Origin of the sequence: Paraburkholderia sp. RCC_158 (assembly GCF_041355255.1) — a bacterium.
GTDB classification, from domain to species: Bacteria; Pseudomonadota; Gammaproteobacteria; order Burkholderiales; family Burkholderiaceae; genus Paraburkholderia; species Paraburkholderia graminis.
On the sequence record NZ_JBFUPM010000002.1, the window covers coordinates 111,566 to 167,286 of the forward strand.

Genomic DNA, 55,721 nt, shown 5'->3' on the forward strand with positions numbered 1-55,721 from the left:
GCGGGATTGCCGTCGAGCGTCGCGCGGTAGCCGCGTTCGGCGTCGTCGAGGCGGCCGTCACGATGCGCCGCGAAAGCGCGGTCAAATACAGGTTGCATGACGGGGGATGGTAGTCGGGTGAGGCAGAGGCCGCATTTTCCCACACTCGCGGAGGCTCGCTCCGGTTTGACCCGTTGCGCGGCTTTCGCTTAACCTGTGAATACCTGTTCATATGTACGCTGCCATGATTCCTGCTACGGTCTCTGCGCCATCGCCTGCGGGCTTCGAGCCGCACGCGGCAAAAAGCGTCGCGCCGCTCGCCGATCTGTTTCGCCTGCTCGGCGATCCGACGCGGCTGCGCATCGTGCTCGCTTGCGTCGACGGCCGGCGCGCGGTCGGTGCGATTGCCGACGAGCTCGGTTTGTCGCCGTCGCTTGTGAGTCATCATTTGCGGCTGTTGCGCGCGGCGCGGATCGTGCGGGCGCAGCGGCAGGGCAAACAGGTTTTCTATTTCGCCGCCGATCGCCACATCAGCGCGATGCTGGCCGGCATGCTTGAACACGTCGCCGAGCCTACCAGTGACGACGCATTGGATCTGCCATGAAGACAATCGAAGAAAGAGAAGATGGGCAACAGGACACGCACAGTCACAGTCACGGTCACGGCGAACACCACCACCACGACGACCACGGCCACAACCACGGCCACAACCACGGCACACACCACTCGCACTCACACAGCCACGACCACAGCCACGGCCATCATCATCACCACGCGCCCGTAGCCGGCCACGGCTTCGCGTTCGCGCTGGCCGTCGCGCTGAACGTCGCGATCGTCGTGATCCAGGCCGTGTACGGCGTGCTCGCGCATTCGACCGCGCTGCTCGCCGACGCCGGCCACAATCTCTCCGACGTGCTCGGCCTGCTGCTCGCATGGGGCGCCGCCTGGCTCGCGACACGCCGTCCTTCCGCGCGCTACACGTTCGGCTACGGCAGTTCGTCGATTCTCGCGTCGCTGGCGAATGCGGCGCTGCTGCTGTTCGCGTGCGGCGTGATCGTCGCGGAGGCCATCGACCGGCTGATGAACCCCGCGCCCGTCGCGGGCCTCGCGGTGTTCGTCGTCGCAGCGGTGGGCATGGTCGTCAACGGACTGTCCGCGTGTCTCTTCATGCGCGGGCAGAAGGAAGACCTCAACATCCGCGGCGCCTTTCTGCACATGGCCGCCGACGCCGGCGTGTCCGCGGCGGTCGCGATCAGCGGCCTCGTGATTCTCTACACCAACTGGACGTGGCTCGACCCGCTGATGAGCCTGCTCGTGGTCGCGGTTGTCGTCTACGGTACGTGGGGTCTGTTGCGCGACTCGGTGCGCCTCGCGCTCAATGCGGTGCCCTCGGGCGTCGATGTCGAGCGCATCCGCGACTATCTCGCGGATCAGCCCGGTGTCGAGGACGTGCACGATCTGCACATCTGGGCGCTGTCCACCACCGGCAACGCGCTCAGCGCGCATCTCGTGATGCCGGCGGGCCATCCCGGCGACGAGCGGCTCGACGGCATCGTGCTCGCGTTGCGCGAACGGTTTTCGATGCAGCACGCGACGCTGCAAGTGGACCTCGGCACGACCGATCATCGTTGCGCGATGGAGCATCCGCACACTGCGCGCTGAAGCACGCGACGAAAGCGCGCATTCATGCGTCACGCGTCGCCAACGTACATCGCGGAACACGCAAGCGCGGACGGCCGCCGCGAGCCCGACCGCTATGCGCGATACGCCTCGCATCCGATGCAGCCCGCCGTCCGGCGCGCGGGCGCGGGTTGTACACTAGAGCGCACTGTGGTCTGCGGAGTTTCGCATGAACGCTGCTGCTAATAATGCGTCGCCGGTGCTGATCGTCGGGGCGGGGCCGACCGGGCTCGCCGCCGCCATGAGTCTCGCGCGCGCTCACATTCCCGTGCGTCTCATCGACCGCGCGATGCAGCCGAACCCGTATTCGCGGGCCATCGGCATTCAGGCGCGCACGCTTGAACTGCTGGAGCAGCATCGGCTGGCCGAACGGTTTCTCGAACTCGGCCATCGCGCGCGCGTCGCCAATCTGTTTTCGAACGGCATGCGCCTTGCGCAGCTCAACTTCGATCCGCTGCACACGCGCTATCCGTATCTGCTGTTTCTCGATCAGTCGGTGACCGAGCGTTTGCTCACCGAGCATCTCGCGACGCTCGGCGTGACGATCGAGCGCGGCGTCGAACTCACGATGTTCTCGCAAGGCTCGGTCGGCGTTCAGGCGACGCTGCGGCGCGCCGACGGCCACACGGAAACGCTGCGTCCGTCCTACATGATCGCCGCCGATGGCGCGCACAGCGCGATCCGCCACGGGCTCGGCCTGAACTTCGTGGGCAAGACGTCGGAGCAGACCTTTCTGCTCGCCGATGTTCATGCCGAAACCGATTGGCCCGACGACGAATTTCACATCTTCGCTTCAGGCGAAGGTCTCGTTGCACTGTTTCCGATGGGACACGGCCGGCATCGTCTGATCGCGGATCACGCCGTCGAGCCGACGCCGGCCGCTGCCGCGCCGCTCTCGCCGGTGGTGCTCGGCGAGCCGCCGCTCGCACGCGTGCGCGCGCCGTCGCTCGACGAATGCAAGGCGCTCGTTGCGAGGCGCGTGCATGAACGCGTCGACGTATCCGAGCTTGCGTGGTCCTCGTACTTCCATGTGAACAGCCGGATGGTGGAGCGCCTGCGCGTCGGGCGCGTGTTCCTTGCCGGCGACGCCGCGCATGTGCACAGCCCGGCCGGCGCGCAAGGCATGAACACGGGCATCCAGGAAGCGTTCAATCTCGGCTGGAAGCTCGCGCGCGTATTTAAGGGTGCCGCGCCCGATCGCCTGCTCGACACCTACCATATCGAGCGGCATCCGATCGAGCGCGACGTGCTGCGGCAAACCGGCTTTATCACGCAGATGGCCGAGGCAGATCACGGTCCGCTCAAGCTGCTGCGCGAGCGGGTGATGCCGGTTCTTGCCGCGCTCGGTCCGCTGCGCGACGCCGCGCGGCTCACGATCAGCGAGTTGTCGATCCAGTACCGGCGCAGTCCGCTGACGCTCGAGCGCGTGCTCGACGGTGGGCCGCGCGCGGGCGAACGCGCGCCGGATGCGGTCGTGCATGTGGTCGACGGTCCGCTTGGGCGAGCGCCCGGCATTGGCTGTATTTACGATCTGCACGACCCGGCGTTTTTCTCGCTGTTTCTGCTCGTGCCGCCGTTGCCCGCCGACGACAAACCGCTCGATCCCGACGCCAAACACGCGCCGCCGGCCGACGCCGAACTCGAGCGGCTGACGGCCGACATGGAGAAGCTATTGGAAGGGGCGGTGCGCATCTGGCGCGTGACGGACACAAGCGGCGACGGCGGGCCGTCGCTGGCCGAATCGTATGGACGCACGCGGCCGTCGTTTTATCTGCTGCGGCCCGACGGCTACATCAGCGCGCGCGGACGCACAGGCTCCGATCTGAACGGCCTGCTGCGGCACTGTGAAGCGTGGTTCACCGTCGATGGACAGATACCGGAGCAGACGGCCGTGTGAGACGGCCGTCATGCACCCGTCACGCACTCATCACGCGATGGAAGGCTCAGCGGGCGTCAGACGCTCGCGGTTCTTCACGAGCGCTTCCTTCACGATTGCCGACATCTCGATGCCGCCCGCCTGCGGCGCATCGAGCGCTGCGAGCAGCGCGCGCCGCATGCGCGGCTCCCAGAAGCGGCGGATATGGTCGGCGACACCGGTGATGGCTTCTTCGCGATCCGGCATCGAATCGAAAAAATCGCCGATGCGGTTCGCCATGTCGATCAGATTCTGAGTGTCCATCGTCGCCTCACTTACCCGACGTCGCGTTGGCCAGCTCGCGCTGCTTGAGCAACTCGAGTTGCTCCGCGTTGAAGCGCGAATACTCCTTCTGCCACTCGGACGGCTGTTCGACCGGCATCACCTGCACGGCGGTCACCTTGTATTCCGGACAGTTGGTGGCCCAGTCCGAACTCTCGGTGGTGATCACGTTCGCGCCCGATTCGGGGAAGTGGAACGTCGTATAAACGACGCCCGGCTGCATCCGCTCGGTGACTTTCGCGCGCAGCACGGTTTGTCCCGCGCGTGATTCGATGCCGACCCAGTCGCCCGTCTTGATGCCGCGCTCTTCCGCGTCGTGCGGATGCAGTTCGAGCCGGTCCTCGTCGTGCCAGCGCGAGTTCTCGGTGCGCCGCGTTTGCGCGCCCACGTTGTACTGCGACAGGATGCGCCCCGTCGTCAGCAGCAGCGGGAACTTGCGCGTGACTTTTTCCGGCGACGCGATGAACTTCGTAATCACGAACTTGCCCTTGCCGCGCACGAACGTGCCGACGTGCATGGTCGGCGTGCCGTCCGGCGCCTCTTCGTTGCACGGCCACTGGATGCTGCCCAGCTCGTCGATCTTCTTGTACGACACGCCGTGGAAGGTCGGCGTGAGACGCGCGATCTCGTCCATGATTTCGGACGGATGCGTGTAGTCCATTTCGTAGCCGAGCGCGCGCGAGAGCAGCAGCGTGACTTCCCAGTCGGCGTAACCCGGCACCGGCGGCATGACCTTGCGCACGCGCGAGATGCGGCGCTCCGCGTTCGTGAAGGTGCCGTCCTTTTCGAGGAAGGTCGAGCCGGGCAGCAGCACATGCGCGTACTTCGCGGTCTCGTTCAGGAAAATGTCCTGCACGACGATGCATTCCATCGCCGACAACGCCGCGGCCACATGATGCGTGTTCGGGTCCGACTGCACGATGTCCTCGCCCTGGCAGTACAGGCCCATGAAGCTGCCGTCGAGCGCGGCTTCGAACATGTTCGGAATGCGCAGACCCGGCTCGGTTTGCAGCGTGACATTCCACGCGTCTTCGAACTGCGAGCGCACGATCGTATCGCTGATGTGGCGATAGCCCGGCAACTCATGCGGGAACGAGCCCATGTCGCACGAACCCTGCACGTTGTTCTGGCCGCGCAGCGGATTCACACCGACGCCTTCGCGGCCGATGTTGCCCGTCGCCATCGCAAGGTTCGCGATGCCCATCACCATCGTCGAGCCTTGCGCGTGTTCGGTGACGCCCAAGCCGTAGTAGATCGCCGCGTTGCCGCCCGTCGCGTAGATGCGCGCGGCTTCACGCACGTCTTTGGCCGGCACGCCGGTCACGGCTTCCGTTGCTTCGGGCGCATTCTCCGGCAGCGCGACGAAATCACGCCATTGCTCGAACGCGCGGCCTTCGCAGCGTTCGGCGATGAACGCTTCGTTCAGCAGCCCTTCGGTGACGATCACATGAGCGAGCGCGTTGACCACCGCGACGTTGGTGCCGGGGCGCAATTGCAGATGATGCGATGCCTTCACGTGCGGCGTATCGACGATGTCGATGCGGCGCGGATCGACCACGATCAGCTTCGCGCCTTCGCGCACGCGGCGCTTCAGACGCGAGGCGAACACCGGATGGCCGTCGGTCGGATTCGCGCCGATCACCATGATGACGTCGGCTTTATCGACCGAGGCGAACGTCTGCGTGCCCGCCGATTCGCCGAGCGTCGTCTTCAGGCCGTAGCCGGTCGGCGAGTGGCAAACGCGTGCGCAGGTGTCGACGTTGTTGTTGCCGAACGCGGCGCGCACGAGCTTCTGCACGAGATAGGTTTCTTCGTTCGTGCAACGCGACGACGTAATGCCGCCGATCGAATCGCGCCCGTGTTTCGCCTGAATGCGGCGGAATTCCGAGGCCGCGTAATTGATCGCTTCTTCCCAGCTCACTTCGCGCCACGGATCGGTGATCTTCGCGCGGATCATCGGCTTCGTGATGCGGTCCTTGTGCGTTGCGTAGCCCCATGCGAAGCGGCCCTTCACGCACGCGTGTCCTTCGTTGGCCTGGCCGTTCTTGAACGGCACCATGCGCACGACCTGGTTGCCCTTCATCTCCGCCTTGAACGAGCAGCCGACGCCGCAATACGCGCACGTGGTGACGGCCGAATGCTCGGCCTGGCCCAGCATGATCACGGTTTTTTCCTGCAACGTCGCGGTCGGGCAAGCGGCCACGCACGCGCCGCACGACACGCACTCCGAATCCATGAACGGCTGGTTTTCGCTCGCGGCCACGCGCGATTCGAAACCGCGCCCGGCGATGGTCAGCGCGAACGTGCCTTGCGTTTCCTCGCACGCGCGCACGCAGCGATTGCAGACGATGCACTTCGCCGGATCGTAGGTGAAGTACGGATTCGATTCGTCCTTCTTGTCGTTCAGGTGATTCGCGCCGTCGAAACCGTAGCGCACTTCGCGCAGGCCCGTCACGCCCGCCATGTCCTGCAGTTCGCAGTCGCCGTTCGCGGGACAGGTCAGGCAATCGAGCGGGTGATCGGAGATGTACAGCTCCATCACATTGCGGCGCAGCGATTGCAGACGGTCGGTTTGCGTGCGCACTTTCATGCCGGCTTCGACCGGCGTCGTGCACGAGGCCGGATAACCGCGCTTGCCTTCGATCTCGACGAGACACAAACGGCACGAGCCGAACGGTTCCAGCGAATCGGTTGCGCAAAGCTTCGGCACGTTCACGCCTGCTTCGACGGCGGCGCGCATCACCGATGTGCCGGCCGGCACCGTGACCGCCTGGCCGTCGATTTCAAGCGTCACGTCGACGTCCGCATGACGCGCGGGCGTGCCGAAATCGGTTTCGTCGAAGTACGAGCGCGGGGCTTGCGTTTGAGCCTGCGCTTGCGATTTGCACGCGCAGTTGCCGGATCCGCAGCCGCCCGCCGAGGGGACTTGCTTCGGGGCGCCGGCAGTAGAGTTGAGCATGTCTGACATAGTTGGGCTCCTCGTTCAGGCCGCAGCTTTCGGTGCATCGGCGCCAGCGCCGGCGAGGCCGAAGTCTTCAGGAAAATGGTCGAGCGCAGACATCACCGGATACGGCGTCATGCCGCCCATCGCGCAAAGCGATCCGGACACCATCGTGTCGCACAGATCGCGCAGCAACTGCACTTGCCGCGTCGACGTATCGCCGTTCCGCATGCGCGCGATCACCTCGACGCCGCGTGTCGAACCGATGCGGCACGGCGTGCACTTGCCGCACGATTCGATCGCGCAGAAGTGCATCGCGTATTGCGCGAGTTCGGCGAGATTCGACGTGTCGTCATGCACGACAAGGCCGCCGTGACCGACCACGGCGCCGACCGCCGCATACGCTTCGTAATCCATCGGAATGTCCCACTGGCTTTCCGGCAGATAGGTGCCGAGCGGGCCGCCCACTTGAACGGCGCGCGCCGGCCGGCCGCTTGCCGTGCCGCCGCCATAGTCGTAAATCAGTTCGCGCAGCGTCACGCCGAATGCAAGCTCCACGAGCCCGCCTTGCTTGACGTTGCCCGCGAGCTGAAACGGCAGAGTGCCGCGCGAGCGACCCATGCCGAAGTCTTTGTAGAACGCCGCGCCGCGCGCGAAGATGATCGGCACCGTTGCCAGCGTGATGACGTTGTTGATCACCGTCGGCTGACCGTAGAGGCCGACGAGCGCGGGCACCGGCGGCTTCGCGCGAACAATGCCGCGCTTGCCTTCGAGCGATTCGAGCAGCGCCGTTTCCTCGCCGCACACATACGAGCCCGCGCCTTTTGCGACGAACAGTTCGAAGCGATGCGCGGAGCCGAGCACGCTGTCGCCGAGCCAGCCGGCGGCGCGCGCCTTCGCGATTGCCGCTTCGAGCGTGGCGATCGAATGCGGATATTCGCTGCGCACGTAGATGTAGCCCGCCGTCGCGCCGGTCACGACGCCCGCGATGATCATGCCTTCGATCAGCACATACGGATCGCTTTCCATCACGAGGCGGTCGGAGAAGGTGCCCGAGTCGCCTTCGTCGGCATTGCAGACGATGTACTTCTGCGCGGCCTTCGCGGCGCGCACGGTGCGCCACTTGATGCCGGCCGGGAACGCGGCGCCGCCGCGTCCGCGCAGGCCGGATTCGATCAGCGCTTCGCAGGCGGCGTCGCCGTCGGTCTGCAGCGCATTGCGCAGACCTTCGAGGCCGCCGTGCGCGACGTAGTCGTCGGTGGAAAGCGGGTCGGTAATGCCGATGCGCGCGAACGTCAGGCGCTGCTGCTTCTTCAGATACGGAATCTCGTCGACCACGCCGACGCGGCGCGCATGCTCGCCACCGTCGATAAAGCCTGCGTCGAACAGCGCGGCCACGTCGCTTTCGTCGACGTTCGCGTAACCGATGCGTCCTGCGGCGGTTTGCACTTCGACGAGCGGTTCGAGCCACAACAAGCCGCGCGAGCCGTTGCGAACGAGTTCGATCGTGATGCCGCGGCGTGCCGCCTCGGCTTTGATCGCGTCGGCGAGCGCGTCCGCGCCCAGTGCGAGTGCCGACGAATCGCGGGGAACATAGATACGCGTCATGCCGTCACCTCCACGCATTTGCTGGCAGCCGCGAAAATCGCGTCGAATTTTTGCGGCGTGATTTTCGCGTGCAGCGTGCCGTTCACCATCATCGCGGGCGAAAGCGCGCATTGGCCGAGGCAGTACACCGACTCCAGTTCCACCGCGGCGCCGGCCTTGTGTTCGGCGTCGAAGCGGCAGCCCGTATGCGACTCGATGTGCTGCGCGAGCGCCTCCGTGCCCATGCTGCGGCAGGCTTCCGCGCGGCACAGTTGCACCGTGACGGGCGCGGCGGGCTGCGTGCGGAAATGGTGGTAGTACGTGATGACGCCGTGCACTTCCGCTCGCGACAGGTTCATCGTGCGTGCGAGAGGTGGAACGGCGGCGGGCGGCACGTAGCCGAGTTCGTCCTGAATCGCGTGCAGCACGGCCAGCAGCGACCTGCCAGGTTGTGCGTGGCGCGCTACGAGCTCTTCCGGCGCGATGGCGATGAGATCGTCCAAGTGGGGGCTCCTCCAAAGTCATATATGCACTTGTTATTCATAATGCGTGCACTTATGCTTCGTCTATTCGATATGGGATAGCCGAACGATAGGCGGGCGAAACGGCCGATGCAATAGGAAATACCTGCACATATATGATCAGAATCGAGTGCCACGCTCAACTAGTATTGAAGGGCCCGGATGGCCGGGAGGCAAGCCTGTCGGACGTCGTGCCGCTGCTCGCTCTCGTGGACGAATCCGGCAGCATCGCGCAGGCGGCGACGCTTAAGGGTTTGTCCTACCGTCATGCGTGGGGTTTGTTGCGCGCAATCGAGGAGCGTCTGGGCGGTCCGCTGATCGCGAAGGAGCGCGGCCGCGGCTCCGTGCTGTCCGAACTCGGTCAAGCCGTGCTGCGCGCGCAGCGTCTGTGCGGCGAACGGCTCGACGGCAACATGCAGGCGCTCGCGAGCGAAGTGGCGAGCGATCTGAACCGCTGGCTTGCGCCGCCCGTCGATCACGTGCGCATTCATGCGTCGCATGGTTACGCGGTGGCCGCGCTCGTCACCGCCTTGGTCGCGCAGGAGCTTCCGGTCGACATCAAGTACCGCGATGGCGCCGATGCCGTGAGCGCGCTCGCTCGCGGCGAGTGCGAGCTGGCCGGTTTCCACTTGCCGCTAGGCGAGTTTCGCGCGGCATGTGCGGACACGTACCGGCGCTGGCTCGATCCACAGCGTCATGTGCTCGTGCATCTGACGCGGCGCAAGCAAGGGCTCTTTCTCGGCAAGGGCAATCCGAAACGGATTCTTGGCCTCTCAGATCTTTCTCGCGACGACATTCGCTTCGTCAATCGGCAGCATGGTTCCGGCACGCGCATGCTGCTCGATCTGGCGCTGCGCAAGCTGGGTATCGACCCGGATGGCGTGAACGGCTATGCGTCGGCGGAACTCACGCATTCGGCGATCGCGGCGTTCGTCGCGAGCGGCATGGCGGACGTGGGTTTCGGCGTGGAACCTGCCGCGCATCATTTCGGACTCGACTTCATTCCCGCTGTCGACGAAGACTATTATTTCGCGTGTGACCGCGCTCGGCTCGAGCGCGCGCCGCTGTCGGCGGTCATCGAACTGCTGCGAAGCAGCGCGTTTCATGCGAGCGTCGATCGGCTGCAAGGCTACGATCCGCGTGACTGCGGCAAGCTCGTGGATCTCGAGGCGGGATTGAGCGGGGCGGGCGCGTAAGCGGTGGTAAACAACCCGCCGCGCATCTCACGTGCTCGCCGCTGCGGATGGCTTTCGTTTGCGATACTCTCTAAGCTTCCGTTTTTGCCAACCCCGCGCGTCGCCGCGCTTCGAATCGATATGAAAGTTCTTCTACATGCATGTGCCGCGGCCGCGTCGGCCGGCTTGCTGCTCGCGACCGCGTCGGTCGCTGTCGCGCAGAACTCGCCGGGCGTGCCGGGCGGCATTCTGCAGGAGCAGTTCCGGCTTGCCGAACATCCGCAAATGCCGTTCGCCGCGTCGGCGCCGTCGGACAAGTATCAGTCCGGCAAGAAATCGGCGATGCGCAAGCGCGGCGACCTGGGCGATCCGAACGGCTGCAATCTGCAATGTCCGAAGGAATAGCAGGCTTAGCGGCCTGCTCGAAGTGCACGAATCTCGATGACGACGCCGGCAATTTGCCGGCGTTTTTTTATGGGCTCGCGGGTGTCGACGGTCAGGGCTTCGCGGTGTGCCACACGTCCTTGAACCCGTCTCCCTTGGTGTCGCCCGCCTGCTTGTCGGCCGCGTAGCGATAGAGCGGGTGACCTTTGTATGCCCATTGCTGCTTGCCGTCCGCGGACGGGATCAGCGTCCAGTCTCCCGACGGCTTGTCCGACGGACTCGCGACCGCGGCCGGCCAATAGCTCGTGCAGCCGCCGGTGCACGCGCTCACGCCGGGCGTGGTGTCCTTGTCGAAGGTATAGAGCGTCATGCCGTCGGCGCTGACGAAGCGGCCGTCGACTACTTTCGGAGGCTCGGCGAAAGCGCTCTGTTGCAAGGCGAGCAGGGCGAGGCAGAAGAGGGTCTTGCGCATGATGTCGGCTCCTGTTTGTTGTGTGGATTAGCGCGCGACGCGGCGTGCGTCGGCGCGTGAGTATTAACGGATGGGGAGGTGGGTTTATTCCGGGGGTGTCTGTGGGTGTTTCGTGCGCGCGCGGTGCTGGCCTGAAGGGCAGTTCTGGGCAGCGGGAGGCGGTTGGAGCAGGCAGGCAGCGGGAGGTGGGAGGCGCGGCTTATCCGCCGATGCATCGGCGATGCAAAACAAAAAACCCCGAAAGGCTCACGCCGTCGGGGTTCTAGTTTAAGCGGTGCGCAAAGCAGTGCGCTTTGCTGCAAGGTGTGTGGTGGAGGCGGCGGGAATCGAACCCGCGTCCAGAAGCACTCTACGACCAGTTCTACATGTTTAGTTCTGTCTTTTGATTTAACCGTAGTGACGCGGACGAACACGCTGCACTACGGCGATTCACTAGATTTTCGACCCGGACGTCGTGACTCCGTCAAGGCTTAACTGACGTATATGACCTCTGTCGGTATTGCTACCGGTCTTGCGACACTAGCCCGTCAGTGAACTAGGCAGAGGACGGCGGCCCTTAGGCTGCCAGTGCGAACGTATCGTCGTTTGCAGTTACGTTTTTCCCATTGATTAACGAGGTGACGGGTCCTCGACATGCCCTAGCCGCTTCGCAACCCCTGTCGAAACCAGGTCGCCCCCGCGGTTCGTTGCTCGGAACGTTGAGCCAAAATAGATTTTACAATAATTTGACGGCCGTGTCTCGGCTTGCTTTCGACACGTTTCTGGGACGTTTCCGTGCGGTTCGAGCCGCGCGTAACGGCCACCCGCGCCGCACATCGATTGGGTTGTTAGCCGATATCGCGCAACAGCCGCTGCAACTCGGCCGGCGACTGCACAACGTGCTGCGCATGCCATTGCGTGGGCGGGATGTCGTCGCCGCAATAGCCGTATGCCGCGGCCACGGTCTTCATGCCGGCGGCAAAGCCCGCCTGCACGTCGCGCAAGTCGTCGCCGACGTAGACGATGCGCTCCGGCGCAATGTCGAGCGCCCTTGCCGCGTACAGCAGCGGCGCGGGGTGGGGCTTCGAGTGAGGCGTCGTGTCGCCGCTCACCACGCAGCCTGCGCGCTCCTCCAGACCGAGTTGTGCGACCAGCGGTTCCGTCAGCCGCGCGACCTTGTTCGTGACGATGCCCCAGCGCACGCCGCGCGCGTCGAGTTCGTCGAGCAATTCGGGAATGCCGGGAAACAGCGTGGTCTCGATGCACAGGTCGGCTTCGTAGTTGGCGAGAAACTCCTCGCGCATCGACGCAAACTCGTGGTCGTCCGGCCCAATGCCGAACCCGCCGCAGATCAGCCCGCGCGCGCCGGCCGACGCCAGCGGACGCAGCTTTTCGAGCGGCACCATTTCCAGTCCGCGATCGTGACGCATCTTGTTGACGGCGGCGGCCAGGTCGGGCGCCGTGTCGGCCAGCGTGCCATCGAGGTCGAACAGCACGGCTTGGCAAAGACCGAGCGAATCTTCGTTGTCTTCGCGCTGGGGCAGGGGCGTGGGATCGCTCATTGATTTTCTTGTCGGCAGTGGGGGATCACGCGTCGCGGCGGCAGGCGAGCATGTAGTTCACGCTCGTGTCGGCGGACAGTGCGAAGTGCTTGCTGAGCGGGTGGTACACGATACCCTTGATGTCCGCCGTACGCAGCCCCGCCGCGCGCACGAAACCGGCGAGCTCCGACGGGCGGATGAACCGCGCGTAGTCGTGCGTGCCCTTGGGCAGCATCCGCGCAATGTATTCGGCGCCGATCACGGCGAACAGGTACGACTTCACGTTGCGATTGAGCGTGGAGAAGAACACCCAGCCGCCCGGTTTGACGAGCGTCTTGCACGCTTCGACGATCGCCGACGGCTGCGGTACGTGCTCGAGCATTTCCATGCAGGTGACGACGTCGTAGGTGCCCGGCTCGCGGGCGGCCAACGCTTCGGCCGCGATTTCCTCGTAACTTACGGTTACACCACTTTCAAGGCTGTGAAGATCCGCGACACCGAGTGCCTCGCTCGACAGGTCAATGCCTTTGACGTGCGCGCCGAGGCCTGCCATGGATTCCGACAGGATGCCCCCGCCGCAGCCGATGTCCAGCACGTGCTTGCCGGCCAGATGCGCGTGGGCGTCGATCCAGTTCAGACGGACGGGGTTGAGTTCGTGCAACGGTTTGAATTCGGCGTTCGGGTCCCACCAACGATGTGCGAGGTCGCTGAATTTCTGCAGTTCGTGGGGATCGGCGTTGGTCATGGCAAAGCTGCCTCGATGAGAGCGGTGAGCGGGCGCTCGAGGATAAACCCGGAGTATATAGGCGACGGACCGGAGCGGCAAAATGCGGCCGGCAATAAAAAAGCCCCGCCGAAGCGGGGCTTTTGGTACTGCGTGTTTTGCAGCTTACTGCTTCGAAGTACCGACAACTTCGACTTCCACGCGACGATCCGGTGCGAGGCAGGCGATCAGTTGCTTGCGGTTCTTCTGGTTGCAGCCGGTCGTGACCGGGTTGCGCTTGCCCTTGCCTTCCGTGTAGATACGGTTGGATTCGATGCCCTTGCTGACCAGGTACGCCTTCACAGCTTGAGCGCGACGCAGCGACAGACGGTCGTTGTACTTGTCCGAACCGATGCGGTCCGTGTAACCCGTTGCCACGACGACTTCGAGGTTCAGGCCTTGAATCTTCGATGCCAGATCGTCCAGCTTTTCCTTGCCAGCCGGCTTCAGGACAGCCTTGTCGAAGTCGAACAGTGCGTCAGCTTGATAGGTGATCTTCTGGCTGGTGATGGCCGGTGCCGGTGCGACCGGAGCCGGCGGCGTCGGAGCCTGGGCAACCAGTGCGCCGTCGCACTTTGCGTTAGCCGTTGCCGGCGTCCAGAATGCATCGCGCCAGCAAAGCTCGTTCGTGCCGTTCATCCACACGTATTCGCCAGTACCATTCACCCAGTTGTCATTGGTAGCTTGTCGCGACGCCGGCACCGACTGTGCCATGGCGGATGCAGCCATAACCGCGGTAGCTGCAATGAACGCGAGCTTTGAAAGTTTATTCATATTTCTCCTCTCGAAATTGAGATTACCGCAGGTTTACTGCGAGCCTGTTGACGAAGACAAGTCATACATTGCTCGAAGTATAACATTGGTGCGGAACAAAAAACGTTGTGTGTAGACTTCGAGCAGCGTCTGACTCTTTGTGCGTTGGCATTTTGCCATATCGTTCCCTTCCGACGATAAAAAAATCCGCCCCCGATCAAATCGCCTTCCAATTGTGGTGCATGCGCAACAGAAGCAATCGCCCGCAGCGTCCCGCCAGTCATGGCTCGGCGGCGAATTGCCCCACGCATGAATCGAGCCTGATCCGCCCAAAAGAAGTGCCGCGCGGAACTTTTTCGAGGCGGCTTGCTAATAGGTATACGTCGGTCGCGTGACGTGGTCGGGCGCGGATTCCCGGCATGTTAGAATCGCGTGATGCATTGCGCCTGCAATGCTTACGCGAGGGCGCCGGATTCTCGCCGCCTTCGCACGTAAAAGATACGGATAATGGATCAATTCGCCAAAGAGACTCTGCCAATCTCCCTCGAGGAGGAAATGCGCCGTTCGTATCTCGATTACGCGATGAGCGTGATCGTAGGGCGTGCGCTTCCCGATGTTCGCGATGGCCTGAAGCCGGTGCACCGGCGCGTGCTGTACGCGATGCACGAACTGAACAACGACTGGAACCGCGCGTACAAGAAGTCGGCGCGTATTGTCGGTGACGTCATCGGTAAGTACCACCCGCACGGCGACACGGCTGTTTACGACACCATCGTCCGCATGGCGCAGGACTTTTCGCTGCGCTACATGCTGGTGGACGGCCAGGGCAATTTCGGTTCCGTCGACGGCGACAACGCCGCGGCCATGCGTTACACCGAAATCCGCATGGCCAAGATCGGCCACGAGCTGCTCGCCGACATCGACAAGGAAACGGTCGACTTCACGCCGAACTACGACGGCAGCGAAAACGAGCCGGCCATTCTGCCGGCGCGCATTCCCAATCTGCTGATCAACGGTTCGTCCGGCATCGCGGTCGGCATGGCGACGAATATCCCGCCGCACAACCTCAATGAGGTTGTCGACGCCTGCCAGCATCTGCTCAAGAACCCCGAAGCCACGATCGACGAGTTGATCGAGATCGTTCCGGCGCCCGACTTCCCGACCGCCGGCATCATCTACGGCGTGGCGGGCGTGCGCGACGGTTATCGCACCGGCCGCGGCCGCGTGGTGATGCGCGCGCTCACGCACTTCGAGGAAATCGATCGCGGCCAGCGCATGGCGATCATCGTCGACGAATTGCCGTATCAGGTGAACAAGCGCTCGCTGCTCGAGCGTATCGCCGAACTGGTCAACGAGAAGAAGCTCGAAGGTATTTCCGACATCCGCGACGAGTCCGACAAGAGCGGCATGCGCGTCGTGATCGAGCTGAAGCGCGGCGAAGTGCCTGAAGTCGTTCTCAACAATCTGTACAAGGCGACCCAGCTCCAGGACACCTTCGGCATGAACATGGTCGCGCTGGTCGACGGCCAGCCGAAGCTGCTGAACCTGAAGGAGATGTTGTCGTGCTTCCTGTCGCATCGCCGGGAAGTGCTGACGCGGCGCACGGTATACGAACTGCGCAAGGCGCGTGAGCGCGGTCACGTGCTCGAAGGTCTGGCCGTTGCGCTCGCTAATATCGACGAGTTCATCGCGATTATCAAAGCCGCGCCGACTCCGCCCATCGCCAAGCAGGAATTGATGGCGCGTCCGTGGGATTCGTCGCTGGTTCGTGAGATGTTGTCGCGCGCGGAGCAGGAAAACGCGTCGGCGGGTGGCCGCGAAGCCTATCGCCCTGACGGATTGAATCCGTCTTTCGGTATGCAGGCCGACGGCCTTTACCGTTTGTCCGACACCCAGGCTCAGGAAATTCTGCAGATGCGTCTGCAACGCCTGACGGGTCTCGAGCAGGACAAGATCATTGGCGAGTACCGCGACGTGATGGCGCAGATCGCCGACCTGCTGGACATTCTGGCTCGCCCGGAACGCATTACGGCGATCATCGTCGACGAACTGACGTCGATCAAGTCGGAATTCGGCGACGCCCGTCGCTCGAAGATCGAACTGAACGCCACCGAGCTGAACACCGAAGACCTGATTACGCCGCAAGAGATGGTCGTGACCATGTCGCACGCCGGCTACGTGAAATCGCAGCCGTTGTCGGAATATCGCGCGCAGAAGCGCGGCGGTCGCGGCAAACAGGCGACTTCCATGAAGGAAGACGACTGGATCGACACGCTCTTCATCGCGAACACGCACGATCACATCCTGTGCTTCTCGAACCGCGGCCGCGTGTACTGGGTCAAGGTCTACGAAGTGCCGCAGGGCTCGCGCAATTCGCGCGGCCGCCCGATCGTCAACATGTTCCCGCTGCAAGACGGCGAGAAGATCAATGTTGTGCTGCCGGTTAAGGAATTTTCCGCAGACAAGTTCGTCTTTATGGCGACCGCGTTAGGAACAGTAAAGAAGACGCCGCTGGAAGCCTTCAGCCGGCCGTTGCGCAAGGGTATTATTGCGGTCGGTCTGGATGACGGCGACTACCTGATCGGCGCCGCCATCACAGACGGTCAGCACGACGTGATGCTGTTCTCGGATTCGGGCAAGGCAGTTCGCTTCGACGAAAACGACGTGCGGCCGATGGGCCGCGAGGCGCGCGGCGTGCGCGGCATGCAACTCGACGAAGGCCAGAACGTGATTGCGTTGCTGGTGGCGGGCGACGAGCAGCAGTCGGTGCTCACCGCAACGGAAAACGGCTTCGGCAAGCGCACGCCGATCACCGAGTACACCCGTCACGGCCGCGGCACGAAGGGCATGATCGCAATCCAGACGTCCGAGCGTAACGGCAAGGTCGTTGCGGCCACGCTGGTCGACCAGGAAGCGCAGATCATGCTGATCACGACCACGGGCGTTCTGATCCGTACGCGCGTGTCGGAAATTCGAGAAATGGGCCGTGCAACTCAAGGTGTTACACTCATCAGCCTTGACGAAGGCACCAAGCTTTCAGGTCTGCAACAGGTTGCCGAGGCGGAAGCGGAAGGCGATGTCGAAGGTGACGCCGAAGGTCCCGCTGAAGGTGGTAACGGCGGGGAAGACGGCGGCGCGGCTTGATCCTATTTGGATCCGCTGACCGTGCTCTCGCTTCACGCCCGGTGACTGATTGAAAGCTCCGCAGGACATATAGCGTGTCGGGCCGACACGCTTCTTGCGCGGCTGGCAGTTCAAGTTAATTTCTATTAGGGAGTAATGATGCAAAAACGATTCAAACAACTGATGTTGCTGGCTGCCCTCGTGCCGACCTTTGCCATGGCTCAAGCACTGCAGAGCCCGGGTTCGTCGGCTCCGGCTGCTGCGGCAGCACCGGTTGATCCGGCCAAGCAGGCTGCCATCAAGGACCTGCTGGACGCAATCGACGCGCAAAAGCTCGTCGGCGCAATTGGCAACAGCGCGCAAATGCAGGCAAAGCAGCTGGTTCCGGCAATCCTGTCGGACGCGCTGAGCGAAAACAAGACGCTGACGGACAAGCAGAAGCAGGCTTCCGTCCCGACGCTGCAAAAGAATGCAGTGCCGAAGCTGGTTGACGGCGCGGGCCAGGTGTTCGCGACGGACAGCTTCCGCCAGGACGCAATGCAAGCTCAGTACGACGCGTACGCGAAGTACTACAGCACGTCGGAAATCAAGGATCTGACTTCGTTCTACAAGAGCCCGACCGGCCGCAAGTTCATCCAGGTTCAAGACCAGGTTGGCCGCGACGTCGTCAATGGCTTGATGCAGAAGTACATGCCGCAATCGATCAAGGCAACGCGCGACCAGGCTGACAAGGAAGTCGCTTCGGTCAAGCCGGCTAAGTAAGCCCGACGCGAAAGCTGCACTGATACTGCGCTAGCGCGTCGCCCGGCGGTCTGATTCCAGGCCGCCGCGTTTGGCGGGTTAGCGGGGACAATGCGATAATGGCCGTTTGCGCGAGTGCGCAAACGGCCATTACTTTTTTCGGCGGGAAATGTTCGCGCTGCAGCGGTCTGCCAGGCTGCAGCGGTCCAGTACCGCGATTCCCGTCGGCCAATAGATGTAGCCACTTTCCGGTAGTTTGTTTTCGCGGCGACCGACTCGCCGGCTCGCCGACCAGCGCCCCGGCTTTTCGTGTTCGCACCGCTTTCAGGATCTCACGATGCGCGTCTTTAATTTCTCCGCCGGCCCTGCGGCCATGCCCGAAGAAGTGCTGCGTCAGGCAGCCGACGAGATGCTCGACTGGCAAGGCAGCGGCATGAGCGTGATGGAAATGAGCCATCGCGGGAAAGAGTTCATGTCGATCCACGAGGAAGCCCTCGTCGATCTGCGCGAATTGCTGGCCGTGCCGGCGAGCCATCGGATTCTGTTTCTGCAAGGCGGCGGTCTCGGCGAAAACGCGATCGTGCCGATGAACCTGCTTGGCTCCAAGCCCCGCGCCGATTTCATCGTCACCGGGTCGTGGTCGCAAAAGTCCTTCAAGGAAGCGCAGAAATACGGCACCGTGCACGTCGCCGCGAGCGGCCAGACGGCGGACGGCTTCACGCGCGCGCCGGCATTTTCCGAGTGGCAATTGTCGGACGACCCGGCTTATGTGCATCTGTGCACGAACGAGACGATCCACGGCGTCGAGACATTCGAGATTCCCGACCTCGGCAACATCCCGCTAGTGGCGGACGCGTCGTCGCATATCCTGTCGCGTCCCATGGACATCGCCAAATACGGCGTGCTGTTCGGCGGCGCGCAGAAGAACATCGGCATGGCGGGCGTGACGGTGGTGATCGTACGCGAGGACATGCTGGAGCGCGCCATGCCCATTTGCCCGTCGGCGTTCGAATGGAAGACGGTCGCCGAAAACAATTCGATGTACAACACGCCGCCCACCTACGCGATCTACATCGCGGGGCTGGTGTTCAAGTGGTTGAAAAAGCAGGGCGGCCTCGCTGCGATGGAAGCGCGCAATGTCGAAAAGTCGAAGCTGTTGTACGACGCAATCGACTCGAGCAGCTTCTATCTGAACAAGGTCGAGCGTGGCTCGCGCTCGCGGATGAACGTACCGTTTTTCCTCGCCGACGAGTCGCGCAACGAAGATTTCCTTGCCGGCGCGAAAGCGCGGGGAATGGTGCAGCTCAAGGGCCACAAGTCCGTCGGCGGCATGCGGGCGTCGATTTATAACGCGGTCCCGCTCGAAGGCGTCAAAGCGCTTGTCGAATACATGAAGGAATTCGAACGCCACAGCGCCTGAGTGCTTCGGCATTCGGCGCGCGTATCCTTTCAGCATGCATTTTTGCAGCAGCTACCGGCAGGACCGTTTTCACGCATGGACGACGAACTCAATAATCGACTCAAGCCGCTTCGCGAACGCATCGACGCGCTCGACGCGCAGTTGATCGCGCTTCTCAATCAGCGCGCCGCGGTGGCGCTGGAAGTGGGCGAGGTCAAGAAGCATTTCAACGCGCCGGTGTTTCGGCCCGAGCGCGAACAGCAGGTGATCGCGCGTCTGCAGGACATGAGCGAAGGGCCGCTCGCGAGCGAGCACATCAGCGCAATCTGGCGCGAGATCATGGCCGCCAGCCGCGCGCTCGAAAAGACCATCAAGGCGGCGTATCTCGGGCCGGTCGGCACGTACAGCGAGCAGGCCATGCACGAGTACTTCGGCCAGTCGATCGAGGGTCTGCCATGCCCGTCCATCGACGAAGTATTCCGCTCCGTCGAGGCGGGCGCTGCCGAATTCGGCGTCGTGCCCGTCGAGAATTCGACCGAAGGCGCGGTGTCGCGCACGCTCGATCTGCTGTTGCAAACGCAACTGACCATCGGCGGCGAACTTGCGTTGCCGATTCATCACAATCTGCTGACGCTGAACGGCGGCCTGACCGGCGTCACGCGCGTTTGCGCGCACGCGCAGGCGCTCGCCCAATGTCAGCGCTGGCTCGCGACGAATGCGCCGCATCTGGAACGCCAGGCGGTGTCGAGCAACGCGGAAGCCGCGCGCATGGCAGCGGAAGATCCGAGCGTCGCGGCCATCGCCGGCGATCGCGCGGCGACTCACTACGGTTTGCAGGTCGCCTACGCGCTGATTCAGGACGATCCGCACAACCGCACGCGCTTCGTCATGATCGGCAAGGAGCGCACCGGCGCGAGCGGCAATGACCAGACGTCGCTGATCGTGTCGGTGCCGAACGAGCCGGGCGCGGTATTCAAGCTGCTGGAGCCGCTCGCGCGCCATAGCGTGTCGATGACGCGCTTCGAATCGCGGCCCGCGCGCGTGGGCACGTGGGAGTACTACTTCTACATCGACGTCGAAGGCCATCGCGACGATCCCGCAGTGGCCGCCGCGCTGACCGAACTCGGTGAGAAGGCAGCATTCCTGAAGATTCTGGGCTCGTATCCGCGCGCCCGCTAACAACACTGCCACGCGGCGGGCAAGCGCGAGTCAGGCAGTATGCCGACGCGCTCGCCGCGACTTTTCCAATAATCGTTCGGAGATTTCATGACAACGTCCTTCGGTCCTTCTTACGTGCGCGCCATAGCGCCTTACATCGCCGGCAAGCCGATTTCGGAAGTCGCGCGCGAGTTCGGGCTGGACGAAGCGAAGATCGTGAAACTGGCGTCGAACGAGAATCCGCTCGGCATGCCCGAGTCGGCTCAACGCGCGATGGCGCAGGCGGCGAGCGAGTTGGGCCGCTATCCCGATGCGAACGCGTTCGAACTGAAGACCGCGTTGAGCGAGCGCTACGGCGTGCCGTCGGACTGGATCACGCTCGGCAACGGCAGCAACGACATTCTCGAAATTGCCGCGCACGCGTTCGTCGAAAAAGGCCAGGCGATTATTTACGCGCAGTACTCGTTCGCGGTCTATGCGCTTGCCACGCAGGGTCTTGGCGCGCGCGCGATCGTCGTGCCGGCCGTCAAGTACGGCCACGATCTGGACGCGATGCTCGCCGCGATCACCGACGACACCCGTTTGATTTTCGTCGCCAATCCGAATAACCCGACCGGCACATTTATCGAAGGTCCGAAGCTCGAAGCGTTTCTCGACAAGGTGCCGCGCCACGTGGCCGTGGTGCTGGACGAGGCGTACACGGAATATCTGCCGGCAGAAAAGCGCTACGACTCGATCGGGTGGGTGCGCCGATATCCGAACCTGCTGGTGTCGCGTACGTTCTCGAAGGCGTTCGGCCTTGCAGGCTTGCGCGTCGGCTTCGCGATCGCGCAGCCCGAGTTGACCGATCTGTTGAACCGTCTGCGCCAGCCGTTCAATGTGAACACGCTCGCGCAAGCTGCGGCGATTGCCGCGCTCAACGACCAGGCGTTCCTCGAAAAGACCGCGGCGCTGAACGCGCAGGGCTATCGTCGTCTGACAGAAGCGTTCGACAAACTCGGCCTCGAATACGTGCCGTCTGACGGCAACTTCGTGCTGGTGCGCGTCGGCAACGACGACGCGGCGGGCAATCGCGTGAATCTCGAATTGCTGAAGCAGGGCGTGATCGTGCGTCCAGTCGGGAACTACGGTTTGCCGCAGTGGCTGCGCGTGACCATCGGGCTGCCGCAAGAAAACGAAGCGTTCATCGCCGCGCTCGAAAAAACCCTCGCCACCGTCTAGGCGGCGAATTCTGACCCGCGCGCCCGTCTATATGAGAGGCGCGCTTTTTGTGTGACCGACGTGGCCGCGTTTTCTTTTGACAAGCTGGTGATTTTCGGTGTCGGCCTGATCGGCGGATCGCTTGCGCGCGCGCTGCGCGAGCGCGGCGAAGCCGACGGGGCGCGCACGGTAATCGGTGTGGGCCGTTCGGCTGCGTCGAGCGCGCGTGCGCTGGAACTGGGCGTGATCGACGGCGCCGCCGCATTGAACGACGACGCGGCGTTGCGCAACGCGCTCGCGGGCGCCGACTTGGTGCTGCTCGCGGCGCCCGTCGCGCAGACCCAGCCGCTGCTCGAGCGCATCGCGCCGTTCCTCGACGCGAACACCATCGTGACCGATGCCGGTAGCACCAAGTCCGACGTCGTGGCCGCGGCTCGTGCCGCGCTCGGCGCGCGCATCGGGCAGTTCGTGCCGGGGCATCCGATTGCCGGCCGCGAGTCGAGCGGCGTCGAGGCCGCGTTGCCCGACCTGTACGTCGGCCGCAATGTCGTGCTGTGTCCGTTGCCGGAAAATGCACCGCATACCGTCGAGCGTGTGGCGGCGATGTGGCGCGCGACCGGCGCACTCGTGCGCGACATGGCGCCGGAGCAGCACGACCGCGTGTTTGCGTCGGTCAGTCATTTGCCGCATGTGTTGTCGTTCGCGCTCGTCGAACAGATTCTGAATTCGCCCGATGCCGCGTTGAGGTTTTCTTTTGCCGCGGGCGGTTTTCGCGACTTCACGCGCATTGCGGCGTCGAGTCCCGAAATGTGGCGCGACGTCTGTGTCGCGAATCGCGCCGCGCTACTCGACGAACTCGACGCGTACACGGCGGTGCTCGCGCGGCTGCGCACGGCGATTGAAGCGGGCGACGGCGCGGCGCTCGAAGCCGTATTCGCGCGCTCGCGCGTGGCGCGCACAGAGTGGCAGGAACAGCGCGCGGGCGGCGCCGCGCAAGGCGACGCATCGAAATAGCCGCGTCGAAATAACCGGAAACTGGACTCAATCATGGAATTCCTCGATCTCGGACCATTTTCTCGTGCGTCCGGCACGGTTCGTCTGCCTGGCTCGAAAAGCATTTCGAACCGGGTGCTGCTGCTCGCCGCGCTCGCCGAAGGCGAAACGACGATCACGAACCTGCTCGATTCCGACGACACGCGCGTCATGCTCGACGCGCTCGAGAAGCTCGGCGTGCGTCTGAAGCGCGAAGGCGATACGTGCGTCGTGACCGGCACGCGCGGTGCGTTCACCGCGCGCACGGCCGATCTCTTTCTCGGCAATGCCGGCACGGCGGTTCGCCCGCTGACGGCGGCGCTCGCCGTGAATGGCGGCAATTACCGCATCCACGGCGTGCCGCGCATGCACGAGCGGCCGATCGGCGATCTCGTCGACGGGCTGCGGCAGATCGGCGCGAGAATCGACTACGAGGAAAACGAGGGCTATCCGCCGCTGCGCATCCGCCCCGGGCAGATTTCCGCCGAGGCGCCGATCCGCGTGCGCGGCGACGTCTCGAGCCAATTCCTCACGTCGCTTCTGATGACGCTGCCGCTCGTGCGCACCGCAAGCGGCGTGACCACGGTTCAGGTGGACGGCGAACTGATCTCGAAGCCCTATATCGAGATCACGATCAAGCTGATGGCGCGTTTTGGCATCGACGTTGAGCGCAATGGCTGGCATCAGTTCGTCGTGCCGGCAGGACAGCGCTATCAGTCGCCGGGCACGATCATGGTGGAAGGCGATGCGTCGTCGGCGTCGTATCTGCTCGCGGCCGGGGCGCTCGGCGGCGGGCCGGTGAAAGTCGAAGGCGTCGGCCGTTCGAGCATTCAGGGCGACGTCGGCTTCGCGGACGCGCTCATCAGAATGGGCGCGAACCTGCAAATGGGCGACGACTGGATCGAAGTGCGCGGCGTCGGCACCGACCACGGCAAGCTCGACCCGATCGACATGGATTTCAACCTGATTCCGGACGCCGCGATGACTATTGCGGTCGCCGCGCTGTTCGCCGACGGCACGACCACGCTGCGCAACATCGCGAGCTGGCGCGTGAAAGAGACCGACCGGATCGCGGCCATGGCGACCGAACTTCGCAAGGTCGGCGCAAAAGTCGAGGAGGGCGAAGACTTCCTGATGGTCACGCCGCCTGAAAAGCTGATCCCGAACGCGTCGATCGACACGTACGACGATCACCGCATGGCGATGTGTTTTTCGCTCGTGAGCCTGGGCGGCGTGCCGGTGCGGATCAACGACCCGAAGTGCGTCGCCAAGACATTCCCCGATTATTTCGAGCGCTTCACCGCGCTCACTCACCCTTGATTCGCTACGAATCGCCTGACGTGCGACCTTTTCGATGAAACCGATCCGTCCCTTTCACCAGACGCCCGTCATTACAATCGACGGCCCCAGTGCCTCCGGCAAAGGCACCGTGGCCGCGCTGGTCGCCGCGAGCCTCGGCTTTCACCTGCTCGACAGCGGCGCGCTGTACCGGCTCGCGGCGCTCGCGAGCATCCGCTACAACGTCGCGGCAGACGACGTCGACGCGCTTGTAAAGCTGATCGACGACCTGCATATCACCTTTCGCGAGGGTTTGGCGCAACTCGACGGCGTCGATGTCTCGGCGGAAATTCGCGCGGAGGAAGTCGGCAGCCGCGCGTCGGCCATCGCCGTGCACGCGCCGGTGCGCGCCGCGCTGGTGGCGCGCCAACGGGCTTTTCGTAAGGAACCGGGGCTGGTCGCGGACGGTCGCGACATGGGCACAGTGATCTTCCAGGACGCGGTTCTGAAGGTGTTCATGACCGCCAGCGTGGAGGCCCGCGCGGCGCGGCGGCATAAGCAATTGATACAAAAAGGCTTTTCTGCTAATATTGATGACTTGCTCCGGGATTTGCGCGAGCGTGACGAGCGCGACAGTCAGCGCTCAGCCGCGCCGCTTAAGCCCGCAGCGGATGCAAAACTGCTCGACACGTCCGCCTTGTCGGTCGATCAGGCGGTCGAGCAGGTGGTGCAATGGTACGAAGCCCTGGTCCATGCGTGATTGATTGCCTGACGCATGGCTGCCATGAAGCATGGCTCTCGCCGAACAGGCGGCCGCGGTCGTAGTTTCATTGATTGCTGGTGCTTCGCGATGGTCGCGAAGCGTTGTATTAACCCTTTAACCCCGCGTGGCATTCGCATTCTTGCCGTAGTTGCTGACCGTCCGGCCAGCCGGGCAGCGCGAGAACCATGCAAATTTCGATTTTTATGTCCGACCTGCAAACCTCTACCCCGAATACCGAATCTTTTGCGGCTCTGTTCGAAGAGTCGCTGACCAAGCAAGACATGCGCGCCGGCGAAGTGATCTCCGCCGAAGTCGTGCGTGTCGACCACAACTTCGTGGTCGTCAACGCTGGTCTCAAGTCCGAAGCCTACATCCCGCTCGAAGAGTTCCTGAACGACGCGGGCGAGGTAGAAGTGCAGGCGGGCGACTTCGTTTCCGTCGCGATCGACGCGCTGGAAAACGGCTATGGCGATACGATCCTGTCGCGCGACAAGGCGAAGCGTCTGGCTTCGTGGCTGTCGCTGGAAAAGGCTCTCGACAACAACGAACTCGTGACCGGCACGATCACGGGCAAGGTCAAGGGCGGCATGACCGTGATGGTCAACGGCATCCGCGCGTTCCTGCCGGGTTCGCTGGTCGACACGCGTCCGGTCAAGGACACGACCCCGTACGAAGGCAAGACGCTGGAATTCCGCGTCATCAAGCTCGACCGCAAGCGTAACAACGTCGTGCTGTCGCGCCGCGCCGTGATCGAAGCAACCCAGGGTGAAGAGCGCGCGAAGCTGCTCGAAACGCTGAAGGAAGGCGCGATCGTGGAAGGCGTGGTGAAGAACATCACCGACTACGGCGCGTTCGTGGACCTCGGCGGTATCGACGGCCTGCTGCACATCACCGACATCGCATGGCGTCGCGTGCGTCACCCGAGCGAAGTGCTGTCGGTTGGCCAGGAAGTCACCGCGAAGATCCTCAAGTTCGACCAGGAAAAGAACCGCGTTTCGCTCGGTATCAAGCAACTGGGCGACGATCCGTGGGAAGGCATCTCGCGCCGTTACCCGTCGGGCACGCGTCTGTTCGGTAAGGTCACCAACATCACCGACTACGGCGCATTCGTCGAAGTGGAATCGGGCATCGAAGGCCTCGTCCACGTGTCGGAAATGGACTGGACGAACAAGAACGTTGCACCGTCGAAGGTTGTGCAGCTGGGCGACGAAGTCGAAGTCATGGTTCTCGAAATCGACGAAGACCGCCGCCGTATCAGCCTCGGCATGAAGCAGTGCAAGCCGAACCCGTGGGACGACTTCAGCCGCAACTTCAAGAAGGGCGACAAGCTGCAAGGCGCAATCAAGTCGATCACCGACTTCGGCGTCTTCATCGGTCTGCCGGGCGGCATCGACGGTCTGGTTCACCTGTCGGACCTGTCGTGGTCGGAAACGGGCGAAGAAGCCGTTCGCAAGTACAAGAAGGGCGACGAAGTGGAAGCGATTGTTCTCGGCATCGACGTCGAGAAGGAACGCATTTCGCTGGGTATCAAGCAGCTCGAAGGCGACCCGTTCAGCAACTTCGTTGCAATGAACGACAAGGGTTCGATCGTCGACGGCGTGGTCAAGACGGTGGACGCGAAGGGTGCAGTGGTTCAGTTGTCGACGGAAGTCGAAGGCTACCTGCGCGCTTCGGAAATCGCACAAGACCGCGTGGAAGATGCTCGCAACGTGCTGAAGGAAGGCGACAAGGTCAACGCGATGATCATCAACATCGATCGCAAGTCGCGTGGCATCAACCTGTCGATCAAGGCGAAGGACTCGGCTGAGCAACAGGAAGCGATCCGCGGCCTGGCTTCGTCGGATTCCAGCGCGGCTGCTACCGGCACGACGAACCTCGGCGCGCTGCTGAAGGCCAAGCTCGACGGCCAGAACCAGTAATTGAGGAACGCCCCCAGCCTGCCGTTCGCGGCAGGTTCCCCAACGGGGAAGTCTTGGGGGTGGCTCGGCGTTTTCTTGAGAGGTCTGCTGCAGTATGACCAAATCGGAATTGGTCGCCCAACTGGCTACGCGTTTTCCGCAACTTGTATTGAAAGATGCGGATTTCGCGGTCAAGACGATGCTCGATGCGATGTCTGAGGCGCTTGCCAAAGGTCACCGCATCGAAATTCGAGGTTTCGGCAGCTTTGGCCTGAACCGCCGTCCTTCCCGCGTCGGGCGCAATCCGAAGTCGGGCGAAAAAGTGCTGGTGCCTGAGAAGTACGTACCGCATTTCAAGCCGGGCAAGGAGTTGCGTGAGCGGGTCGATCGTCGCGCGGGCGAGCCGTTGAAGGCCGAAGAGCCGGATGACGATCTGTAAAAGACCGCTCTGTGTGCGTTATGCACTCTGCAGCGGTCGGCAAAAGACCAGAAAAAGCGCCTTTAGGCGCTTTTTTTTCGCCCGTGCGCTTTGTCGACACGCAGGCATGTACTCCACTAACGGCGCCCCGAGCCGTGCTATCAGTCGCGCTCGAAACCGCGCTCTCGGCGAGCCGCGCTTTTACTCCAGCTTCCTGTCCCGCTCCCAGCCGCATTTCGCATCGCGTTTCGCCGGCACATTCTGTAAGCCCGCGATCCGCCAGTTCCTGCCCAGCCGCGAGGGCTTCAATTACAATACGGGTCACTTCGGCGCGGGCAAATACCGTGGCGCGACGCGTCATCAGGCCGGCGTCACCCCGCAACTGCCGTCAAGAGATCTATTCATGAAATTTATCGTCTGGCTGATCCGTGTACTGGTGTTCGTGCTGCTGCTCGTGTTGGCACTCTCCAATACACAACCCGCTACGCTGAATTTCCTCGCGGGTTACGCCTGGTCGGCACCGCTCATCCTGATCGGCCTCGCGTTTTTCGCGGTCGGGCTTGTCGCCGGCCTCGTTTCGTCGATGCCGGCCGTGGTCCGCCTTCGCATGGAAAACGGCCGCTTGAAGCGCGAGTTGCGGGTGGCTCGCGAGGCGCCGGTGGTGGTCGAACAGCCGCCCATGCCGCCGTTGATCTGATTGTGCCGTTCGCCGCGCGCCCCTTGCGCGGCATCCCGTTCCCGCCTTCCGGCTCATTTGCATTCATCGCATGGATCTAGACTTCTGGTGGCTGCTCGTCATTCCCGTCGCTTTCGCGTTCGGCTGGATGGCTGCGCGCTACGACCTCAAGACGCTGCTGTCAGAAAGCGCCAATCTGCCGCGTTCCTATTTCCGCGGCCTCAACTTCCTGCTCAACGAGCAGCCGGACCAGGCAATTGACGCGTTTATCGAAGTCGTCAAGCTCGATCCCGAAACCGTCGAATTGCATTTCGCGCTCGGCAACCTGTTCCGCCGCCGCGGCGAGACGGATCGCGCGATACGCGTGCATCAGAATCTTCTCAGCCGCGCCGATCTGCCGGTCAGTGAGCGCGATCACGCGCTGTTCGAACTCGGGCAGGACTTCCTGAAGGCCGGTCTGCTGGACCGCGCGGAAGAAACCTTCCGTTCGCTCGAAACCGGCGATTACGCGTTGGGCGCGCAGCGTGCGCTCCTCACCATCTACGAAATCGAGAAGGACTGGATCAAGTCGATCGACACCGCCCGGCATCTCGAAACGATGGGCGCGGAGTCGCTGGACAAGGAAATCGCGCAGTTCCATTGCGAGCTCGCGCAGGAAGCGCTGCAACAGCAGAAGCCCGACGAAGCGCGCCGCCAGCTAGGCTTCGCGCTGAAGGCGAACCCCGGCAACGTGCGCGCCACGATTCTGTTCGGCGATGTCGACGCAGCCGGCGGCGCGCAGGAAGCCGCGATCGCGCAATGGCGGCGCGTCGAGGAGCAGAATCCGGCGTATCTGCCGCTCGTCGCCGAAAAGCTGATGAAGGCCTATGAAGCGCTCGGCCGCGCGCAGGAAGGCGCCGATCTGCTGACCACGTGGGTCGACCGCTATCCGAGCAACGATCTGCTCGACGTCGCCTATCAGCACGTCGCGTCGTTGCGCGGGCCGGACGCCGCGCACGCGCTGGCCCGTTCGCAGATGCAGAAGTCGCCGAATCTCGCCGGCATGACGCGCCTGCTCGAGGCGCAGCAGGCTGTCGCGGAAGAGCCGCGGCGCAGCGAGCTCGAACTGATGCGCACGCTGATCCGCCAGCGCACCAAGAATCTGCCGCGCTATACGTGCCAGAATTGCGGTTTCAGGGCGCGGCTTTTCTACTGGCAGTGTCCCGGCTGCAGCGGTTGGGAAACCTACGCGCCGCGCCGGGTCGAGCCGATTACTGCGTCGAACTGAGGTCGCCCGCGGCTTCGGCAGCGTGTTCATGACCGGGATCATCACCGGAACTTTCAACCGGAAAGCGTATGAAAATCACCATTATCGGCACTGGCTATGTGGGCCTCGTCACGGGCGCATGTCTCGCTGAAATCGGCAACGACGTCTTCTGTCTCGACGTCGACCCGCGCAAGATCGAAATCCTCAACAACGGCGGCGTGCCGATCCACGAGCCGGGCCTGCAGGAAATCATCGCGCGCACTCGCGCGGCCGGGCGCATCACGTTTTCGACGGACATCGAGGCGAGCGTGGCACACGGCGACGTGCAGTTCATCGCGGTAGGCACGCCGCCCGACGAAGACGGCTCGGCGGATCTGCAATACGTGCTCGAAGCGGCGCGCAATATCGGCCGCACGATGAACGGCTTCAAGGTGATCGTCGATAAGTCGACGGTGCCGGTCGGCACCGCGCAGCGCGTGCGCGCGGTCGTCGAAGAAGAGCTCGCGAAGCGCGGGCTCGCGGGCAGCGAAAAGCATCGCTTCTCGGTCGTGTCGAATCCCGAGTTTCTGAAGGAGGGCGCGGCGGTGGACGACTTCATGCGGCCCGACCGCATCGTGCTCGGCAGCGACGAAGACCAGGCCGGCCAGCGCGCGCGCGAACTGATGAAGCGCCTCTACGCGCCGTTTAACCGCAACCACGAACGCACGCTCTACATGGACGTGCGCTCGGCCGAATTCACGAAATACGCGGCCAACGCGATGCTGGCCACGCGCATCTCGTTCATGAACGAAATGTCGAATCTCGCGGACCGCGTCGGCGCCGACATCGAGGCGGTGCGCCGCGGCATCGGCTCCGATCCGCGTATCGGCTATCACTTTCTGTACGCCGGCTGCGGCTACGGCGGCTCGTGCTTCCCGAAAGACGTGCAGGCGTTGATCCGCACCGCGAGCGAAGAGGGCCACAATCTGCGCATTCTCGAAGCCGTCGAGGAAGTGAACGACAAGCAGAAAGACGTGCTCGTGCAGAAGATCACGCACAAGTGGGGCAACGATCTGGCCGGCCGCACGTTCGCCGTCTGGGGCCTCGCGTTCAAGCCGAATACCGACGACATGCGCGAAGCGCCGAGCCGTCGCGTGATCGCCGAGCTTCTCGCGCGCGGCGCGCAGGTGCGCGCGTACGATCCGGTGGCCGTGACCGAAGCCCGCCGCGTCTTCGCGATGGATCTGCACGACGCGCCCGACCAGCTCGCGCGTCTCACGTTCACGAGCACGCAGGACGAAACGCTCACGAACGCCGATGCGCTTGTGGTCGTCACCGAATGGAAGGAGTTCAAGAGCCCGGACTTCGTGCATCTGAAATCGGTGCTGAAGTCGCCGGTCATTTTCGACGGCCGCAATCTGTACGAGCCGGATGCGATGAACGAACTCGGCATCGACTATCACTCGATTGGACGCCCCTATGCCCAACCCACTGAACTTGCGACCGATGTCTGAGGCGCGGCCCGGCTCCATCACACCATCGCCGTCTCCGTCACCGGCACTGACGGTGGTGCCGCGCGCGCAACTCGCGGCCGCGCGCGTGCTTGTCGTCGGCGACGTGATGCTCGATCGCTACTGGTTCGGCGACGTCAACCGCATTTCGCCGGAAGCACCGGTGCCGGTCGTGCACGTGCAGCGCCAGGAAGACCGCCTCGGCGGCGCGGCCAACGTCGCGCGCAATGCGGCGGCGCTCGGCGCGCAAGCGGGCCTGCTGTGCGTCGTCGGACATGACGAGCCCGGCGAGCGCATCGTGCAGTTGCTCGGCGAGAGCGGCGTGAATCCGCATCTGGAACGCGACCCCGCGCTGCTCACGACTATCAAGCTGCGCGTGCTGTCGCGTCAGCAACAGTTGCTGCGCGTCGATTTCGAGAACTCGCCAGCGCACGAGGTGCTGCTTGCAAGCCTTGCGCGCTTCGACGAATTGCTGCCCGCGCACGACGTGATCCTGATGTCCGATTACGCGAAGGGCGGGCTGACGCACGTCACGCAGATGATCGCGAGAGCGCATGCCGCGGGCAAGCCTGTGCTGGTCGATCCGAAGGGCGACGACTGGGAGCGTTATCGCGGCGCCACGCTCATCACGCCGAATCGCGCGGAGTTGCGCGAGGTGGTCGGCCAGTGGAAGTCCGAAGAAGACCTGATCGAGCGCGTGAACAAACTGCGCGCGGATCTGCAGTTCAAGGCGCTGTTGCTCACGCGTTCGGAAGAAGGCATGACGCTCTTCTCCGACGACGGCATCCTGCACGCATCGGCCGTCGCGCGCGAAGTGTATGATGTTTCGGGCGCGGGCGACACCGTGATCGCGACGCTCGCGGCCATGCTGGGCGCGGGTCTCACGCTGGTCGAAGCAGTCGGTCTCGCCAATCGCGCAGCCGGCATCGTGGTCGGTAAGCTAGGCACGGCCACCGTCGACTACGACGAACTCTTTCACTGACGCGGCCCGCCCGATCCTGCACCGCAAGCCGACGGCAGCGCGCAAGAAGGATCGGCGGAACGCCAACCAGACCTGCCGATCGAAGCCGGCGTCTCGTCGCCCGCTTCGATCCTACACAAGGCTCATTACCGCGGGACCATCATGACTCTCATCGTCACCGGCGCGGCCGGCTTTATCGGCAGCAACCTCGTGAAAGCGCTCAACGAGCGCGGCGAACAACGCATCATCGCCGTCGACAATCTGACGCACGCCGACAAGTTCAAGAATCTGGTCGACTGCGAAATCGACGACTATCTGGATAAGACCGAATTCGTCGAGCGCTTCAAGCGCGGCGACTTCGGCAAAGTGCGCGCGATCTTCCACGAAGGCGCCTGTTCGGACACGATGGAAACCGACGGCCGCTACATGATGGACAACAACTTCCGCTACAGCCGCGACGTGCTCGACGTGTGCCTCGCGCAGAACATCCAGTTCCTGTACGCGTCGTCGGCGGCAACGTATGGCGGCTCGAGCCGTTTCGTCGAAGAACGCGAAGTCGAGCAGCCGCTGAACGTGTACGGCTATTCGAAGTTCCTGTTCGACCAGGTGATCCGCCGCGTGCTGCCCACCGCGAAAAGCCAGATCGCGGGCTTTCGCTATTTCAACGTCTACGGTCCGCGCGAAACGCATAAGGCGCGCATGGCGTCGGTGGCGTTTCACAACTTCAACCAGTTCCGCGCCGAGGGCAAGGTCAAGCTGTTCGGCGAATACAACGGCTATGCCGCGGGCGAGCAGACGCGCGATTTCGTCTCGGTGGAAGACGTGGTCAAGGTGAACCTGTTCTTCTTCGACCACCCGGACAAATCGGGCATCTTCAATCTGGGCAGCGGACGCGCGCAGCCGTTCAACGACATCGCGAGCACGGTCGTTAATACCTTGCGCGCGCTGAACAACGAGCCGCCGCTGTCGCTCGCCGACCAGGTGCAGCGCGGCCTGATCGAATACATTCCGTTCCCCGACGCATTGCGCGGCAAGTATCAGTGCTTCACGCAGGCGGATCAGTCGAAGCTGCGCGCGGCTGGCTACGATGCGCCGTTTCTGAGCGTGCAGGAAGGTGTCGACCGATACGTACGTTGGCTATTCGGCCAGGTGTAAATAGTTCGGATACCTGTTTAAACTGGAATCTCCCGGTTGGTGATGTCGCCAACCGGTTGTACAAGGGAGATTCCATATGTTTCGAAAAATTCTGGTTACCGCGGCCATGCTCGCCGCTTTCGGCCACGCGTATGCGTCGGTTGACGTCAACACGGCTAACGAGGACGCGCTGCGCGGCGTCAAGGGCATCGGTCCTGCCAAAGCGAAAGCCATTCTCGAAGAGCGCGCCGCACATGGTCCGTTCAAGGACCCGACCGATCTCGGCAAGCGCGTCAAGGGCATGGGCGGGCATACCGTCGAGCGCCTGCAGGCGGAGGGTCTCGCTGTCGGTCCGGCTGGCGCGGCTGCTGGCCCGCAGGTTGCGGCGTCTTCACAGAACAAGGGCGCGGCCGTTGCGGCCAATACGCCGAAAGGCGGCGCTACCGTGGCGGTGAAGAAATAGTCTGACAGCCTGACGCGGGCTCGCGCGCGGCGTGTGTAGCCGCGCGCGATTCGCCATCGTTGTCCTTCATGGTCGGAGCCGGCAACGCCGCTCCTTAAGCTGTCATTCGCATGACTGGCTCCCGCGGTACTCGGCCGCGGGTTTTTTGCGTGGGCGCTGCGTGCATCCATGCGCGCAGAAGGGCCGCGCGGCAGCGGCGGGCACCGTGGTTTAGAATCAATGGATTGAGACTCCGCGCATCGACAGCACCTGAACCGATATGGCTTACAAAACGATTGAAGACACGATCGGCAATACGCCGCTCGTGCAACTCGTCCGGCTCACCGACGACGAGATCCGCAGCCGCAATAACGTGGTGCTCGCCAAGCTCGAGGGCAACAATCCCGCCGGCTCGGTGAAGGACCGCCCGGCGTTGTCGATGATCAAGAAAGCGGAAGCGCGCGGCCGTATCAAACCGGGCGACACGCTGATCGAATCGACGAGCGGCAACACCGGCATCGCACTCGCGATGGCCGCGGCGATCCGCGGCTACAAGATGGTGCTGATCATGCCGGAAGACCTGTCGGTGGAGCGCCGTCAGAGCATGGCCGCGTATGGCGCGCAAATCATCCTCACGCCGGTCACGGGCGGCATGGAGTACGCGCGCGATCTTGCCGAACAGATGCAGCGCGACGGCAAGGGCATCATCCTCGATCAGTTCGCGAACCCGGACAATCCGGCGTCGCACGTCGAAGGTACGGGCCCCGAAATCTGGCGCGATACCGAAGGGCGCATCACCCACTTCGTTTCGTCGATGGGGACGACCGGCACGATCATGGGCGTGTCCACGTATCTGAAGCAGCAGAACCAGGCAATCGAGATTATCGGCGCGCAGCCGGAGGAAGGTTCGCGCATTCCAGGCATCCGCAAATGGCCGGAAGCGTATCTGCCGAAAATTTTCGACCGCAGCCGCGTGGATCGCGTCGAGAACGTGAGCCAGGCGGCAGCCGAGGCAATGGCCCGGCGGCTTGCATCGGTGGAAGGGATCTTCGCGGGCATTTCGTCGGGCGGCGCGTGCGAAGTCGCGTTGCGCGTCGCGCGGCAAATCGAGAACGCGACCATCGTGTTTATCGTCTGCGATCGCGGCGACCGTTATTTGTCGACGGGCGTGTTTCCGGCGTAAGGCGGCAATACGGGTGCGGCTGGCGGCGTTCGGCGCCTTGCTGCTTGCGGACAAAGAAAAAAGCGCCTGCCGGCGCTTTTTTCTTTTCCATCACATCACATGCGAAGCGATCCGACAGCGCGCCTCGCGCTGCCTAACTTCATTGCGAAGCGTCGCTCGCCGGCGCCGCGTTATCGACGGAATTGCCGTTGGAATTTCCGTTGGCATTGCCGCCGTCGCTCGCTTCCATCTGCGACTTGATGCGCTGCCCCAACTGATAAACCGCGAGCGCATAAAAGAAGCTGCGGTTATAGCGCGTCAGCACATAGAAGTTCTTCAGGCCCAGCATGTATTCCGTGCCGCGTCCGGGCGAGGGCAGATCCACCACCGTGACCGGCGTTGCCACTTCGGAAGAGATATTTACGTTCGGCTCATTGAGCACGAGCCCGGCGCGCAACAACTGGTCGAGCGGCCAATGCGGCTCCGGCGCACCGTCGGCGGCTGCTTGCGCGACGCCGAGGCTGCCCGCATCGCTACCGATCTTCCACACGACCGGCCGGCCGTTCTCCCAACCGTTCTTGCGCAGATAGTTGGCGACGCTGCCGATTGCATCCGCCTGGCTCGTGCGCAGGTCGATGTCCTTGTGGCCATCGTAGCTGACCGCATACTGCACGATGCTGCTCGGCAGAAATTGCGGAATGCCGATCGCGCCGGTGTACGAGCCGAGCACCGTGCTCGGATCGATCTGCGAATCGCGCGTCCACACCAGGTAGTCTTCGAGATTCTTGCGGAAGGTCGCCTGGCGGTCCGCGCGATTCGGTGTATTCGGGTAATCGAAACTGAGCGTGGTCAGTGCGTCGAGCACACGGAAGTTGCCCATGAAACGCCCGTAAATCGTCTCCACGCCGAGAATGCCGACGATCACTTCCGGCGGCACGCCGAACTCTTCATACGCGCGCTGCAGCGTGGCCCGATTCGCGCGCCAGAAACGGATGCCGGCGTTGATGCGGATCTGATCGAGAAAGCGCGACTGGTACACGCGCCAGTTTTTCACCGCGGCCGACGGCGACGGCGTGACCAGCTTCACCGCGGTCGCCGAATAGCTGACGCCGGCAAACAGCGAATGCAGCGCGGCTTCGTCGAAATCGTAGCGCGCCGCCATGTCGTTGATGAACGCATCGACATTCGCGTTGTTCGCGTAACGCTGCGGAATAATTTCTTCCTCAAACGTTTGCCCTTGCGGAACGGCGGTTTGCGGCTGCGCCTGAGCGACAAGTACGGGCGGTTTTTTGCCGGTGCTCTGCGCGAGAGCCGGAGTGGTTGCCATGAACATGCACGATGCGGTGGAGAGTGCGGCGGCGATGGTTCGGATGCTGAGCCGGTTTCGTGCAGACAGAGCAAGCTTGACGGTCATAGTGAGCTGGGGGCGCAGAGCGAAAGGACAAAGACGGGAGGAAAACGGAACGGGCAGTATACCCGAGGCCTCTTGCGAAACTGTGCCGGACACGTCACAGCGGCGTGATGCGGAACGACGCGTCATCGCTGCGTCGTGTGGTAACTTCATGAATGTTGGCGCGCCGTGGGCGCGCGCCCCTGGACGGAGACACGCCGCGCACGCTGCCAGCGCTGCGCCGCAGAAAAGAATCATGGCAACAGGTTTCTATTCCCACGCCGACTGTCTGCTGCACGATATGGGGCAATGGCATCCCGAATGCCCCGCACGGTTGCAGGCCATCGAAGATCAATTGATCGCGAGCCGCATCGACGCGTTGATCGAACGCGAATCGCCGCCGCTCGCCGACGAAGCGGCGCTGCTGCGCGTGCATACGCAGGCGCACATCGACTACATCCGTAGCTGTTCGCCTGCCGAGGGCCGCGCCGAGATCGACCCCGACACGTCGATGAACCCGCACACCTTGCAGGCGGCGTTACGCGCAGCCGGCGCGGCGGTGGCCGCTACCGACGCGGTCATCGAAGGCCGCTTCGACAACGCTTTTTGCAGCGTGCGCCCGCCCGGCCATCACGCCGAGCCGGCGCGTGCAATGGGCTTCTGCTTCTTCAACAACGTCGCCATCGCCGCGCGTCATGCGCTCGAGGTGCACGGCTTGCAGCGCGTTGCGATCATCGACTTCGACGTGCATCACGGCAACGGCACCGAAGCGGCGTTTTCGGGCGACCCGCGCGTGCTGATGTGCAGCATCTTCCAGCATCCGTTCTATCCGTTCACGGGCGCCGACAATCAGGCGCCCAACATGTGCAACGTGCCGATGCCCGCGCGCTCGAAAGGCATGGCCGTGCGCGAGGCGGTGGACATGCTGTGGCTGCCGCGTCTGAACGACTTCAAGCCGGAGATGCTGTTCATTTCCGCGGGCTTCGACGCGCATCGCGAAGACGACCTCGGCAACATGGGCCTCGTCGAAGACGACTACGTGTGGATCACCGAGCAGATGCGCGACGTCGCGAAACGCTATGCGAGCGGGCGGATCGTGAGTTGTCTCGAAGGCGGCTACAACCTGTCCGCGCTCGGGCGCAGCGTGGTTGCCCACGTGCGCGCGCTGGCCGAAATCTGAGGAAGAGCAAGCCATGAACGAGGATGCACGCAGCGCTTCGCTAGTGGAGACGGAAACCGGCGCGTACGGCGTACCCGGCGTCGTGCGTCTGACGATGAACCGGCCCGACGCTTTCAACGCGCTCTCCGAAGGCATGCTCGACGCGTTGCAGGACGCGCTGAACGAAGTCGCGCGATCGGAGGCGCGCGTGGTCGTGATCGCCGGCGCGGGGCGCGCGTTCTGCGCGGGACATGATCTGAAGGAAATGCGCGCGGCGCCGTCGCTTGCGTATTACCAGGCGCTGTTCGCCCGCTGCACGAAACTCATGCTGACGATCCAGCGCTTGCCGCAGCCGGTGATCGCGCGAGTGCATGGCATCGCGACGGCGGCGGGCTGCCAGCTCGTCGCGATGTGCGATCTCGCCGTGGCTTCCGATACCGCGCGTTTCGCTGTGTCGGGCGTGAATCTCGGGCTCTTTTGCGCGACGCCGTCGGTGCCGCTGTCGCGCAATCTGTCGCGCAAGGCGGCGCTCGAAATGCTGTTGACCGGCGATTTCATCGACGCCGCCGAGGCGAAGCAGCAGGGCCTCGTCAATCGCGTCGTGCCGCTGGACTCGCTCGACGCGGAAGTGGCGCGGCTTGCCACCAGCATCTGCGCGAAACCGGTGGAAGCGGTGAGCGCGGGCAAGGGTCTCTTCTACCGGCAACTGGAAATGGGCATAGAGGCCGCGTATCAACTCGCGGGCCAGACGATGGCCTGCAACATGATGGACGACTCCGCGCTCGAGGGCGTGCAGGCGTTCATCGACAAACGCCCGCCTGACTGGAAGCGCTAGGCGTTAAAGCGCCCGCTGCGCGCGCTGAAGAACCCACTCGATCAGTTCGCCGATCACGCGATCGCGGTCGAGATCGTTCATCGTCTCGTGATAGCTCGATTCGTAGAGCCTGAGTGTCTTGTCCGGCGAGCCGGCGTGCTCGCCGAAGACGCGGCTGCCTTCGGGCTCCGTGAGTTTATCGGCGGTGCCGTGATACACGAGAAGCGGCAGACGCAGTCCCGCGCGTCCGCGTTCGATCCGCGCCATCGCGAGCAGCAACTCCGCGCCGGTGCGCGCCGGAATCGCCGCATGATGCACGAGCGGGTCGCTGCGATTGGCGTCCACGACGGATTGCACCCGAGACAGCAGGGCGGCGTCGATTTTCATCGCCGGAAAGCCTGGCCAGACACGGCTGATAACCTGACTCAGCGCGAGCATCCAGCCCGGCACGTCGCGGCCAGGCGCGAGCGCGGGGCTCGACAGGATCAGACCGCTCAGATTGGCGCGGCTGCCTGTTGCTTGCGAGGCGGCGCTGGCGCGCTCGATTGCGTAGAGCGCGGCGATAGCGCCGCCCATGCTATGGCCCATCAGGAACAGCCGCGTCGGGTTCCGCACCGTCTGCACGGCGGCGTCGAGCAACGCCTGCGCATCCAGCAGGTAATCGTCGAATCGTTCGACATAGGCGCGCTTGCCCGGCGCGCGGCCGTGACCGCGCAAGTCGATCGCCAGCAGTTCGATCCCGGCTGCATTGAGCCGCGCGGCCAGCGCCGAATAGCGGCCCGCATGCTCGGCGAGTCCGTGAATCAGCGCAATGCTCGCGCGCGGCGCTTCGCGGGTTGGCCAACGGTAGAGCGGCAGTTCGAGGCCATCCGACGTGGGGGCGGTCGAGCGCACCGGCTCCGAGCTGTCTGCTCCGGTTTCGTCGTCAGAGGCAAAGCGTTGTTCCGAGGTCTCCATGGCGCGCGTCCGTGAATTGGGGTTCGCGCGATCATAGACCGTCGCCCCTCGCGTCAGCGGAAATGGGCGGCGGGTCCGTCCTCTAATATCTAACAGTTATGAAAAGATCGTAATTGATTATTAAAGGGAATGCCCGGGGCGCGGTAGAATCGCGGGCTCAAATTCCCAATAAAAGTAACGGCGGCCGCTTGGCCGGGGAGCGCACGACGCTCGTCGGCAAACCCGCCGTTTCGTTTTTCCATGATCGAAATACGCAATATCTCTCAGCGGTTCGCGGGGCCCCGGGGCTGGGTCGAGGCGCTGCACAACGTCAATCTGTCGATTCCGGCGGGCGAGGTGTTCGGCATCATCGGCCGCAGCGGCGCGGGCAAGAGCACGCTGGTCCGCACGATCAACCTGCTGACGCGTCCGACCGAAGGCAACATCGTCGTCGACGGCCGCGATCTGACCACGCTGCCCGCCGCGCAACTGCGCGAAGCGCGCCGCGAGATCGGCATGATCTTTCAGCACTTCAATTTGCTGTCGTCGCGCACGGTGTTCGAGAACGTCGCGTTGCCGCTCGAGCTTGCCGGCATGAAGCGCGACGAGATCGAGGCGAACGTGTTGCCGCTGCTGGAACTCGTGGGCCTGTCCGCGCAGAAGGACCGCTACCCGGCGCAGATCAGCGGCGGGCAGAAGCAGCGCGTCGGCATCGCGCGCGCGTTGGCAAGCAAGCCGAAGGTGCTGCTTTCCGACGAAGCGACGTCCGCGCTCGATCCCGAAACCACCCGCTCGATTCTCGATCTGCTCAAGCGCATCAACCGCGAACTGAACCTGACCGTCGTGCTGATCACGCATCAGATGGATGTGATCAAGCAGGTGTGCGATCGCGTCGCCGTGCTCGACGCGGGCCGCGTCGTCGAACAGGGCAAGGTGATCGACGTGTTTCTGCAGCCGCATCACGAAGTCACGCGCGCGCTGATCGGCGACGTGATCGCGCAGGAACTGCCGCCCGCAATGAAGGCTCGCGTCGCCGAACGTCTGAAGACGGGCAGCGGCCATTTGCTGCGCCTCGCGTTCACGGGTTCGGGCGTCGATCAGCCGATTCTCTCGGAGACGATTCGCCGCTACGAACTCGACTTCAACATCCTGCACGGCCAGATCGACGAGATTCAGGGGCAGGCGTTCGGCTCGCTCGCGGTGCTCGCGGGCGGCGAACCGGCGAAGGTGGCGCAGGCGCTCGCGTATCTGCGCGAACAGGGTGTGGTGGTGGAGGAGCTCTCGTATGTTGAGTGAAATGTTCGATATGTTCGTCCAGTCGTTCTGGGAAACGCTCGTGATGGTGGGCATTTCCGGACTGGTCGGCGCGTTGGTGGGCTTGCCGCTCGGCGTGCTGCTGTATCTGACCGACCGTCAGGGCGTGTTGCAGAACGTCGCGGTGAATCGCGTCGTCGGCATGGTCGTGAATGCGGTGCGCTCGACGCCGTTCATCATCCTGCTCGTGGCGGTGATTCCGTTCACGCGCCTTGTGGTCGGATCGTCGATCGGCACGGCCGCGGCGGTGGTGCCGCTGACGATTGCCGCGGCGCCGTTCATCGCGCGTCTCGTGGAAACGGCGCTGCGCGAAGTCGATCGCGGGCTGATCGAAGCGGCTCAGGCGATGGGCGCGACCACCAGCCAGATCGTCTTCAAGGTGCTGTTGCCGGAATCGCTGCCGGGCGTCGTGGCCGGCTTGACCATCACGTTCGTCTCGCTGGTCGGCTATTCGGCGATGGCCGGTGCGATCGGCGGCGGCGGTCTTGGCGACCTCGGCATTCGCTACGGGTATCAGCGTTTTCTGCCGGAAGTCATGTTGACAGTCGTCGTGATTCTTATCGTGTTCGTGCAGTTGGTGCAGTCGTTCGGGGATTGGCTCGTGCGTCGTCTGAGCCATAAATAAATCAAAAGGTCCATCATGCAACGTCGTTTCATAGTCAAGCTGGTCGCGGCATTCGGCGCCGCGTCGCTGTTCGCCGCAAATGCGGCCCACGCTGAAGACACCATCAAGGTCGGCGTGACCGGCGGTCCGCACGCGCAGATCATGGAAGTCGTGAAGAGCGTCGCCGCAAAGAACGGTCTGAACATCAAGGTCGTCGAGTTCTCCGACTACGTGCAGCCGAACGCGGCGCTCGCGGGCGGCGATCTGGACGCCAACAGCTATCAGCACGACCCGTACTTGCAGGCGCAGGTCAAGGACCGCGGCTACAAGCTGATTCGCGTCGCCGATACGGTCACGTACCCGATGGGCATCTACTCGAAGAAGGTGAAGTCGCTGGCCGAACTGCCGCAAGGCGCGAAGATCGCGGTGCCGAACGATCCGACCAACGGCGGCCGCGCCTTGCTGCTGCTGCAAAAGCAGGGGCTGCTGAAGCTGCGTGCCGAAGCGGGCCTGAAGGCGACCCCGCTCGACATCGTCGAAAATCCGAAGAAGCTGAAGATTGTCGAACTGGACGCCGCGCAGATTCCGCGTTCGCTCAACGACGTGGACGCCGCCGCGATCAACACCAACTTCGCGATGGAAGCCGGCCTCAAGCCGAAGCAGGACGCCATTGCAATCGAAGACCCGAAGGGTCCGTACGTGAACGTCATCGCGATCCGCGAGGCCGACAAAAACAAGCCGTGGGTCGCCAAGCTCGTGGCCGCCTACCATTCGCCGGAAGTGAAGCAGTTTGTCGACAGCAAATTCGGCGGTTCGGTGGTCACGGCCTGGTGATCTGAAGCCGTCAGATACCGCGTGAGCAGCCGGCGATATGAAAATTAGAGTCGTAAATCGGAACCCGGGGTTGTCACCCGGGTTTTTTCGCGATTAAAATAGAACGACCGTTCGATATTGCCGTCACGCCGCTGGGGAGCGATATCCTCCTGCTAGAGCGCCCGCGACAAAGCTGCCACGAGGGCAGTCGTTATAATGTTCGTTGGGTTGACGTATTCGTAACTTTGGAGCGTGTGCATGAAAATCCTGGTGCCAGTCAAGAGAGTGGTCGACTACAACGTGAAGGTCCGGGTCAAGTCGGACGGCACGGGCGTCGACATCGCGAACGTGAAGATGTCGATGAATCCGTTCGACGAAATCGCGGTTGAAGAAGCGGTGCGTCTGCGCGAAGCGGGCGTGGCGACCGAGGTGATCGCCGTGTCGGCGGGCGCGACGCAATCGCAGGAAACGCTGCGCACGGCGCTCGCCATCGGCGCGGATCGCGCGATTCTCATCGAGTCGAATGAAGAATTGCAGCCGCTGGCGGTCGCGAAGCTGCTGAAGGCGCTCGTCGACAAGGAACAGCCGCAACTGGTGATTCTCGGCAAGCAGGCTATCGACGATGACTCCAACCAGACCGGCCAGATGCTCGCCGCGCTGGCTGGATTGCCGCAGGCGACGTTTGCGTCGAAGGTTGTCGTCGCTGACGGCAAGGCGACCGTGTCGCGCGAAGTGGATGGCGGCGCGGAAACGCTGTCGCTCACATTGCCCGCTGTCATCACGACCGATCTGCGCCTGAACGAGCCGCGCTACGTGACGCTGCCGAACATCATGAAGGCGAAGAAAAAGCCGCTGGAAGTCGTCAAGCCCGAAGACCTCGGCGTCGATGTCACGCCGCGTCTGAAGACGCTGAAGGTCGTCGAGCCGCCGAAGCGCTCCGCCGGCGTGAAGGTGCCGGACGTGAAGACGCTGGTCGAGAAGCTGAAGACCGAAGCCAAGGTGCTTTAAGGAACGCGGGAGACAGGGCAAATGACGAATCTTGTAATTGCAGAACACGACAACGCATCGATCAAGGCCGCGACGCTGCACACCATTGCAGCCGCGCAAAAGATCGGCGGTGACATTCACGTACTGGTAGCAGGCCAGAACGCGCAGGCCGCAGCGGACGCAGCCGCGAAAATCGCGGGCGTTTCGAAAGTGCTGCTGGCCGACGCGCCGCAGCTTGCCGAAGGACTCGCGGAAAACGTCGAGGCGACGGTGCTGAACATCGCGAAGGACTACTCGCATATCCTCGCGCCGGCTACCGCTTACGGCAAGAACATCGCGCCGCGTATCGCCGCCAAGCTCGACGTCGCGCAGATCAGCGACATCACGGCAGTCGATTCCGTCGACACTTTCGAGCGTCCGATCTACGCGGGCAATGCGATTGCGACGGTGCAATCGGCTGACCCGATCAAGGTCATCACGGTCCGCACCACCGGCTTCGACGCAGTGGCGGCTGAAGGCGGCAACGCATCGGTGGAAAAAATCGAAGCGGCGGCAGACGCGGGCATCTCGCAGTTCGTGAGCCGCGAAGTGACGAAGCTCGACCGTCCGGAACTGACGTCGGCGAAGATCATCGTTTCGGGTGGCCGCGGTCTCGGCAACGGCGAGAACTACACGAAGGTGCTCGAGCCGCTCGCCGACAAGCTGAACGCGGCGCTGGGCGCATCGCGCGCGGCGGTCGACGCCGGCTTCGTGCCGAACGACTATCAGGTCGGGCAGACCGGCAAGATCGTCGCGCCGCAACTGTATGTGGCCGTCGGCATTTCCGGCGCGATCCAGCATCTGGCCGGCATGAAGGACAGCAAAGTGATCGTCGCGATCAACAAAGACCCGGAAGCGCCGATTTTCAGCGTCGCCGATTATGGTCTCGTCGGCGATCTGTTCACGCTTGTGCCGGAACTCGTGAGCGAACTCGGCTGAGCGTGTTAGCGCCATATAAAGCCATCTGCAAAGCCGTTTAACGGCGTTTCGCAACGCATTGGCGACACAAGAAGGGCGCTGGACCGAACAAGTCCCGCGCCCTTTTTCCATCAGGCAGGAGGAGAACAGAAAATGAGCTATACGGCGCCCCTCAAGGACATGCTGTTCGTGATGAAGGAACTGGCGGATCTCGAACAGATCGCGACGCTGCCGGGCTTCGAGGACGCGAACCTCGACACCGCTCAGGCCGTGCTGGAAGAGTCGGCGAAACTGTGCGGCGAGGTGCTGGCTCCGCTGAACGTCGAAGGAGATCGCAATCCGAGCAGTTGGAAAGACGGCGTCGTGACGGCGACGCCCGGCTTCAAGGAAGCGTTCCGTCAGTTTGCCGAGGGCGGCTGGCAAGGCGTGCAGCATCCTGTGGAGTATGAAGGCCAGGGGCTGCCGAAACTCATCGCCACAGCTTGCGTTGAGATGCTGAACGCATCGAATCTGTCGTTCGCGCTGTGTCCGTTGCTGACCGACGGCGCGATCGAGGCGCTGCTGACCGCCGGCACCGACGCGCAAAAACAGACCTATGTGCCGAAGCTCATTTCAGGCGAATGGACCGGCACAATGAACCTCACTGAGCCGCAGGCCGGCTCGGATCTCGCGCTCGTGCGCACGCGCGCCGAGCCGCAAGGCGACGGCTCGTTCAAGCTGTTCGGCACGAAGATTTTCATCACGTGGGGCGAGCACGACATGGCGAAGAACATCGCGCATCTCGTGCTCGCGCGCACGCCGAATGCGCCCGAAGGCGTGAAGGGCATCTCGCTCTTCATCGTGCCGAAGTTTCTGATCAACGAAGACGGTTCGCTCGGCGAGCGCAACGACGTGCATTGCGTGTCGATCGAGCACAAGCTCGGCATCAAGGCGAGTCCGACGGCGGTGCTGCAATTCGGCGACCACGGCGGCGCGATCGGGCATCCGATCGGCGAGGAAAATCGCGGCCTCGAGTACATGTTCATCATGATGAACGCGGCGCGGTTCGCCGTGGGCATGCAAGGCGTCGGCGTATCGGATCGCGCGTATCAGAAGGCGGCGGCCTATGCGAAGGAGCGCGTGCAAAGCCGTCCCGTCGACGGCTCCGCGAAACAGCCGGTGGCGATCATCGAGCATCCCGACGTGCGCCGCATGCTTTCGACGATGCGCGCGCTCACCGAGGCGTCGCGCGCGCTGGCTTATGTCGCGGCCGGGCATTGCGACATTGCACATCGTCATCCGGACGAAGCGAAGCGCTCCGAGCATCAGGCGATTTACGAGTTTCTCGTACCGATCGTGAAGGGCTGGAGCACGGAGTTGTCGATCGACGTAACCAGCCTTGGCGTGCAGGTGCACGGCGGCATGGGTTTCATCGAAGAGACGGGCGCCGCGCAGTATTACCGCGACGCTCGCATTCTGCCGATCTACGAAGGCACGACCGCGATTCAGGCGAACGATCTGATCGGCCGCAAGACCGTGCGTGACGGCGGCAAAGTCGCGAAGTCGCTGCTCGCAAGCGTTGCCGAAACGGTCGGATTGCTTGGCGCGCAACAAGGTCAGGCGTTCCGATCGATGGAAAAGTATCTTGAAGAGGGGCAGCGCTCGTTGGGCGCGGTGGTCGATTTCGTCGTCGCGAACACGAAGGGCGATCCGAACGCGGTGTTTGCCGGCAGCGTGCCGTATCTGAAGCTCGCGGGCATTGTGCTGGGCGGCTGGCAAATGGCGCGTGCGCTGCTCGCGGCCGCTCAGAAGCGCGACGAAGACCCGCAGTTTTACGGCGCGAAGATCGCGACGGCGCAATTCTACGCGGAGCATGTGTTGCCGCTCGCGACCGCGCTGGAGGCGTCGATTGTCAGTGCGAAGGGCGGCGAGGGCGTGCTGGCGTTGTCCGCGGATCAGTTTTGATGCGGCGCGAAGTCTGAGGTCTTGCTGAGTAAACGAAAACGGCGCCTTGCAGCGTTAACTGAAGCGCAGGCAATTGGACATTGATCCAATTTCTGCGGTCAGTTCGCAAGGCGCCGTTTGTCTCTTGGCGAGCCGGCTTGCGCTGTTACAGCCGGCTGGAAACGCGCCGAGCATGACCACGCCCGGCGCTAGAAGCTTCAGGCATAAGCCGGACGATGTGCAGCGCCGGTCTCGCCGAAATAGCGATGCACCGAGAGGTCATCCGCCTTGATCGCCGGCTGCTTGCCGGACATCACATCGGCGAGCAACTGGCCCGAACCGCACGACATTGTCCAGCCGAGCGTGCCGTGCCCCGTGTTGAGGAACAGGTTCGGCACGGGGGTGCGGCCGACGATCGGCGTGCCGTCCGGCGTCATGGGCCGCAGGCCGGTCCAGAAGCTGGCCTTCGACGTGTCGCCGCCGCCCGGGAACAGATCGTTCACGCACAGCTCGAGGGTTTCACGGCGCGCTTGCCGCAACGACTTGTCGAAGCCGACGATCTCAGCCATGCCGCCGACGCGAATCCGGTTGTCGAAGCGCGTAATCGCGATCTTGTACGTTTCGTCGAGCACCGTGGAAACCGGCGCGGCGGCTTCGTTGACGATGGGCGCCGTGATCGAGTAACCCTTCAGCGGATAGACCGGAATCTTCACGAGGCTGGACAGAAATTTCGTCGAGTAAGAACCGAGCGCGACGACGAACGAATCGGCGCGTACCAATTCCTGGCCGCACTGCACGCCGGCGATGCGGTCGCCGGCCATGGCGAGCGCGTCGATCGGCGTGTTGTAGCGGAATTTGACGCCCATCTGCTCGGCCAGCGCGGCGAGGCGCGTGGTGAACATCTGGCAGTCGCCGGTCTCGTCGCCCGGCAGGCGCAGACCGCCCGTCAGCTTGTGCGAGACCGCGGCGAGCGCCGGTTCGGCCTGAGCCAGTTCCGCCGCCGACAGCAGTTCGAACGGCACGTTGGCCTCGCGCAGCACGGCGATGTCTTTCGCCGCGCCGTCGAATTGCTGCTGCGTGCGGAACACCTGCAGCGTGCCGCCAGTGCGGCCTTCGTAGTGGATGCCGGTCTCGGCGCGCAGCGCTTGCAGACAATCGCGGCTGTATTCGGCGAGGCGGACCATGCGTCCTTTGTTGACCGCATAGCGCGACGCCGTGCAGTTCTGCAGCATCTGCCACATCCATTGCAACTGGAACTGCGTGCCGTCGAGGCGAATGGCGAGCGGCGCGTGTTTCTGGAACATCCACTTGACGGCTTTCAGCGGCACGCCGGGCGCGGCCCACGGCGACGCATAGCCTGGCGAGATCTGGCCGGCGTTGGCGAAACTGGTTTCGAGCGCCGGGCCTGGCTCACGATCTATGACGGTCACTTCATGACCCGCGCGTGCGAGGTAATACGCGCTCGTTACGCCGACGACGCCACTGCCCAAAACGACGATTCGCATAGCTGCTCCAGATGATTCGCAAGATTCGCGGGCGTTGTGCTGTTCAGTTCGCTTCAATCGTTCGATTAACGACGTGAAACGCGGTGCGCCCAGTGTTAAGCGCTATACTATTGGCGAGCTTGCAGGTTTTGTTATTGTATTTCTGCGATTTTCAGAATAAACACTATGCGCACCCAACGTCAGCCCGTTCGAACCCTCGACAAGCTCGATCACAAGATTCTTCGGCTGCTGCAGCAGGACGGCCGGATGGCCATGAAAGACCTCGCGGAGCACGTCGGACTGTCGGTCACGCCGTGCATCGAGCGTGTGAAGCGCATGGAGCGCGACGGCGTGATCACCGGCTACTATGCGCGCGTGAATCCGGCGGAGCTGGGCGCGGCGCTGCTCGTGTTCGTCGAAATCACGCTCGACCACAAGAGCGGCAACATGTTCGACCAGTTTCGCCGCGAGGTGCAAAAGATCCCCGAAGTGCTCGAGTGCCATCTCGTGTCGGGCGATTTCGATTATCTGATCAAGGCGCGCATCGGCGAGATGGCCGATTACCGCAAGCTTTTGGGCGACATCCTGCTTCAGCTTCCGGGCGCTGTGCAGTCGAAAAGCTATGTGGTGATGGAAGAGATCAAGGAAACGCTGACCATCCCGGTCGGGGATGAAACCACGCGCTAGGCTCGTTGCACGGCGCTCGACAAACGGCGTAAACACTGTATATTTATACAGGTGTTCTGCGCCGTTTTGTTTGCCCTGTTCACTTGTCCAGCCAGCCGTGACCGAGCCCGATTTCCCTTCCGCTGCCGAGTTTCCAATCGCGCCGCCGGTGCCCCGCAAGGGGCGCGGTGCGGTCACGAACGTGCAAGGCCGGTACGAAGTCGACCAGCGGGAAGCGGTGGACGACGGTTGGTTAGCCACGCCGGAAGAAGGTGAAGCGCCGAAGGCGCTGCGCACCCAGGTGTTCGAGGAAAGGGCGAAAAGCATTCTCACGCGTAACGCGTCGCCGGACATTCCGTTTAGCGTGTCGCTGAATCCATACCGCGGTTGCGAGCACGGCTGTATTTATTGTTTTGCGCGGCCCACGCATAGTTATCTCGGCCTCTCGCCGGGGCTCGACTTCGAAAGCCGCATTTATGCGAAGGTGAACGCGCCCGAGCTGCTTGAGCGCGAGCTGTCGAAAAAGTCCTATGAGCCGGAGCCCATTGCGCTTGGCGTCAATACCGACGCGTGGCAGCCTGCAGAACGCGAGTGGCGGCTCACACGGCGCGTCGTCGAGATTCTGAGCGAGCGTAATCATCCATTTGCGGCTATTACGAAGTCGTCGCTGATCGAGCGTGACCTGGATCTGCTTGCGCCCATGGCGGCTCGCGGCCAATTCATGGCGGCCATTACCATCACGACGCTCGACGCCGACATTGCGCGCACGCTCGAACCGCGCGCGGCTACGCCGTCGCGGCGTTTGCGCACGATCCGCACGCTGAGCGAAGCGGGCATTCCGGTCGGGGTGAGCATTGCGCCAGTGATTCCGTTTGTCACGGAGCCGGACATGGAGCGCGTGCTCGAAGCGTGCGCGGAAGCCGGCGCCAGCAACGCGAGCTATATCGTGCTGCGCCTGCCGTGGGAAGTTGCGCCGCTGTTCAAAGACTGGCTCGCCGCGCATTTCCCCGATCGCGCCGAACGGGTCATGGCGCGTGTGCGCGATATGCGGGGCGGCAAGGACTACGACTCGTCTTTCTCCACCCGAATGAAGGGGGAAGGCTTGTGGGCCGATCTGCTCAAGCAGCGATTCCACAAGGCGGTGCGCCGTCTAGGGCTGAATCAGCGCGACCGCGGCATTCTGGATATGTCGCACTTCAAGCGTCATGAGGTGCCGCGGAGCCAGGCGGCGACTGGCGACAATCCGCAGCTTGATCTTTTTTAGTGGACGGTGCGTGTAGTGCGCGTGGTCCTTCTGCTATTGCGACAGCGCCTTCGCCGCCTGGACTTGGCCTTCGAAGTAGGTCTGGAAGGAAATGGCGAGACCGGTCATCAACAGAAACGCGCCGATCAGCAGCGAAAAGATCACCACGAAGATCACGGTCCACCCCGAGCGGCTTTGTCGCTGCGTGTGCGCATTGAATTGCCGGTCCCACTTTTCGTCCGGGCGCAGACCATAGACGATCGCGGCGAGAAACGCGGCCAGAAGCGAAACGGCGCCGGGGAATGCGAGCACCCAGCCGAGTATCGAAGAGCGTTCGCTCGCTACCAGCAACATCGCGCCGGGAATGCCGATTACGGTGCCAAGCACGTGGGCCCAGCCGTAGACGTCGCGCGGACCGCACAGATAAAAGCGATGCGCGCCGAGGCTGCCCAGGAAAAACGCCAGCGCGGCGGTAATCGTTTTGGATCGGAAGTAAGTCGAGGTCGAAGCAGACGTGGACATGTGGGCGTGGGTAGCGTGATGGGCAGCGCGAACTGACGGGCAAAGACGGCAGCGCGGACTGATGGTCGAAAGCTGTGGTGCAAATGAGCGGTGAATTGTTGGCCGCGTTGTTGGCCGTATTGTTGGCCGCGAACCGTCGCGCATTCTACGCCGCCGGCGGGCGACCGGTCACGTGGCGTAGAGCCTCAGGCGGCGGGCGCGCAGGCAAGGCGGGGGCGTTGCCGTGTTCGTCGGCGGCGGTTGCAGGTGCGGCATCGCCGAGGGCTTCAGCATTGGCGTCGGCAGCGGCAGCGACCACCGTTGCGGCATCGCCGGCTTCACACCGGCAGTGGCACGCCTAGGCCTATACGTCTTAGCCTGCCCCGGGCACATCCGTCCGCGTGACGTCCCGGACCGCGACCACAAGCCCCGAGCCGCCCGGCGCCAGGGTAGCCGCTCAAGGCACCGAGTACGTGACGCGGTAAATGGCGCCGGCGTAGTCGTCGCTGATCAGCAGCGACCCGTCTGGCAGCGGCAACACGTCGGCGGGGCGGCCCCACACGGTTTCTCCCGGCTGAAGCCATCCCTCGGCGAAAACCTCCTGCCGCACGTGGCTGCCGTCCGGCTCCGTCACGACTCTTACTACGCGGTAGCCGGACTTCTTACTGCGGTTCCAGGAACCGTGCTCGGCAATGAAAATGTTGTGGCGGTAGTCGGCCGGGAACATCGAGCCGCTATAAAAGCGCATGCCGAGCGCGGCGACATGCGCGCCCAATTTGACGACCGGTGGCGTGAATGCGCTGCACGGATGGCCCGCGCCGAATTGCGGGTCGGCTACCGCGTCGGCGTGACAGTACGGAAAGCCGAAATCGAGACCGGCGCGCGGGGCGCGGTTGAGTTCGTCGTCGGGTACGTCGTCGCCTAGCAGATCGCGGCCGTTGTCGGTGAACCAGAGTTCGTGCGTCGCCGGATGCCATGTGAAGCCGACGGAGTCGCGTATGCCGCGCGCGACGACCTCGTAATGGCTGCCGTCGGGGTCCATGCGGCCGATCATCGCGTAGCGGTCGCGATCTTTCAGGCAGACGTTGCAGGGTGCGCCTTGCGGGACGTAAAGCTTGCCGTCCGGGCCGAAAGCAATGAATTTCGCCCCGTGATGAGTCTCGGCGGGCAATTTGTCCGTAACGACCGCCGGCTGCGGCGGCGCGCTCAGGCGCGTGTCGATCGAATCGAAGCGTAAAATTCGCGACACCGCCGAAACGTACAACGCGCCGTCGTGCCAGGCGACGCCGACCGGGGCATCGAGACCCGTGGCCACGATATGTCGGGCGGCGACTCGCGCACCTTGCAGTTCGAGCGCATAGACGTGGCCGTCGAGGCTGCCTATATAGAGAATGCCCTTTGGCGACAAAGCCATCGCGCGTGCGCTCGGTACTGCGTCCGACAAGACTTCGATATGAAAGCCCGGCGGCAGTTTGATGCGCTCCACAGGCGGCGCGGCCAGGGCGCTGCACGCGACGACGGCCAGCAACGCGCCCACCGCGCTGCCAAAACCGCGGAAACCACGAAAACCGCGCGGACGGCAAACGGATGCAGGCCGGCGGGCGGAAAGGATGCGAAACAGCGCGGTTTGCAGCAGAGATTTCACAGGCATTCCGTCAGGTCCTCCATGTGTTTGCGCCAGCTTGCGCGCCCGCGCTGTCGGGGCGGCGCACCCCGATTGCTCAGTTTATCCGGGTAAGTGTTTGTTATGGCGTCGGTTTCCCGCTATAATCGCGTGTTTCAGTCGTTCCGAACCCCGGTTTTCAAGGATTCTAGTATGGTCATCATCCGCTTGGCTCGTGGCGGCTCCAAGAAGCGCCCGTTCTACAACATCGTCGCAACCGACTCGCGTAACCGTCGTGACGGCCGCTTCATCGAGCGCGTTGGCTTCTACAACCCGGTCGCTACGAAGGGCGAATCGCTGCGTATCGCTCAAGATCGCCTGACGTATTGGCAAGGCGTTGGCGCACAACTGTCGCCGACCGTCGAGCGTCTCGTGAAAGAAGCGCAAAAGGCGCAGCCGGCTGCTTAATGGTAGCTCGCATGCGTATCGTCGTCGGTTTGGCCGGCGGCTCGCGCAACTCGCGTGAGCAGTCCGATGCGCAAAATGTTTTGCCGAAACAGGCGTCGAAGTTCGCAGCAAGGCTCAATCTGAGGTCCCGTCATGTCTGAGCGTGATTCCGGCAGTTCAGGTCGCGTAAAGGCAGCGGAAGCGACTAAAGAGGCGAGCCCGCGCGCAAAGACGCCTGCTCAGGCGCCGTTCGGTGCATTCGTCCGCAAGTCGGGCGAGCGGGCCGGCGGCAAGGCGAAAGCCAATGTTGAAAACACCGGTTCCGAGGCAGCAGCAATGCGCGCGGAAACGGCGGAGAGCTGGCCGGCTGACGCGGTCGAAGTCGGTGCAATCGTCGACGCTTACGGCCTCAAAGGCTGGGTCAAGGTGGCCGCGCATGCGGACGCCGGGCATGGCGGCGACGCTTTGCTGAGCGCTAAGCGCTGGTGGCTCATGAAAGGCCGCGAGCGCCAGTCGGCGCCGTCGCTGCAAGCCAAAACGCATAGCGACAGTGTCGTGGCCCTTCTGGGCGGCGTCGCTGACCGCGACGCGGCGCTGGCGCTGCGCGGCTCGCGCGTCTATGTGAGCCGCAGCGAATTTCCGGCGCTTGAAGCCGACGAATTCTACTGGGTTGACCTGCTCGGCCTGGACGTGGTGAACCTTGCCGGCGTCAACCTGGGCAAGGTTGCAGACATGATCGACAACGGTGCGCATTCGGTGCTGCGCATCGAATACGCAGCGGCCGACAAAACCGGCAAGCCGGTCAAGGCAGAGCGCTTGATCCCGTTCGTCGGCGTGTTTGTCAAAACGGTGGACCAGGCGGCGAAGCAGATCATCGTCGACTGGGAAGCCGATTATTGATAGTTCAGCAAATCGAGTTCGCTACAACGGAGAGAGCGATGCAGTTCGATGTCGTCACGCTCTTTCCCGAAATGTTTCGCGCGCTGACCGACTGGGGCATTACCAGCCGGGCAGCAAAGCAGCAGCGCTATGGGTTGCGTATGTGGAATCCGCGTGATTTCACCACGGACAACTACCGCACGATAGACGATCGCCCGTACGGCGGCGGCCCCGGCATGGTCATGCTGGCCAAGCCGCTGGAAGACGCGATCGGTGCAGCGAAGGCTGCGCAGGCGGAGCAGGGCATCGGCGCTTCGCGTGTCGTGATGATGTCGCCGCAAGGCGCCACGCTGAATCACGAACGTGTGATGAAGTTCGCCGCCCAGCCTGGTTTGATTCTGCTGTGCGGTCGCTACGAGGCGATCGACCAGCGTTTGCTCGACCGGGTTGTCGACGAAGAAATCAGTCTCGGCGACTTCGTGCTGTCGGGCGGCGAGTTGCCCGCCATGGCGTTGATGGATGCAGTCGTGCGCCAGTTGCCCGGCGTGCTCAACGATTCACAGTCGGCGGTACAGGACAGTTTTGTCGATGTGCTGCTCGATTGTCCGCACTACACGCGGCCTGAGGAATACCACGGCGTGCGTGTGCCCGATGTGCTGCTCGGCGGCCATCATGCGGAGATCGAAGCGTGGCGTCGGCGGGAAGCCTTGCGCAATACGTGGCACAAGCGGCCCGATTTGATCGTCAAGGCCAGAAAGAACAAGATGTTGAGCCGTGCCGACGAGGCATGGCTTGCAAGTCTCGCGAAGGAAGAGCCGAAGGCGTAAAGCCCCGGCCTTTCGAGCGGACACCAGGCGGCGCCGCACATGCGTGTTCGGCGCCTGATGTGAACCCATCCTCTATCGGGGCCGTAGCCGCGCATATCGATGCAAGGCAGGTACGAACGCCGACAAGATGGACTTAGGAGTCAGTGATGAATCTGATTGCAAAACTCGAGCAGGAAGAAATCGCGCGCGCCCTCGGCGAGAAGACCATTCCCGAATTCGCTCCCGGCGATACGGTGATTGTCAGCGTGAACGTGGTTGAAGGTACGCGTAAGCGTGTCCAGGCTTACGAAGGCGTCGTGATCGCCAAGCGTAACCGTGGTCTGAATTCGTCGTTCATCGTCCGCAAGATTTCGTCGGGCGAAGGCGTCGAGCGTACGTTCCAGACGTACTCGCCGCTGCTGGCTAGCATCGTCGTCAAGCGTCGTGGCGATGTGCGTCGTGCAAAGCTGTACTACCTGCGCGAGCGTTCGGGCAAGTCGGCTCGAATCAAGGAAAAGCTGGTCTCGAAAGACCGCGCTGCTTCGCAAGCGTAACTGCTGTAAGAAAAAGCACCCCTCGCGGGTGCTTTTTTGTTTGCCAGGTCAAAATAGCGGCATCGCGTCCATCCGCTCATTCGAGAGATCCGTTGATCCGCCCCGTCTTTGAACCTGAAGCCCTGCCGATCGAGGCAACGGGCGCCCACTTGCCGCCAGTCGCCGCGGAGCGTCTTACGCCCGATGGCCTTCGAGCGCGCTTCAAGCAGCATCTTTCCTGGACACCCGAGCCGATTATCGAGGCGCCGTGGCGCGACATTCACACCGACCCGCGTGTCGCCTCCGTGCTGGTGCCGCTCGTGATCCGCGCGAATGGACTCACGGTGTTGCTGACGCAGCGCGCCGATCATCTCAACGACCATGCCGGTCAAGTCAGCTTTCCGGGCGGACGTCAGGAGCCTTTCGATGCCGACGCCACCGCGACCGCCTTGCGTGAAGCGCAAGAGGAAGTGGGCCTCGCGCCTTCGCGCGTCGAGGTGCTCGGCGCGTTGCCCGACTATCTGACGGGCACCGGGTTTCGCGTCACGCCTGTAATCGGCCTGGTGCACCCGCCGTTCGCGTTGAAAGCGGACGCGCTCGAGGTCGCGGAGGTCTTCGAAGTGCCGCTCCCATTTCTGATGAACCCGGCGCATCACGAAGAACGCGTCTTCCGCTACGAAGGCGGCGAGCGCCGCTTCTTCGCGATGCCGTACCCGCGCGGCGTATCGCTCGAAGCAGCCGAACAGGGTGTCGGCGGAACGGGTAGTCACTACTTCATCTGGGGTGCGACAGCGGCGATGCTGCGCAATTTCTATCGCTTTCTGGCGGCTTGACGGGTGTTCTTATGTGCGGAAGTTGGGTGTTTGGCAACGTCCCGCTCAGCGGCATCCGACCCTGTGCTATCGTTATGAACCAATCGTAAAACTCGAAAAGCACGGCGCATCGCATGACTTTTTTTTCCGTATTGCTGGCTCTGATCATTGAACAGGTGCGCGCACTGTCGCCGAACAATCCGGTATCCGCGCTGCTTCAATACCATGCGGAGTCGGCGGCGCACGGATTCGATGCGGGCAAGCCCAAGCATGGTCTGCTTGCATGGCTCGTCGTCGTGGTGCCGTGGACGCTGGCCGTCGCGCTCGTCTACTACGTTCTGTACAACATTCACTTCGCGCTGGCGTTCCTGTGGAACGTCGCGGTGCTGTACTTCACGCTCGGCTTCCGCCAGTTCAGCCATTACTTTACCGACATCCATCTCGCGCTCAATAACGACGACGTGCCGCGCGCGCGCGAAATTCTCAACGAATGGACCGGCCTCGACACGCTCGACATGCCGGTCAGCGAGATCGTGCGTCATACGCTGATTCACGCGGTGGTCGCGTCGCATCGCCATGTTTTCGGCGTGTTCTTCTGGTTTCTGATTCCGGTTGGGCCGGCCGGCGCTGTGCTGTATCGGATCGCCGAGTATCTGTCGCGCACGTGGGCGCGGCCGGTGGACGATCGTACCGTCGCGTTTTCGAGCTTCGCGCAGCGCGCGTTCTTCGTGATCGACTGGATTCCGGCGCGGCTCACGTCGCTCGGCTTTGCCATTGTCGGCAATTTCGAAGATGCGATTTACGCGTGGCGCAACCACGCGCGCCAGTGGCCGGATGCGAACGACGGCGTGCTGCTCGCCGCGGGCAGCGGAGCGCTTGGCGCGCGTCTGAGCGGGCCGCTTGCCGAACCGTCGAGTCTTGATGCACTCGCTACCGGCGACGGCGGTCCGATGCAGGTCGGTGACGACTGCACGCCGCGCACGTTGCAATCGGCGGTCGGACTCGTCTGGCGCGCGGTCGTGCTGTGGATGATTCTGTTGCTGATGCTCACCATCGCCGTGTGGCTGGCTTGAAGCAACACAAGTGATGTGCGTAAAAAACGGGCGATTGCCCGTTTTTTTACGCCCTCGACCTCGCAGCCCGCGCCAGACCCGTTCACCCGTCCAAAGGATCGCGCGCCGTCCCGCACTGCCAGCACACGGTGAACTGCGCTTCGAGCTTTTCGCCGCATTGCCGGCATTGCCAGCCGGGCGCACCTGCGGCCGGACCTCGCGACGCCGCATCGATCAGACGTCGCGCCACGGCCTCGTCGCGATCGTCCACGAGCCACAACTCGGGCGCGCACTGATCCGCGGGAATGTCGCCGAGCGCGCCGTTCAGGTAGCGGTTGTGCAGCTCGCACGCGATGCCGGCTGCGGCCAGCACATTGATCCAATGCTGTCCGATGATCAGATTCGGCGCGCGCATCAGCCTCATGTCAGCGCACGATCTGGCTGGCTTCATGCACGAGTTGCGCGTACAGCGCATGCCGTTCGCGACGGATGCGGCCGTCCGCGACCGCTTCGAGGATCGCGCAGCCGGGCTCGTGCAAGTGATGACAATTGTAGAAGCGGCAGTTGGGCAGGAGCGGCCGGAACTCCGGGAACGCGCGTTCGAGGCGGCCCTCGGTCAAATGATGCAGGCCGAATTCCTGGAAGCCAGGCGAGTCGATCAGCGCACCGTTCCCGCCGTTCCCTCCATCACCCGGCAGCGCGCCG

55 protein-coding genes and 1 other RNA gene (2 of these 56 running past the window's edge) are annotated in these 55,721 nt (G+C 63.3%); 39 read left to right on the forward strand and 17 right to left on the reverse strand.

From position 1 onward, the window contains the following. A protein-coding gene (locus AB6809_RS04875; protein ID WP_029967920.1) for a tetratricopeptide repeat protein crosses the window boundary here: on the reverse strand, nt 1-98 show its 5' end (the start). The gene continues 1,750 nt to the left of window position 1, outside the view; the window shows 98 of its 1,848 coding nt (coding positions 1-98); it begins with the start codon at nt 96-98; the stop codon falls past the left edge of the window. A gap of 125 nt (nt 99-223) precedes the next feature. On the opposite strand from AB6809_RS04875, the gene AB6809_RS04880 reads away from it, so the two are divergent. The 3 genes from AB6809_RS04880 to AB6809_RS04890 all read left to right on the forward strand — a co-directional run bounded on the left by AB6809_RS04880 (nt 224) and on the right by AB6809_RS04890 (nt 3,556). Beyond that, entirely contained in the window at nt 224-583 is a 360-nt protein-coding gene (locus AB6809_RS04880) for a helix-turn-helix transcriptional regulator (RefSeq protein ID WP_035569918.1), read from the forward strand. After that, nucleotides 580-1,641, forward strand: coding sequence for a cation diffusion facilitator family transporter (locus AB6809_RS04885; protein WP_029967917.1), 1,062 nt, complete (start codon nt 580-582; stop codon nt 1,639-1,641). The genes AB6809_RS04880 and AB6809_RS04885 overlap by 4 nt, the downstream gene beginning before the upstream one ends. Nucleotides 1,642-1,828: 187 nt before the next feature. Then, complete coding sequence (locus tag AB6809_RS04890) at nt 1,829-3,556, forward strand: FAD-dependent monooxygenase (protein WP_371026051.1); 1,728 nt, start codon at nt 1,829-1,831, stop codon at nt 3,554-3,556. A gap of 30 nt (nt 3,557-3,586) precedes the next feature. Here the strand turns inward: AB6809_RS04890 and AB6809_RS04895 are convergent, their stop codons facing one another. The 4 genes from AB6809_RS04895 to AB6809_RS04910 are packed head-to-tail and all read right to left on the reverse strand — an operon-like array spanning nt 3,587 to nt 8,887. Then, entirely contained in the window at nt 3,587-3,838 is a 252-nt protein-coding gene (locus AB6809_RS04895; RefSeq protein WP_006050235.1) for a formate dehydrogenase subunit delta, read from the reverse strand. Between the two features lie 7 nt (nt 3,839-3,845). Continuing rightward, nucleotides 3,846-6,824, reverse strand: a complete 2,979-nt coding sequence (fdhF, locus tag AB6809_RS04900; RefSeq protein WP_029967915.1) for a formate dehydrogenase subunit alpha — start codon at nt 6,822-6,824, stop codon at nt 3,846-3,848. Nucleotides 6,825-6,839: 15 nt separating this feature from the next. Beyond that, on the reverse strand, nt 6,840-8,405 hold the full coding sequence (locus AB6809_RS04905; protein WP_114156366.1) for an NADH-quinone oxidoreductase subunit NuoF: 1,566 nt from the start codon (nt 8,403-8,405) through the stop codon (nt 6,840-6,842). After that, nucleotides 8,402-8,887, reverse strand: coding sequence for an NAD(P)H-dependent oxidoreductase subunit E (locus AB6809_RS04910; protein ID WP_006050238.1), 486 nt, complete (start codon nt 8,885-8,887; stop codon nt 8,402-8,404). Before AB6809_RS04910 ends, AB6809_RS04905 begins: the two co-directional genes overlap by 4 nt. Before the next feature lie 134 nt (nt 8,888-9,021). On the opposite strand from AB6809_RS04910, the gene AB6809_RS04915 reads away from it, so the two are divergent. Then, nucleotides 9,022-10,101 carry a substrate-binding domain-containing protein gene (locus tag AB6809_RS04915; protein ID WP_006050239.1) on the forward strand — a complete coding sequence of 360 codons (1,080 nt, stop codon included), beginning with the start codon at nt 9,022-9,024 and terminating at the stop codon, nt 10,099-10,101. 120 nt (nt 10,102-10,221) lie between these two features. Further along, nucleotides 10,222-10,485: a hypothetical protein gene (locus AB6809_RS04920; RefSeq protein ID WP_029967912.1), complete on the forward strand. Its 264-nt coding sequence runs from the start codon at nt 10,222-10,224 to the stop codon at nt 10,483-10,485. Nucleotides 10,486-10,576: 91 nt separating this feature from the next. Here AB6809_RS04920 and AB6809_RS04925 read toward each other — a convergent pair whose 3' ends face one another. From AB6809_RS04925 to ompA, 5 genes are all read right to left on the reverse strand, one after another. After that, the gene (locus tag AB6809_RS04925; protein ID WP_029967911.1) at nt 10,577-10,936 is read right to left on the reverse strand and encodes a hypothetical protein; all 360 of its coding nucleotides are present in this window, start codon (nt 10,934-10,936) and stop codon (nt 10,577-10,579) included. 308 nt (nt 10,937-11,244) lie between these two features. Further along, nucleotides 11,245-11,614, reverse strand: a transfer-messenger RNA (tmRNA) gene (gene ssrA / locus AB6809_RS04930). Nucleotides 11,615-11,763: 149 nt separating this feature from the next. Next, a complete protein-coding gene (locus tag AB6809_RS04935) occupies nt 11,764-12,477 on the reverse strand; it encodes an HAD family hydrolase (RefSeq protein ID WP_029967909.1) in 714 nt (237 codons plus the stop codon). A gap of 25 nt (nt 12,478-12,502) precedes the next feature. Then, nucleotides 12,503-13,201 carry a bifunctional 2-polyprenyl-6-hydroxyphenol methylase/3-demethylubiquinol 3-O-methyltransferase UbiG gene (gene ubiG / locus AB6809_RS04940; RefSeq protein WP_006050244.1) on the reverse strand — a complete coding sequence of 233 codons (699 nt, stop codon included), beginning with the start codon at nt 13,199-13,201 and terminating at the stop codon, nt 12,503-12,505. A 144-nt stretch (nt 13,202-13,345) separates the two neighbouring features. Further along, nucleotides 13,346-13,993 (reverse strand): outer membrane protein OmpA, encoded by a 648-nt coding sequence (gene ompA / locus AB6809_RS04945; protein ID WP_006050245.1) that lies wholly within the window; start codon nt 13,991-13,993, stop codon nt 13,346-13,348. Between the two features lie 486 nt (nt 13,994-14,479). On the opposite strand from ompA, the gene gyrA reads away from it, so the two are divergent. The 17 genes from gyrA (at nt 14,480) to cysM (ending at nt 34,114) form a co-directional block, all read left to right on the forward strand. After that, complete coding sequence (gene gyrA, locus AB6809_RS04950; RefSeq protein WP_029967907.1) at nt 14,480-17,116, forward strand: DNA gyrase subunit A; 2,637 nt, start codon at nt 14,480-14,482, stop codon at nt 17,114-17,116. A gap of 138 nt (nt 17,117-17,254) precedes the next feature. Beyond that, nucleotides 17,255-17,857 (forward strand): DUF2059 domain-containing protein, encoded by a 603-nt coding sequence (locus AB6809_RS04955; protein ID WP_006050247.1) that lies wholly within the window; start codon nt 17,255-17,257, stop codon nt 17,855-17,857. A 316-nt stretch (nt 17,858-18,173) separates the two neighbouring features. Then, a complete protein-coding gene (gene serC, locus AB6809_RS04960; protein ID WP_029967905.1) occupies nt 18,174-19,256 on the forward strand; it encodes a 3-phosphoserine/phosphohydroxythreonine transaminase in 1,083 nt (360 codons plus the stop codon). Nucleotides 19,257-19,331: 75 nt separating this feature from the next. Continuing rightward, nucleotides 19,332-20,414, forward strand: coding sequence for a prephenate dehydratase (gene pheA / locus AB6809_RS04965; protein WP_006050249.1), 1,083 nt, complete (start codon nt 19,332-19,334; stop codon nt 20,412-20,414). A gap of 87 nt (nt 20,415-20,501) precedes the next feature. Next, on the forward strand, nt 20,502-21,614 hold the full coding sequence (gene hisC / locus AB6809_RS04970; protein WP_029967904.1) for a histidinol-phosphate transaminase: 1,113 nt from the start codon (nt 20,502-20,504) through the stop codon (nt 21,612-21,614). Between the two features lie 51 nt (nt 21,615-21,665). Further along, the gene (locus AB6809_RS04975; RefSeq protein ID WP_029967903.1) at nt 21,666-22,607 is read left to right on the forward strand and encodes a prephenate dehydrogenase; all 942 of its coding nucleotides are present in this window, start codon (nt 21,666-21,668) and stop codon (nt 22,605-22,607) included. 33 nt (nt 22,608-22,640) lie between these two features. Next, the gene (gene aroA, locus AB6809_RS04980; RefSeq protein ID WP_006050252.1) at nt 22,641-23,945 is read left to right on the forward strand and encodes a 3-phosphoshikimate 1-carboxyvinyltransferase; all 1,305 of its coding nucleotides are present in this window, start codon (nt 22,641-22,643) and stop codon (nt 23,943-23,945) included. 34 nt (nt 23,946-23,979) lie between these two features. Next, the gene (gene cmk, locus AB6809_RS04985) at nt 23,980-24,663 is read left to right on the forward strand and encodes a (d)CMP kinase (protein WP_006050253.1); all 684 of its coding nucleotides are present in this window, start codon (nt 23,980-23,982) and stop codon (nt 24,661-24,663) included. A 188-nt stretch (nt 24,664-24,851) separates the two neighbouring features. Beyond that, complete coding sequence (gene rpsA / locus AB6809_RS04990; RefSeq protein ID WP_006050254.1) at nt 24,852-26,585, forward strand: 30S ribosomal protein S1; 1,734 nt, start codon at nt 24,852-24,854, stop codon at nt 26,583-26,585. Between the two features lie 94 nt (nt 26,586-26,679). After that, a complete protein-coding gene (locus AB6809_RS04995; RefSeq protein WP_006050255.1) occupies nt 26,680-27,003 on the forward strand; it encodes an integration host factor subunit beta in 324 nt (107 codons plus the stop codon). 382 nt (nt 27,004-27,385) lie between these two features. Further along, nucleotides 27,386-27,679, forward strand: a complete 294-nt coding sequence (locus AB6809_RS05000; RefSeq protein WP_029967902.1) for a lipopolysaccharide assembly LapA domain-containing protein — start codon at nt 27,386-27,388, stop codon at nt 27,677-27,679. 70 nt (nt 27,680-27,749) lie between these two features. Then, nucleotides 27,750-28,925 carry a lipopolysaccharide assembly protein LapB gene (gene lapB, locus AB6809_RS05005; RefSeq protein WP_371026053.1) on the forward strand — a complete coding sequence of 392 codons (1,176 nt, stop codon included), beginning with the start codon at nt 27,750-27,752 and terminating at the stop codon, nt 28,923-28,925. Nucleotides 28,926-28,993: 68 nt separating this feature from the next. After that, nucleotides 28,994-30,397 (forward strand): UDP-glucose/GDP-mannose dehydrogenase family protein, encoded by a 1,404-nt coding sequence (locus tag AB6809_RS05010; RefSeq protein ID WP_029967901.1) that lies wholly within the window; start codon nt 28,994-28,996, stop codon nt 30,395-30,397. Next, complete coding sequence (rfaE1, locus tag AB6809_RS05015; protein WP_006050259.1) at nt 30,363-31,376, forward strand: D-glycero-beta-D-manno-heptose-7-phosphate kinase; 1,014 nt, start codon at nt 30,363-30,365, stop codon at nt 31,374-31,376. Before AB6809_RS05010 ends, rfaE1 begins: the two co-directional genes overlap by 35 nt. 141 nt (nt 31,377-31,517) lie before the next feature. After that, nucleotides 31,518-32,510, forward strand: coding sequence for an ADP-glyceromanno-heptose 6-epimerase (gene rfaD / locus AB6809_RS05020; RefSeq protein ID WP_371026054.1), 993 nt, complete (start codon nt 31,518-31,520; stop codon nt 32,508-32,510). Nucleotides 32,511-32,586: 76 nt separating this feature from the next. Next, nucleotides 32,587-32,952: a helix-hairpin-helix domain-containing protein gene (locus AB6809_RS05025; protein ID WP_029967894.1), complete on the forward strand. Its 366-nt coding sequence runs from the start codon at nt 32,587-32,589 to the stop codon at nt 32,950-32,952. Nucleotides 32,953-33,211: 259 nt separating this feature from the next. Continuing rightward, nucleotides 33,212-34,114: a cysteine synthase CysM gene (cysM, locus tag AB6809_RS05030; RefSeq protein WP_029967892.1), complete on the forward strand. Its 903-nt coding sequence runs from the start codon at nt 33,212-33,214 to the stop codon at nt 34,112-34,114. Between the two features lie 139 nt (nt 34,115-34,253). Here cysM and mltB read toward each other — a convergent pair whose 3' ends face one another. Beyond that, entirely contained in the window at nt 34,254-35,426 is a 1,173-nt protein-coding gene (gene mltB, locus AB6809_RS05035; protein ID WP_006050263.1) for a lytic murein transglycosylase B, read from the reverse strand. Between the two features lie 313 nt (nt 35,427-35,739). Between mltB and AB6809_RS05040 the strand changes: the two genes are divergently transcribed. Then, nucleotides 35,740-36,663: a histone deacetylase family protein gene (locus AB6809_RS05040; protein ID WP_006050264.1), complete on the forward strand. Its 924-nt coding sequence runs from the start codon at nt 35,740-35,742 to the stop codon at nt 36,661-36,663. A 13-nt stretch (nt 36,664-36,676) separates the two neighbouring features. Further along, nucleotides 36,677-37,477 (forward strand): enoyl-CoA hydratase, encoded by an 801-nt coding sequence (locus tag AB6809_RS05045; RefSeq protein WP_006050265.1) that lies wholly within the window; start codon nt 36,677-36,679, stop codon nt 37,475-37,477. 3 nt (nt 37,478-37,480) lie between these two features. Here AB6809_RS05045 and AB6809_RS05050 read toward each other — a convergent pair whose 3' ends face one another. Further along, complete coding sequence (locus AB6809_RS05050; RefSeq protein ID WP_029967890.1) at nt 37,481-38,413, reverse strand: alpha/beta hydrolase; 933 nt, start codon at nt 38,411-38,413, stop codon at nt 37,481-37,483. 240 nt (nt 38,414-38,653) lie between these two features. Here AB6809_RS05050 and AB6809_RS05055 point away from each other — a divergent pair, with 240 nt between their 5' ends. The 6 genes from AB6809_RS05055 to AB6809_RS05080 all read left to right on the forward strand — a co-directional run bounded on the left by AB6809_RS05055 (nt 38,654) and on the right by AB6809_RS05080 (nt 45,011). After that, on the forward strand, nt 38,654-39,688 hold the full coding sequence (locus AB6809_RS05055; protein ID WP_006050267.1) for a methionine ABC transporter ATP-binding protein: 1,035 nt from the start codon (nt 38,654-38,656) through the stop codon (nt 39,686-39,688). Beyond that, nucleotides 39,678-40,331: a methionine ABC transporter permease gene (locus tag AB6809_RS05060; protein ID WP_006050268.1), complete on the forward strand. Its 654-nt coding sequence runs from the start codon at nt 39,678-39,680 to the stop codon at nt 40,329-40,331. The genes AB6809_RS05055 and AB6809_RS05060 overlap by 11 nt, the downstream gene beginning before the upstream one ends. Before the next feature lie 15 nt (nt 40,332-40,346). Then, on the forward strand, nt 40,347-41,144 hold the full coding sequence (locus AB6809_RS05065; protein ID WP_029967888.1) for a MetQ/NlpA family ABC transporter substrate-binding protein: 798 nt from the start codon (nt 40,347-40,349) through the stop codon (nt 41,142-41,144). Between the two features lie 237 nt (nt 41,145-41,381). Next, nucleotides 41,382-42,131: an electron transfer flavoprotein subunit beta/FixA family protein gene (locus tag AB6809_RS05070; protein WP_029967885.1), complete on the forward strand. Its 750-nt coding sequence runs from the start codon at nt 41,382-41,384 to the stop codon at nt 42,129-42,131. A gap of 21 nt (nt 42,132-42,152) precedes the next feature. Further along, complete coding sequence (locus AB6809_RS05075) at nt 42,153-43,088, forward strand: electron transfer flavoprotein subunit alpha/FixB family protein (RefSeq protein WP_029967883.1); 936 nt, start codon at nt 42,153-42,155, stop codon at nt 43,086-43,088. A 132-nt stretch (nt 43,089-43,220) separates the two neighbouring features. Beyond that, nucleotides 43,221-45,011: an acyl-CoA dehydrogenase gene (locus AB6809_RS05080; protein ID WP_029967881.1), complete on the forward strand. Its 1,791-nt coding sequence runs from the start codon at nt 43,221-43,223 to the stop codon at nt 45,009-45,011. Between the two features lie 197 nt (nt 45,012-45,208). Here AB6809_RS05080 and AB6809_RS05085 read toward each other — a convergent pair whose 3' ends face one another. Then, nucleotides 45,209-46,552, reverse strand: a complete 1,344-nt coding sequence (locus AB6809_RS05085; protein WP_371026055.1) for a D-amino acid dehydrogenase — start codon at nt 46,550-46,552, stop codon at nt 45,209-45,211. Nucleotides 46,553-46,660: 108 nt separating this feature from the next. On the opposite strand from AB6809_RS05085, the gene AB6809_RS05090 reads away from it, so the two are divergent. Both AB6809_RS05090 and AB6809_RS05095 read left to right on the forward strand, forming a co-directional pair. Then, the gene (locus AB6809_RS05090; RefSeq protein WP_029967879.1) at nt 46,661-47,161 is read left to right on the forward strand and encodes an Lrp/AsnC ligand binding domain-containing protein; all 501 of its coding nucleotides are present in this window, start codon (nt 46,661-46,663) and stop codon (nt 47,159-47,161) included. 97 nt (nt 47,162-47,258) lie between these two features. Further along, nucleotides 47,259-48,404 carry a PA0069 family radical SAM protein gene (locus AB6809_RS05095; RefSeq protein WP_029967878.1) on the forward strand — a complete coding sequence of 382 codons (1,146 nt, stop codon included), beginning with the start codon at nt 47,259-47,261 and terminating at the stop codon, nt 48,402-48,404. 33 nt (nt 48,405-48,437) lie between these two features. On the opposite strand, the gene AB6809_RS05100 is transcribed toward AB6809_RS05095, so the two are convergent. Continuing rightward, a complete protein-coding gene (locus tag AB6809_RS05100) occupies nt 48,438-48,905 on the reverse strand; it encodes an NINE protein (RefSeq protein ID WP_029967875.1) in 468 nt (155 codons plus the stop codon). Between the two features lie 436 nt (nt 48,906-49,341). Then, nucleotides 49,342-50,535, reverse strand: coding sequence for a sorbosone dehydrogenase family protein (locus AB6809_RS05105; RefSeq protein WP_029967872.1), 1,194 nt, complete (start codon nt 50,533-50,535; stop codon nt 49,342-49,344). A 165-nt stretch (nt 50,536-50,700) separates the two neighbouring features. Here AB6809_RS05105 and rpsP point away from each other — a divergent pair, with 165 nt between their 5' ends. The 7 genes from rpsP (at nt 50,701) to AB6809_RS05140 (ending at nt 55,037) form a co-directional block, all read left to right on the forward strand. Further along, the gene (rpsP, locus tag AB6809_RS05110; protein WP_006050280.1) at nt 50,701-50,955 is read left to right on the forward strand and encodes a 30S ribosomal protein S16; all 255 of its coding nucleotides are present in this window, start codon (nt 50,701-50,703) and stop codon (nt 50,953-50,955) included. A gap of 11 nt (nt 50,956-50,966) precedes the next feature. Next, nucleotides 50,967-51,095: a hypothetical protein gene (locus tag AB6809_RS05115; protein WP_307257386.1), complete on the forward strand. Its 129-nt coding sequence runs from the start codon at nt 50,967-50,969 to the stop codon at nt 51,093-51,095. After that, nucleotides 51,088-51,834 carry a ribosome maturation factor RimM gene (rimM, locus tag AB6809_RS05120; protein ID WP_029967870.1) on the forward strand — a complete coding sequence of 249 codons (747 nt, stop codon included), beginning with the start codon at nt 51,088-51,090 and terminating at the stop codon, nt 51,832-51,834. Before AB6809_RS05115 ends, rimM begins: the two co-directional genes overlap by 8 nt. A 38-nt stretch (nt 51,835-51,872) precedes the next feature. Next, nucleotides 51,873-52,640 carry a tRNA (guanosine(37)-N1)-methyltransferase TrmD gene (trmD, locus tag AB6809_RS05125; RefSeq protein ID WP_029967868.1) on the forward strand — a complete coding sequence of 256 codons (768 nt, stop codon included), beginning with the start codon at nt 51,873-51,875 and terminating at the stop codon, nt 52,638-52,640. 146 nt (nt 52,641-52,786) lie between these two features. Then, nucleotides 52,787-53,173 (forward strand): 50S ribosomal protein L19, encoded by a 387-nt coding sequence (gene rplS / locus AB6809_RS05130; protein WP_029967865.1) that lies wholly within the window; start codon nt 52,787-52,789, stop codon nt 53,171-53,173. 92 nt (nt 53,174-53,265) lie between these two features. Next, entirely contained in the window at nt 53,266-53,985 is a 720-nt protein-coding gene (locus AB6809_RS05135; protein WP_029967863.1) for a CoA pyrophosphatase, read from the forward strand. Between the two features lie 113 nt (nt 53,986-54,098). Next, complete coding sequence (locus tag AB6809_RS05140) at nt 54,099-55,037, forward strand: CobD/CbiB family protein (protein WP_029967861.1); 939 nt, start codon at nt 54,099-54,101, stop codon at nt 55,035-55,037. 82 nt (nt 55,038-55,119) lie between these two features. Here AB6809_RS05140 and AB6809_RS05145 read toward each other — a convergent pair whose 3' ends face one another. Continuing rightward, on the reverse strand, nt 55,120-55,440 hold the full coding sequence (locus tag AB6809_RS05145; RefSeq protein ID WP_029967860.1) for a putative signal transducing protein: 321 nt from the start codon (nt 55,438-55,440) through the stop codon (nt 55,120-55,122). 1 nt (nt 55,441) lies between these two features. Further along, nucleotides 55,442-55,721: the end of a ribosome small subunit-dependent GTPase A gene (gene rsgA / locus AB6809_RS05150; RefSeq protein WP_029967858.1), read on the reverse strand. Its footprint extends 686 nt past the window's final position; 280 of the gene's 966 nt are visible here — the last part of the coding sequence; its start codon lies beyond the right edge, outside the window; it ends in the stop codon at nt 55,442-55,444.

Excerpts from the sequence above, each read along its gene's own strand:
- AB6809_RS04880 (WP_035569918.1), top strand. The coding sequence starts at position 224 with ATGATTCCTGCTACGGTCTCTGCGCCATCGCCTGCGGGCTTCGAGCCG.
- AB6809_RS04885 (WP_029967917.1), top strand. The coding sequence starts at position 580 with ATGAAGACAATCGAAGAAAGAGAAGATGGGCAACAGGACACGCACAGT.
- AB6809_RS04890 (WP_371026051.1), top strand. The coding sequence starts at position 1,829 with ATGAACGCTGCTGCTAATAATGCGTCGCCGGTGCTGATCGTCGGGGCG.
- AB6809_RS04895 (WP_006050235.1), bottom strand. The coding sequence starts at position 3,838 with ATGGACACTCAGAATCTGATCGACATGGCGAACCGCATCGGCGATTTT.
- fdhF (WP_029967915.1), bottom strand. The coding sequence starts at position 6,824 with ATGTCAGACATGCTCAACTCTACTGCCGGCGCCCCGAAGCAAGTCCCC.
- AB6809_RS04905 (WP_114156366.1), bottom strand. The coding sequence starts at position 8,405 with ATGACGCGTATCTATGTTCCCCGCGATTCGTCGGCACTCGCACTGGGC.
- AB6809_RS04915 (WP_006050239.1), top strand. The coding sequence starts at position 9,022 with ATGATCAGAATCGAGTGCCACGCTCAACTAGTATTGAAGGGCCCGGAT.
- AB6809_RS04920 (WP_029967912.1), top strand. The coding sequence starts at position 10,222 with ATGAAAGTTCTTCTACATGCATGTGCCGCGGCCGCGTCGGCCGGCTTG.
- AB6809_RS04925 (WP_029967911.1), bottom strand. The coding sequence starts at position 10,936 with ATGCGCAAGACCCTCTTCTGCCTCGCCCTGCTCGCCTTGCAACAGAGC.
- AB6809_RS04935 (WP_029967909.1), bottom strand. The coding sequence starts at position 12,477 with ATGAGCGATCCCACGCCCCTGCCCCAGCGCGAAGACAACGAAGATTCG.
- ubiG (WP_006050244.1), bottom strand. The coding sequence starts at position 13,201 with ATGACCAACGCCGATCCCCACGAACTGCAGAAATTCAGCGACCTCGCA.
- ompA (WP_006050245.1), bottom strand. The coding sequence starts at position 13,993 with ATGAATAAACTTTCAAAGCTCGCGTTCATTGCAGCTACCGCGGTTATG.
- gyrA (WP_029967907.1), top strand. The coding sequence starts at position 14,480 with ATGGATCAATTCGCCAAAGAGACTCTGCCAATCTCCCTCGAGGAGGAA.
- AB6809_RS04955 (WP_006050247.1), top strand. The coding sequence starts at position 17,255 with ATGCAAAAACGATTCAAACAACTGATGTTGCTGGCTGCCCTCGTGCCG.
- serC (WP_029967905.1), top strand. The coding sequence starts at position 18,174 with ATGCGCGTCTTTAATTTCTCCGCCGGCCCTGCGGCCATGCCCGAAGAA.
- pheA (WP_006050249.1), top strand. The coding sequence starts at position 19,332 with ATGGACGACGAACTCAATAATCGACTCAAGCCGCTTCGCGAACGCATC.
- hisC (WP_029967904.1), top strand. The coding sequence starts at position 20,502 with ATGACAACGTCCTTCGGTCCTTCTTACGTGCGCGCCATAGCGCCTTAC.
- aroA (WP_006050252.1), top strand. The coding sequence starts at position 22,641 with ATGGAATTCCTCGATCTCGGACCATTTTCTCGTGCGTCCGGCACGGTT.
- cmk (WP_006050253.1), top strand. The coding sequence starts at position 23,980 with ATGAAACCGATCCGTCCCTTTCACCAGACGCCCGTCATTACAATCGAC.
- rpsA (WP_006050254.1), top strand. The coding sequence starts at position 24,852 with ATGCAAATTTCGATTTTTATGTCCGACCTGCAAACCTCTACCCCGAAT.
- AB6809_RS04995 (WP_006050255.1), top strand. The coding sequence starts at position 26,680 with ATGACCAAATCGGAATTGGTCGCCCAACTGGCTACGCGTTTTCCGCAA.
- AB6809_RS05000 (WP_029967902.1), top strand. The coding sequence starts at position 27,386 with ATGAAATTTATCGTCTGGCTGATCCGTGTACTGGTGTTCGTGCTGCTG.
- lapB (WP_371026053.1), top strand. The coding sequence starts at position 27,750 with ATGGATCTAGACTTCTGGTGGCTGCTCGTCATTCCCGTCGCTTTCGCG.
- AB6809_RS05010 (WP_029967901.1), top strand. The coding sequence starts at position 28,994 with ATGAAAATCACCATTATCGGCACTGGCTATGTGGGCCTCGTCACGGGC.
- rfaE1 (WP_006050259.1), top strand. The coding sequence starts at position 30,363 with ATGCCCAACCCACTGAACTTGCGACCGATGTCTGAGGCGCGGCCCGGC.
- rfaD (WP_371026054.1), top strand. The coding sequence starts at position 31,518 with ATGACTCTCATCGTCACCGGCGCGGCCGGCTTTATCGGCAGCAACCTC.
- AB6809_RS05025 (WP_029967894.1), top strand. The coding sequence starts at position 32,587 with ATGTTTCGAAAAATTCTGGTTACCGCGGCCATGCTCGCCGCTTTCGGC.
- cysM (WP_029967892.1), top strand. The coding sequence starts at position 33,212 with ATGGCTTACAAAACGATTGAAGACACGATCGGCAATACGCCGCTCGTG.
- mltB (WP_006050263.1), bottom strand. The coding sequence starts at position 35,426 with ATGTTCATGGCAACCACTCCGGCTCTCGCGCAGAGCACCGGCAAAAAA.
- AB6809_RS05040 (WP_006050264.1), top strand. The coding sequence starts at position 35,740 with ATGGCAACAGGTTTCTATTCCCACGCCGACTGTCTGCTGCACGATATG.
- AB6809_RS05045 (WP_006050265.1), top strand. The coding sequence starts at position 36,677 with ATGAACGAGGATGCACGCAGCGCTTCGCTAGTGGAGACGGAAACCGGC.
- AB6809_RS05050 (WP_029967890.1), bottom strand. The coding sequence starts at position 38,413 with ATGGAGACCTCGGAACAACGCTTTGCCTCTGACGACGAAACCGGAGCA.
- AB6809_RS05055 (WP_006050267.1), top strand. The coding sequence starts at position 38,654 with ATGATCGAAATACGCAATATCTCTCAGCGGTTCGCGGGGCCCCGGGGC.
- AB6809_RS05060 (WP_006050268.1), top strand. The coding sequence starts at position 39,678 with ATGTTGAGTGAAATGTTCGATATGTTCGTCCAGTCGTTCTGGGAAACG.
- AB6809_RS05065 (WP_029967888.1), top strand. The coding sequence starts at position 40,347 with ATGCAACGTCGTTTCATAGTCAAGCTGGTCGCGGCATTCGGCGCCGCG.
- AB6809_RS05070 (WP_029967885.1), top strand. The coding sequence starts at position 41,382 with ATGAAAATCCTGGTGCCAGTCAAGAGAGTGGTCGACTACAACGTGAAG.
- AB6809_RS05075 (WP_029967883.1), top strand. The coding sequence starts at position 42,153 with ATGACGAATCTTGTAATTGCAGAACACGACAACGCATCGATCAAGGCC.
- AB6809_RS05080 (WP_029967881.1), top strand. The coding sequence starts at position 43,221 with ATGAGCTATACGGCGCCCCTCAAGGACATGCTGTTCGTGATGAAGGAA.
- AB6809_RS05090 (WP_029967879.1), top strand. The coding sequence starts at position 46,661 with ATGCGCACCCAACGTCAGCCCGTTCGAACCCTCGACAAGCTCGATCAC.
- AB6809_RS05100 (WP_029967875.1), bottom strand. The coding sequence starts at position 48,905 with ATGTCCACGTCTGCTTCGACCTCGACTTACTTCCGATCCAAAACGATT.
- AB6809_RS05105 (WP_029967872.1), bottom strand. The coding sequence starts at position 50,535 with ATGCCTGTGAAATCTCTGCTGCAAACCGCGCTGTTTCGCATCCTTTCC.
- rpsP (WP_006050280.1), top strand. The coding sequence starts at position 50,701 with ATGGTCATCATCCGCTTGGCTCGTGGCGGCTCCAAGAAGCGCCCGTTC.
- AB6809_RS05115 (WP_307257386.1), top strand. The coding sequence starts at position 50,967 with ATGCGTATCGTCGTCGGTTTGGCCGGCGGCTCGCGCAACTCGCGTGAG.
- rimM (WP_029967870.1), top strand. The coding sequence starts at position 51,088 with ATGTCTGAGCGTGATTCCGGCAGTTCAGGTCGCGTAAAGGCAGCGGAA.
- trmD (WP_029967868.1), top strand. The coding sequence starts at position 51,873 with ATGCAGTTCGATGTCGTCACGCTCTTTCCCGAAATGTTTCGCGCGCTG.
- rplS (WP_029967865.1), top strand. The coding sequence starts at position 52,787 with ATGAATCTGATTGCAAAACTCGAGCAGGAAGAAATCGCGCGCGCCCTC.
- AB6809_RS05140 (WP_029967861.1), top strand. The coding sequence starts at position 54,099 with ATGACTTTTTTTTCCGTATTGCTGGCTCTGATCATTGAACAGGTGCGC.
- AB6809_RS05145 (WP_029967860.1), bottom strand. The coding sequence starts at position 55,440 with ATGAGGCTGATGCGCGCGCCGAATCTGATCATCGGACAGCATTGGATC.